This window comes from Streptomyces avicenniae (assembly GCF_000719135.1).
In the GTDB taxonomy this organism is placed as follows: Bacteria; Actinomycetota; Actinomycetes; order Streptomycetales; family Streptomycetaceae; genus Streptomyces; species Streptomyces avicenniae.
In genome coordinates, this window is sequence record NZ_JOEK01000008.1 from 225,014 (window position 1) to 272,263 (window position 47,250).

The 47,250-nt window shown below is 74.2% G+C and carries 43 protein-coding genes and 1 rRNA gene (1 of these 44 running past the window's edge); 11 read left to right on the top strand and 33 right to left on the bottom strand.

Annotated features, from left to right (window positions below):
* The 3 genes in view from IF27_RS14840 to IF27_RS14850 are tightly spaced (at most 46 nt apart) and all read right to left on the bottom strand, a layout consistent with a single transcriptional unit that may run on beyond the window.
* Nucleotides 1–1,298, bottom strand: the 5' portion of a protein-coding gene (locus IF27_RS14840; RefSeq protein WP_052850041.1) for an urease subunit alpha. Its footprint begins 436 nt before the window's first position; only the first 1,298 of its 1,734 coding nucleotides appear in the window; it begins with the start codon at nucleotides 1,296–1,298; the stop codon falls past the left edge of the window.
* 46 nt (nucleotides 1,299–1,344) lie between these two features.
* The gene (locus IF27_RS14845; protein ID WP_052850042.1) at nucleotides 1,345–1,650 is read right to left on the bottom strand and encodes an urease subunit beta; all 306 of its coding nucleotides are present in this window, start codon (nucleotides 1,648–1,650) and stop codon (nucleotides 1,345–1,347) included.
* Nucleotides 1,651–1,673: 23 nt separating this feature from the next.
* The gene (locus IF27_RS14850) at nucleotides 1,674–1,976 is read right to left on the bottom strand and encodes an urease subunit gamma (RefSeq protein WP_052850102.1); all 303 of its coding nucleotides are present in this window, start codon (nucleotides 1,974–1,976) and stop codon (nucleotides 1,674–1,676) included.
* A gap of 227 nt (nucleotides 1,977–2,203) precedes the next feature.
* Between IF27_RS14850 and IF27_RS14855 the strand changes: the two genes are divergently transcribed.
* On the top strand, nucleotides 2,204–3,229 hold the full coding sequence (locus IF27_RS14855; RefSeq protein WP_052850043.1) for an aspartate-semialdehyde dehydrogenase: 1,026 nt from the start codon (nucleotides 2,204–2,206) through the stop codon (nucleotides 3,227–3,229).
* A 51-nt stretch (nucleotides 3,230–3,280) separates the two neighbouring features.
* Here IF27_RS14855 and IF27_RS14860 read toward each other — a convergent pair whose 3' ends face one another.
* From IF27_RS14860 to IF27_RS14870, 3 genes are all read right to left on the bottom strand, one after another.
* Nucleotides 3,281–4,510: a DUF5685 family protein gene (locus tag IF27_RS14860; RefSeq protein ID WP_052850044.1), complete on the bottom strand. Its 1,230-nt coding sequence runs from the start codon at nucleotides 4,508–4,510 to the stop codon at nucleotides 3,281–3,283.
* 98 nt (nucleotides 4,511–4,608) lie between these two features.
* On the bottom strand, nucleotides 4,609–5,700 hold the full coding sequence (locus IF27_RS14865) for a S1 family peptidase (RefSeq protein ID WP_052850045.1): 1,092 nt from the start codon (nucleotides 5,698–5,700) through the stop codon (nucleotides 4,609–4,611).
* A gap of 810 nt (nucleotides 5,701–6,510) precedes the next feature.
* Nucleotides 6,511–7,431, bottom strand: a complete 921-nt coding sequence (locus tag IF27_RS14870) for a S1 family peptidase (protein WP_052850046.1) — start codon at nucleotides 7,429–7,431, stop codon at nucleotides 6,511–6,513.
* 387 nt (nucleotides 7,432–7,818) lie between these two features.
* Between IF27_RS14870 and IF27_RS14875 the strand changes: the two genes are divergently transcribed.
* Entirely contained in the window at nucleotides 7,819–8,262 is a 444-nt protein-coding gene (locus IF27_RS14875; protein ID WP_052850047.1) for a cell division protein SepF, read from the top strand.
* Nucleotides 8,263–8,281: 19 nt separating this feature from the next.
* Here IF27_RS14875 and IF27_RS14880 read toward each other — a convergent pair whose 3' ends face one another.
* Nucleotides 8,282–9,466 (bottom strand): acyl-CoA dehydrogenase family protein, encoded by a 1,185-nt coding sequence (locus IF27_RS14880; RefSeq protein WP_052850048.1) that lies wholly within the window; start codon nucleotides 9,464–9,466, stop codon nucleotides 8,282–8,284.
* Between the two features lie 16 nt (nucleotides 9,467–9,482).
* Nucleotides 9,483–11,114, bottom strand: a complete 1,632-nt coding sequence (locus tag IF27_RS14885) for an MFS transporter (RefSeq protein WP_052850049.1) — start codon at nucleotides 11,112–11,114, stop codon at nucleotides 9,483–9,485.
* A gap of 330 nt (nucleotides 11,115–11,444) precedes the next feature.
* Between IF27_RS14885 and IF27_RS14890 the strand changes: the two genes are divergently transcribed.
* Nucleotides 11,445–12,413, top strand: coding sequence for a phosphatase PAP2 family protein (locus IF27_RS14890; protein ID WP_110945902.1), 969 nt, complete (start codon nucleotides 11,445–11,447; stop codon nucleotides 12,411–12,413).
* Nucleotides 12,414–12,428: 15 nt separating this feature from the next.
* Here the strand turns inward: IF27_RS14890 and IF27_RS14895 are convergent, their stop codons facing one another.
* Nucleotides 12,429–12,644: an I78 family peptidase inhibitor gene (locus tag IF27_RS14895; protein WP_052850050.1), complete on the bottom strand. Its 216-nt coding sequence runs from the start codon at nucleotides 12,642–12,644 to the stop codon at nucleotides 12,429–12,431.
* Nucleotides 12,645–13,066: 422 nt separating this feature from the next.
* Here IF27_RS14895 and IF27_RS14900 point away from each other — a divergent pair, with 422 nt between their 5' ends.
* Nucleotides 13,067–13,873 carry a hypothetical protein gene (locus IF27_RS14900; RefSeq protein ID WP_190232967.1) on the top strand — a complete coding sequence of 269 codons (807 nt, stop codon included), beginning with the start codon at nucleotides 13,067–13,069 and terminating at the stop codon, nucleotides 13,871–13,873.
* Nucleotides 13,874–14,057: 184 nt separating this feature from the next.
* Nucleotides 14,058–14,354, top strand: coding sequence for a hypothetical protein (locus IF27_RS14905; RefSeq protein ID WP_052850052.1), 297 nt, complete (start codon nucleotides 14,058–14,060; stop codon nucleotides 14,352–14,354).
* Nucleotides 14,355–14,442: 88 nt separating this feature from the next.
* Here the strand turns inward: IF27_RS14905 and der are convergent, their stop codons facing one another.
* From der to IF27_RS14970, 13 genes are all read right to left on the bottom strand, one after another.
* Nucleotides 14,443–15,909, bottom strand: coding sequence for a ribosome biogenesis GTPase Der (gene der, locus IF27_RS14910; RefSeq protein WP_052850053.1), 1,467 nt, complete (start codon nucleotides 15,907–15,909; stop codon nucleotides 14,443–14,445).
* Nucleotides 15,910–16,012: 103 nt separating this feature from the next.
* The gene (locus IF27_RS14915; RefSeq protein WP_052850054.1) at nucleotides 16,013–16,663 is read right to left on the bottom strand and encodes a lysophospholipid acyltransferase family protein; all 651 of its coding nucleotides are present in this window, start codon (nucleotides 16,661–16,663) and stop codon (nucleotides 16,013–16,015) included.
* Nucleotides 16,660–17,346 (bottom strand): (d)CMP kinase, encoded by a 687-nt coding sequence (gene cmk, locus IF27_RS14920; protein ID WP_223291062.1) that lies wholly within the window; start codon nucleotides 17,344–17,346, stop codon nucleotides 16,660–16,662. Before cmk ends, IF27_RS14915 begins: the two co-directional genes overlap by 4 nt.
* Nucleotides 17,347–17,463: 117 nt before the next feature.
* On the bottom strand, nucleotides 17,464–18,549 hold the full coding sequence (locus tag IF27_RS14925; RefSeq protein WP_052850055.1) for a prephenate dehydrogenase: 1,086 nt from the start codon (nucleotides 18,547–18,549) through the stop codon (nucleotides 17,464–17,466).
* Nucleotides 18,550–19,590: a pseudouridine synthase gene (locus IF27_RS14930; protein WP_052850056.1), complete on the bottom strand. Its 1,041-nt coding sequence runs from the start codon at nucleotides 19,588–19,590 to the stop codon at nucleotides 18,550–18,552.
* Nucleotides 19,590–20,159, bottom strand: a complete 570-nt coding sequence (scpB, locus tag IF27_RS14935; protein WP_052850104.1) for an SMC-Scp complex subunit ScpB — start codon at nucleotides 20,157–20,159, stop codon at nucleotides 19,590–19,592. Before scpB ends, IF27_RS14930 begins: the two co-directional genes overlap by 1 nt.
* A 128-nt stretch (nucleotides 20,160–20,287) precedes the next feature.
* The gene (locus IF27_RS14940) at nucleotides 20,288–21,412 is read right to left on the bottom strand and encodes a segregation and condensation protein A (protein WP_052850057.1); all 1,125 of its coding nucleotides are present in this window, start codon (nucleotides 21,410–21,412) and stop codon (nucleotides 20,288–20,290) included.
* 40 nt (nucleotides 21,413–21,452) lie between these two features.
* Entirely contained in the window at nucleotides 21,453–22,061 is a 609-nt protein-coding gene (locus IF27_RS14945) for a hypothetical protein (RefSeq protein WP_052850058.1), read from the bottom strand.
* A complete protein-coding gene (locus IF27_RS31100; RefSeq protein ID WP_110945905.1) occupies nucleotides 22,058–23,224 on the bottom strand; it encodes a ParA family protein in 1,167 nt (388 codons plus the stop codon). Before IF27_RS31100 ends, IF27_RS14945 begins: the two co-directional genes overlap by 4 nt.
* Nucleotides 23,225–23,571: 347 nt before the next feature.
* A complete protein-coding gene (gene ald, locus IF27_RS14955) occupies nucleotides 23,572–24,687 on the bottom strand; it encodes an alanine dehydrogenase (protein ID WP_052850106.1) in 1,116 nt (371 codons plus the stop codon).
* Nucleotides 24,688–24,801: 114 nt separating this feature from the next.
* Nucleotides 24,802–26,937, bottom strand: a complete 2,136-nt coding sequence (locus IF27_RS14960; RefSeq protein ID WP_190232968.1) for an AAA family ATPase — start codon at nucleotides 26,935–26,937, stop codon at nucleotides 24,802–24,804.
* Nucleotides 26,938–26,994: 57 nt separating this feature from the next.
* Nucleotides 26,995–27,639, bottom strand: coding sequence for an NUDIX domain-containing protein (locus IF27_RS14965; protein WP_052850060.1), 645 nt, complete (start codon nucleotides 27,637–27,639; stop codon nucleotides 26,995–26,997).
* Nucleotides 27,640–27,652: 13 nt separating this feature from the next.
* Nucleotides 27,653–29,323 (bottom strand): CTP synthase, encoded by a 1,671-nt coding sequence (locus tag IF27_RS14970; RefSeq protein ID WP_052850107.1) that lies wholly within the window; start codon nucleotides 29,321–29,323, stop codon nucleotides 27,653–27,655.
* Nucleotides 29,324–29,709: 386 nt separating this feature from the next.
* Here IF27_RS14970 and IF27_RS14975 point away from each other — a divergent pair, with 386 nt between their 5' ends.
* Nucleotides 29,710–31,515, top strand: a complete 1,806-nt coding sequence (locus IF27_RS14975; protein ID WP_052850061.1) for a glycoside hydrolase family 15 protein — start codon at nucleotides 29,710–29,712, stop codon at nucleotides 31,513–31,515.
* Between the two features lie 172 nt (nucleotides 31,516–31,687).
* Here IF27_RS14975 and IF27_RS14980 read toward each other — a convergent pair whose 3' ends face one another.
* Nucleotides 31,688–32,128: a YybH family protein gene (locus IF27_RS14980; RefSeq protein WP_052850062.1), complete on the bottom strand. Its 441-nt coding sequence runs from the start codon at nucleotides 32,126–32,128 to the stop codon at nucleotides 31,688–31,690.
* A gap of 207 nt (nucleotides 32,129–32,335) precedes the next feature.
* Between IF27_RS14980 and IF27_RS14985 the strand changes: the two genes are divergently transcribed.
* Nucleotides 32,336–33,367, top strand: a complete 1,032-nt coding sequence (locus tag IF27_RS14985) for a LacI family DNA-binding transcriptional regulator (protein WP_052850063.1) — start codon at nucleotides 32,336–32,338, stop codon at nucleotides 33,365–33,367.
* Between the two features lie 18 nt (nucleotides 33,368–33,385).
* Here IF27_RS14985 and IF27_RS14990 read toward each other — a convergent pair whose 3' ends face one another.
* From IF27_RS14990 to IF27_RS31105, 6 genes are all read right to left on the bottom strand, one after another.
* On the bottom strand, nucleotides 33,386–34,525 hold the full coding sequence (locus IF27_RS14990; RefSeq protein ID WP_052850064.1) for a glycosyltransferase family 4 protein: 1,140 nt from the start codon (nucleotides 34,523–34,525) through the stop codon (nucleotides 33,386–33,388).
* A 137-nt stretch (nucleotides 34,526–34,662) separates the two neighbouring features.
* The gene (gene recN, locus IF27_RS14995) at nucleotides 34,663–36,441 is read right to left on the bottom strand and encodes a DNA repair protein RecN (RefSeq protein ID WP_052850065.1); all 1,779 of its coding nucleotides are present in this window, start codon (nucleotides 36,439–36,441) and stop codon (nucleotides 34,663–34,665) included.
* A gap of 53 nt (nucleotides 36,442–36,494) precedes the next feature.
* The gene (locus tag IF27_RS15000; RefSeq protein ID WP_052850066.1) at nucleotides 36,495–37,451 is read right to left on the bottom strand and encodes an NAD kinase; all 957 of its coding nucleotides are present in this window, start codon (nucleotides 37,449–37,451) and stop codon (nucleotides 36,495–36,497) included.
* The gene (locus tag IF27_RS15005) at nucleotides 37,448–38,272 is read right to left on the bottom strand and encodes a TlyA family RNA methyltransferase (protein WP_052850067.1); all 825 of its coding nucleotides are present in this window, start codon (nucleotides 38,270–38,272) and stop codon (nucleotides 37,448–37,450) included. The genes IF27_RS15000 and IF27_RS15005 overlap by 4 nt, the downstream gene beginning before the upstream one ends.
* Before the next feature lie 4 nt (nucleotides 38,273–38,276).
* Nucleotides 38,277–38,546 carry a hypothetical protein gene (locus IF27_RS15010; protein WP_052850068.1) on the bottom strand — a complete coding sequence of 90 codons (270 nt, stop codon included), beginning with the start codon at nucleotides 38,544–38,546 and terminating at the stop codon, nucleotides 38,277–38,279.
* 190 nt (nucleotides 38,547–38,736) lie between these two features.
* Complete coding sequence (locus IF27_RS31105; protein ID WP_190232969.1) at nucleotides 38,737–39,078, bottom strand: hypothetical protein; 342 nt, start codon at nucleotides 39,076–39,078, stop codon at nucleotides 38,737–38,739.
* A 344-nt stretch (nucleotides 39,079–39,422) separates the two neighbouring features.
* Between IF27_RS31105 and IF27_RS15015 the strand changes: the two genes are divergently transcribed.
* On the top strand, nucleotides 39,423–40,265 hold the full coding sequence (locus IF27_RS15015) for a siderophore-interacting protein (protein WP_052850069.1): 843 nt from the start codon (nucleotides 39,423–39,425) through the stop codon (nucleotides 40,263–40,265).
* Nucleotides 40,266–40,271: 6 nt separating this feature from the next.
* On the opposite strand, the gene IF27_RS15020 is transcribed toward IF27_RS15015, so the two are convergent.
* The gene (locus IF27_RS15020) at nucleotides 40,272–41,321 is read right to left on the bottom strand and encodes an HAD hydrolase-like protein (RefSeq protein ID WP_052850070.1); all 1,050 of its coding nucleotides are present in this window, start codon (nucleotides 41,319–41,321) and stop codon (nucleotides 40,272–40,274) included.
* A gap of 19 nt (nucleotides 41,322–41,340) precedes the next feature.
* On the opposite strand from IF27_RS15020, the gene IF27_RS15025 reads away from it, so the two are divergent.
* From IF27_RS15025 to IF27_RS15035, 3 genes are all read left to right on the top strand, one after another.
* The gene (locus IF27_RS15025; protein ID WP_052850071.1) at nucleotides 41,341–42,612 is read left to right on the top strand and encodes a DUF1015 family protein; all 1,272 of its coding nucleotides are present in this window, start codon (nucleotides 41,341–41,343) and stop codon (nucleotides 42,610–42,612) included.
* A gap of 86 nt (nucleotides 42,613–42,698) precedes the next feature.
* A complete protein-coding gene (locus IF27_RS15030) occupies nucleotides 42,699–43,274 on the top strand; it encodes a GNAT family N-acetyltransferase (RefSeq protein WP_052850072.1) in 576 nt (191 codons plus the stop codon).
* Nucleotides 43,271–45,055 carry an IucA/IucC family protein gene (locus IF27_RS15035; RefSeq protein ID WP_052850073.1) on the top strand — a complete coding sequence of 595 codons (1,785 nt, stop codon included), beginning with the start codon at nucleotides 43,271–43,273 and terminating at the stop codon, nucleotides 45,053–45,055. Before IF27_RS15030 ends, IF27_RS15035 begins: the two co-directional genes overlap by 4 nt.
* On the opposite strand, the gene IF27_RS15040 is transcribed toward IF27_RS15035, so the two are convergent.
* The 3 genes from IF27_RS15040 to rrf all read right to left on the bottom strand — a co-directional run bounded on the left by IF27_RS15040 (nucleotide 45,046) and on the right by rrf (nucleotide 47,176).
* On the bottom strand, nucleotides 45,046–45,822 hold the full coding sequence (locus IF27_RS15040) for a hypothetical protein (protein ID WP_052850074.1): 777 nt from the start codon (nucleotides 45,820–45,822) through the stop codon (nucleotides 45,046–45,048). The genes IF27_RS15035 and IF27_RS15040 overlap by 10 nt on opposite strands.
* On the bottom strand, nucleotides 45,804–46,853 hold the full coding sequence (locus tag IF27_RS31110) for a hypothetical protein (protein WP_190232973.1): 1,050 nt from the start codon (nucleotides 46,851–46,853) through the stop codon (nucleotides 45,804–45,806). The genes IF27_RS15040 and IF27_RS31110 overlap by 19 nt, the downstream gene beginning before the upstream one ends.
* Nucleotides 46,854–47,059: 206 nt before the next feature.
* Nucleotides 47,060–47,176, bottom strand: a 5S ribosomal RNA gene (rrf, locus tag IF27_RS15050).
* Between the last annotated feature and the right edge of the window lie 74 nt (nucleotides 47,177–47,250).

Sequence of the window (47,250 nt, forward strand, 5' to 3'; positions counted from 1 at the left end):
CCCGGCTCGACGGAGCCGATCTCGTGGTCGAGGCCCTGGGCGACGGCCGGGTTGATCGTGTATTTGGCGACATAGCGGCGGGCCCGCGCGTTGTCGGCCGCGCCGTCGCCCGGCAGTGCGCCGCGCCGCCGCTTCATGACGTGCGCGGTCTGCCAGGTGCGCATGATCACCTCGCCGACGCGGCCCATGGCCTGGGAGTCGGAGGAGATGATCGAGATGGCGCCGAGGTCGTGCAGGACGTCCTCGGCGGCGATGGTGGACGGCCTGATGCGGGACTCGGCGAAGGCCAGGTCCTCGGGGACCGACGGGTTGAGGTGGTGGCAGACCATCAGCATGTCGAGGTGTTCCTCGACGGTGTTGACGGTGTGCGGGCGCGTCGGGTTGGTGGAGCTGGGCAGGACGTTCGGCTCGGAGACGACGGTGATGATGTCGGGAGCGTGCCCGCCGCCCGCGCCCTCGGTGTGGTACGCGTGGATGCCGCGTCCGGCGATGGCGGCGAGCGTGTCGGCGACGAAGCCCGCCTCGTTCAGCGTGTCGGTGTGGATCGCGAGCTGGGCGCCCGTCTCCTCGCACACGCCCAGGCAGGCGTCGATGGCGGCGGGGGTGGCGCCCCAGTCCTCGTGGATCTTGAAGCCGACGGCGCCGCCGCGCAGCTGGGCGAGCATGGCGTCGCGCGAGACGGTGTTGCCCTTGCCGAGCAGGCCGATGTTGAGGGGGATGCCGTCGAGGGCGGCGAACATGCGGGCGAGGTGCCAGCCGCCGGGGGTGATGGTGGTGGCCTTGGTGCCCTCGGCGGGGCCCGTGCCGCCGCCGAGGAGGGTGGTGACGCCGGAGGCGAGGGCCTCGTCGGCGATGGTCGGCGAGATGAAGTGGACGTGCGCGTCGATGGCCCCCGCGGTGAGGATCTTGCCGTTGCCCGCGATGATCTCGGTCTCGGGACCGATGACGAGGTCGGGGTGGACGCCGTCCATGGTGTCGGGGTTCCCCGCCTTGCCGAGGGCGGTGATACGGCCGTCCCTGAGGCCGACGTCCGCCTTGACGATCCCGGTGTGGTCGAGGACGACGGCGCCGGTGATCACGGTGTCGGGGGTGCCCTCGGCGCGGGTGGCGCGGGACTGGCCCATGGACTCGCGGATGACCTTGCCGCCGCCGAAGACGGCCTCGTCACCCGCCCGGCCTGGACCGCCCGCGAGGTCGTCCTCGATCTCGATCAGGAGGTCGGTGTCGGCGAGCCGCAGCCGGTCGCCGGTGGTCGGTCCGAACAGGTCGGCGTACACGGCGCGGGTCAGCTCGGCCATACCCGTCCCCTCTCCTGGCGCGTGGCGGTGGTGGTCACAGGGGCGCTCACAGGGCGCCGCCGGTCTCGCCGCGCAGTCCCGGCACGACGCGGCGCCCGGCCAGCGGCACCAGCTCGACCTCGACCGGGATGCCAGGTTCGAAGCGGACGGCGGTGCCGGCGGCGATCGCGAGGCGCTTGCCGCGCGCGGCGGCGCGGTCGAAGGCGAGCCCCGGGTTGGCCTCGGCGAAGTGGTAGTGCGAGCCGACCTGGACGGGCCGGTCGGCGGCGTTGACGACGGTGAGCCGGGTGACGGGGGCGCCCTCGTTGAGCACCACGGGCGTGTCGGTGTACAGGATCTCCCCGGGGATCACGGGGCCTCCCTCCTCCCGCCCGCTCACGCGAGGGGCTCGTGGACGGTGACGAGCTTGGTGCCGTCGGGGAAGGTGGCCTCGACCTGGACGTCGTGGATCATCTCCGGCACGCCCTCCATCACGTCGGCCCTGGTCAGGACCCGGCGGCCCGACTCCATCAGCTCGGCGACGGTGCGGCCGTCGCGGGCGCCCTCCAGGACGTGCGCCGTGATCAGCGCGACGGCCTCGGGGTGGTTGAGCCGCAGGCCCCGGGCGCGCCGCCGGTCGGCGACGTCCGCGGCCACATGGATGAGCAGTCGTTCCTGCTCGCGCGGGGTCAGTTGCACGCCTTCCACCTCTGCTGTCGTGGGGGTGTCCGGGAACCGGAAACGCCAGGTTCCGGAGGTTAGTTCGACCTCGTTACGGTGGCGTTACTTCCAAACAGAACTATCATCGGCACGAATGGATTGGCCTTCGGCGCTCCGCCCGGGGCAGTCTGGGGAGGGACGGCGGGACACCCACCGGACGCGTCACCGGCCGTACGGACGGACGGGCGGAACCTCGAAGGAGCCTCATGAAGATCGGGATCGTCGGAGCAACGGGACAGGTCGGCGGAGTGATGCGCGGCATCCTCGCCGAGCGGAAGTTCCCGGTGGACGACCTCCGGCTGTTCGCCTCGGCCCGCTCGGCGGGCAGCACGCTGCCGTGGCAGGACGGTGCGGTCACCGTCGAGGACGCGGCAGGCGCCGACTTCTCCGGCCTCGACATCGTCCTGTTCTCCGCGGGCGGGGCCACCTCCAGGGCGCTCGCCGAGAAGGTCGCCGCCGACGGGGCCGTCGTGATCGACAACTCCTCCGCCTGGCGCATGGACCCCGACGTCCCGCTCGTCGTCTCCGAGGTCAACCCGCACGCCGCCGCGCGCCGCCCCAAGGGCATCATCGCCAACCCGAACTGCACCACCATGGCCGCCATGCCCGTGCTGCGCCCGCTGCACGCCGAGGCGGGGCTGACGGCCCTCGTCGTCGCCACCTACCAGGCGGTCTCCGGCAGCGGCCTGTCCGGCGTGGCCGAGCTGGAGGGCCAGGTGCGCGCCGCCGTCGGGCAGGACCTGGCCCGCCTGACCTTCGACGGGCAGGCCGTGGACTTCCCCGCGCCGCAGCAGTACGTGCGCCCGATCGCGTTCAACGTCCTGCCGATGGCCGGCTCGCTCGTCGAGGACGGCCTGGAGGAGACGGACGAGGAGCAGAAGCTCCGCAACGAGAGCCGCAAGATCCTGGAGATCCCCGACCTGAAGGTCTCCGGCACCTGCGTGCGCGTGCCCGTCTTCAGCGGCCACTCGCTCCAGATCAACGCCCGCTTCGCCCGCCCCCTCGGCCCGGCCCGCGCCCGCGAGCTGCTGGCGGGCGCGGACGGCGTCGCCCTGTCCGACATCCCGACGCCGCAGCAGGCCGCGGGCCGCGACGCCAGCTACGTCGGCCGCATCCGTGCCGACGAGACGGTGGAGCACGGGCTCGCCCTCTTCGTCTCCAACGACAACCTGCGCAAGGGCGCCGCGCTCAACGCGGTGCAGATCGCGGAGCTGGTCGCCGCCGAGCTGTGACGTGACGCGCCCCGGCCGCCGCGCACGCGGGGCGGCCGGGGCGGGGCGGGGTCAGCAGTTGCAGTCGCAGGAGCAGCCGTCGCAGCAGCACCCGTCACAGCACCCGCCGCCCCCCTCGCCGCCCCCGCCGCCGCAGCAGTTGCAGGTCTGGCAGCAGTCGGCGCACTGGCCGCAGGGCTCCGCGTAATGGCAGGCACCGTGCCGCTCGTTGCCCGACCAGGGGCCGTCGTAGCTCTCGGCGCAGCAGATCTGGCAGGTGCAGAAGAGCCCGGCCGCCATCGCGCAGCCCGACCAGAAGCCGCGCCGCTTCCCCCGGCGGCCTGGCGGCTCGGGCAGGCCGGGGAAGTCCGGCAGGTCGGGGAGGCCGGGCGGCAGCGGCGTACGGGTGTCGCCGGACCCGTGGGCGTGGGTGTGGCCGCCGTGCGCGTGGCCGCCGAAGGCGCGGTCCACCGAGCGGCCGACCTCGTGCGCCAGCAGCAGGTGCGCCAGCTTGTCGTCGGTGAACTCGGCGTCCCGCAGCGCCAGGCGGATGCCGGTGACCGCCTCGTCGCACAGCCGCCGGATCTCGGGCAGCGGCGTGCCGGTGGCGTCGATCGGGTTCCACGCGCCGTTGCGCCGGTCGTCCTCCAGGTCCTCCACGGCGTCCAGCAGGTGCGCGAGGCGGCCGAAGAGCCCGCCCGCCTCGGCCAGCGGCCCCGCGTTGCCCGGCCGTCCCGCCAGCTGCGCGGTGTGGGCGAACGCGGCGGCCGTCGCCGTCTCCACCGGCTCGGTCACGGCCAGCACGGACGTCCCCGGCCCCGCCAGCCCCTCCACCTCGGGCTGCCGCGCCACGGCGTCCACCAGCACGGACGTGTCGAAGCCCACCGACTCCCCCGACCGCGCGCCCGCCACGTCCCAGCCGGAGGCCACCCGCCGCGCCGCGCCGGCGAGGACGGGCCGGGCGAACACACCGTCCCCGTCCGCCACATGGTCACGCAGCTTGGCCGAGGCCAGGACGAGGGAGACCACCGCCGCGAGCCGCGCGCCCTCGTCCGCCGCGACCGACGCCGTCCGCATCCCGCGCAGCGCGCACGGCCCCGCGGTCCGCCGTACCCGCGCCTCCGCAGGCGCCTGGGCGGCGAACAGGACGGATATCAGCAGCCCGTCGTAGTTCGTGGCGATCCGCGCCGCCTGCCCCCGCATCCCCCGCAGGGCCAGACACAGCCCGCACAGATGCCCCATCCACTCGCCGAACAGCCCCTCGGACAGCCGGTGCCTGCACGGCCGCACGATTCCGAACATCCCCTGTTCCCCCCTGCTACGGCACGCAGCGGAGCCCCCGGTCCCTGTCGGACCGGGGGCTCCGTGAAGCGACGTGCCGGTGATCTGACGGTCTACCGCTACGGGATCGTAGCCCCCACCGCGGCGAGCGCGTCCGTCACGGGGTAGAAGAACGTCGTGCCGCCCGACGTGCAGTTGCCGCTGCCGCCCGAGGTGAGCCCGATGGCGTTGCTGCCGTCGAACAACGCGCCGCCGCTGTCGCCCGGTTCGGCGCACACGGTGGTCTGGATGGTGCCTTCCACCGTGCCCTGCGGGTAGCGCACGGCGACGTCCACGGCGGTCACCTCGCCGTCGTGGAGACCGGTGGTGCTGCCACTGCGCTGCACGCTCTGACCGACCGTCGCCTCGGCGGCGCCGGTGATCTCCTGCGTGGTGCCGTCGTACAGGAACACCGCGCTCGGGTGGTCGGGCGCCGGGGCCGAGTACTCGACCAGCGCGTAGTCGGCGCCGGGGAACTGCCCAGCGGTGAGGGTGCCGAGGGCCGGGCCGCCCGAGGAGGCGGACCAGGAGCTGCCGACGCTCCCGCAGTGCCCCGCGGTCAGGAAGCCCGCGGAGCCGCCGATCGAGACGTTGAACCCGAGCGAGCAGCGCGCGCCCGAGCTGTAGATGGCCTCGCCGCCCGCGATGAAGGGCTGGAACTCCCCTGCCACCGCGTCGAGCGAGGCGCGCGCGCCCAGTTCGGCGACGGAGGCCCGCAGGTCGGCCAGGGACGCGCCGCGCACCGTGCTGTCGGTGGTGACGCGGACCGTGTTGGAGACCGGGTCCACGGCCCAGGCGGTGCCGGCGACGGCGAATCCGGCGACGGCGTCCTTCACCTCGTCCAGTTCGGCGAGGCTGTGCCGGACGACGCGGGCCTCGGCGCCCGCGCTGCGGACGGTCGCGGCGGCCGTCTCGTCCGTGACGTTGACCACGAGCGTGCCCGAGTCGGCGTCGTAGTAGGTACCACCCGAGGTCTCGGGCGTGAGTTGCGCGGAGAGTGAGGCCGCGAGGGTGCCCGCCTCGGCTGAGGAGAGAACCTGCGGAGCGGCCGTGGGGACCGCTGCGGACTCGGCGTTCGCCTCCGCGACGGCGAAGGTGCCGGCGAAGAGGGCCGCGATTCCGGTCGCGGCGGCGGCGACACGTCGCCGGTGTGACGTACGTCGGTGTGTCACGCTCTTTTCCTCCTGTGGGGGGTGGAGCCAGGGCTCCGGAGAGAGCATGAACCCGGCCAACCCGGCGCGGGCCAGTCACGTTCATGCCAAGCGATACCGGCGAGTATCCGAGTCCGCAGGGCGCCGCACAAGGCCGAGAACTTGCCCCAGCCATATGAGCACACCGGTAGGGGTAATGCGCGTAAACCATCCAGAACACTCCGGGTTTTCCTGCGCGGGACGGACAGCCCGGGGACACCTTGCGCATGCGTACGCTCGCGGGGCGTGGCGACATCCACCCCGTCGAGTGGTCTGGACCTGTCTGGAAATCGCCGGTGGCTACGCGCGTTTCACCCACATACCCGTCCGCTCGAACAGATGTGAGGTGACGCGCGTCACGGCGCGGGCGCCCCGCCGTCCGTCCGCCGCGCCCGGCGGGTGGCGGGCCGTCAGGAGGCCGCCGTGCGCGCCGGACAAGGCCGCGCGCAGGGCCGTCGGGCGGAGCGCGGGGAACACCGCGGGGCGGGCCGTACGCGCAGGTCACGGGCGTACGCGGGCTCGTGCGGCCTCGTGCGGCCCCGGGCGCCGGACGGGCGTCGCGGCCGACGGCGCGGCAGGGGAAGGCGCCTGAGCCGCCGTCCGCCCACGCGTCCCCGCACCGCCCCGCACCGCCTCGCACGGGCCACGTGGCGGCGGGGACCACAGGACGACACCACCGGCGGACACACGCACCGGGCACGGCCGCGCCCCCGCGGCCGTGCCCGGAACAGCACTGCGCCCCGCCGGTCGGGGACCGGCGGGGCGCAGCGTCCTGCGGAGGTGCGTCGTGCGTCAGAGGATGGTCGCCCCGTAGGCGCTCAGGGCCTCGACGACCGGCTGGAAGTACGTCGTGCCGCCGACGCTGCAGTTGCCGTTGCCGCCGGAGGTGAGGCCGAGGGCGGTGCGGCCGGAGAACAGCGGGCCACCACTGTCGCCGGGCTCGGCGCAGATGTTGGTCCTGATCAGGCCGGAGACGATGTCACCGCCGCCGTAGTTCACCGTGTAGTTGAGACCGGTGATCGAGCCGCTGCGCAGGCCGGTGGTGCTGCCGGAGCGCTGCGCCGCCTGGCCGACCGACGGGTTCGCGGCGCCGGTGATGTCCACCGTGGTGCCGTTGTACAGGTTGACCACGCCGGGACGCGGGACGGACGCGTTGTCGTACCGCACCAGGCCGTAGTCGTTGCCCGGGAAGCTGGAGCCGACCGTCGGGCCGATGTACGTGGTCAGCGACGGGTTGGTGTACCAGCCGGGGTAGCCGTCCGTGCAGTGGCCCGCCGTCAGGAAGTACGCGGCGCCGCCGATCGAGACGTTGAAGCCCGCCGAGCAGCGCCAGCCGAGGGAGGCGTAGATCGGGTCGCCACCGGCCAGGTACCGCTCCAGCGTGCCCTCGGTGCGCTCCACCGTCAGGGCGCCGGAGAGGGCGCCCGCGCTGCTGCGCAGCTCGGCGATCTCGGCGTTCGAGACCGTCTCGTCCGCGGTCACGACGACGCGGCCCGACTGCTTGTCCACCGTCCAGGCCGTGCCCGCGACGTCGGCGTCGAGCACCGCGGCGCTGGCGGCCGACAGCTGCGAGGAGCTGAAGGTGGAGACCGGCTCGGCCGAGGCCGTGCTCGGCATGACGAACGCGGCGGCGGCGAGCAGGCCGGACGCCGCGGCGGCCAGGCGGAGCCGACGGGACATCCGCCCGTGGGGGTTGGTGCGCTTCAAACCCACTTGATCCTCCAGGTAAGGAATCCGGAGCCCATGGCTGTCTGGGCAGGGGTGAGGCGTGGCCAGGGACGGCGGACGGGGCGCCCCGTCCGCCATGACCCTGACAAGCGCTGGTGCAGAGTCTTCTCACCGCCGACGCCGTTGAAAAGAACGCCTTTTGGACACCGCGCGCACGCTTCCGTCACCCAATCGGCGGGCCGCGTGAAACTTACTCGCAGTCAGCATGCGTGAACGGCAACGCCGCTGATGAAGCCGCACATCGAATGCACCAGAACCGTCACGAAAACGGGATCGGATGGGCATACCCTTGGCGCATCATCCGCATGATGGACGACCATGGGGGGGATGCGGACGGGGTTAGGCCGCCGCCCGGGAGGAGAGGAGGCATCCATGGGATCGGTACGAAAGGCGAGCGCCTGGCTGGGTCTCGTCGAGGACCGCGAGATGCGCTACTACGACGACGAGTACGCGGAGGGCCCCGAGCCCGGCGACGACGCCGGTCCGTGGACCACCGACCCGCGGGTCAGGGTCGCGGCCGAGGTCGCGCAGGACCAGGGCGGCCGTATCGCCACGGTCACGCCCGACGGCTTCGGGGACGCGCGCCGCATCGGCGAGCTGTTCCGCGACGGCGTGCCGGTCGTGATCAACCTGACGGTCCTCGACTCGGGCGACGCCAAGCGCGTCGTGGACTTCGCGGCCGGGCTCACCTTCGGTCTGCGGGGCACCATCGAGCGGGTCGCCAACCGCGTGTTCCTGCTCACACCGGCCGACTACCAGATCGTGACCGCGCAGCGGGACCGTTCCGCCGAGGACGGCTTCTACAACCAGAGCTGATCCGCCCCCACCGGGCGGGTCAGCCGCGGAACGCGTCCCGTCCGGTGAGCGCCTTGCCGAGCACCAGTTGATGCATCTCACTGGTGCCCTCGTACGTGAGGACCGTCTCCAGGTTCGCCATGTGGCGCATCACCGGGTACTCCCACGAGATGCCGTTCGCGCCCAGGATCGTCCGGGCGGTGCGGCAGATGTCCAGCGCCTCGCGCACGTTGCCCAGCTTGCCGAGGCTGACCTGCTCGGGCAGGAGCCGCCCGGCGTCCATGCGGCGGCCGAGGTGGAGGGCGAGCAGCAGCCCCTTGTTCAGCTCCACCGCCATGTCGGCGAGCTTCGCCTGCGTCAGCTGGAAGCCGCCGATGGGCCTGCCGAACTGCTCGCGCGTCCCCGCGTACTCCAGGGCCGTACGGAAGCAGGTGCGCGCCGCGCCGAGCACGCCCCAGACGATGCCGTACCGCGCGTGGCTCAGGCAGCTCAGCGGCGCCCGCAACCCCCGCGCGTCGGCGAGGACCGCCTCGTCCGGCAGGCGCACCCCCTCCAGCAGCAGCTCGCTCGTCACCGAGGCGCGCAGCGAGCCCTTGTGCCGGATGGGCGTGGCGGTGAATCCGGGGGTGCCCGCGGGGACGAGGAAGCCGCGCACGCCGTCGTCCGTCCTGGCCCAGACGACGGCGACGTCGGCGATCGACCCGTTGGTGATCCACGTCTTGCGGCCGGTCAGCAGCCAGCCGCGGCCGTCGCGTTCGGCGCGGGTGCGCATGCCGGACGGGTCGGAGCCGTGGTCGGGCTCGGTGAGGGCGAAGCAGCCGACGGTCTCCCCTGCGGCCATCCCGGGCAGCCAGGCGCGGCGCTGCTCCTCGGAGCCGTACCGGTGGATCGCGTACATGGCGAGGGAGCCCTGCACGGAGACGAGGGAGCGGATGCCCGAGTCGGCGGCCTCCAGCTCCAGGCAGACCAGCCCGTACTGGACGGCCGACGCGCCCGCGCAGCCGTAGCCCTCCAGCGGCATCCCGAGGGCGCCCAGGGCGCCGAGGCCGCGGGCGAGGCCGCGCGGGTCGGGCAGTTCGCCGCGCTCGTACCAGTCGGCGACGTACGGCAGGACGTGGTCGGCGGCCCAGCGGCGCGCGGCGGCGCGGACGGCGAGGTCGTCGTCACCGAGGAGTTCGTCGATGCCGAGGGGATCGGCGGGGTCGAAGACGGGACGGTCCTGCACGGCGGGGCGCCTTTCGTCAGCTGTCGCCGCGCGGGGGGACGGGCCCGGCCGCGCGTGCCGCGACGCTACGGTCCCCCGCCGCCCCGGGGCAAGCGGACTCCCCGGCCCGGTCGGCGCCGTGGAGCGCGGGTCCTTGCAGGCCGCGCGGCAGGCGCCGGGCGGCGACGGCGCCCGCGAGCAGGAGGACGGCGCTGACCACCAGGGTGACCTTCATGCCGTGGACGAACGCCTCGCGCGCCGCCTGCCGCAGGGCCTCCCCCGTCCCGCCGCCGACGTCGGACGCCACCGTGTACGCCTCGCCCAGCGAGTGCCCCGCGGCGGCGCTGTCCGTCGGCGAGACGCCCTTGAACCGCTGGACGGCGGGCCCGTACACCGCGTTCATGATGCTGCCGAGCACGGCGATGCCGAGCCCGGCGCCGAACTGGTACGCCGTCTCGCCGATGGCCGCCGCGCCGCCCGCCTGCCGCACGGGCACGTCGTTCAGCATCGACTCGTAGGAGGCGAACAGCGTCGTCTCCAGGCCGAAGCCGAGCAGGACGAAGCCGGTGACCATGAGGAGCGGCCGGTCGTGGTCGTCCAGGGATATGAGCACCAGGACGGCCACCGCCGTCAGCACGAACCCGGCGGCCACCATGCGGCGCGGCCCCAGGGCGTCCAGCAGGCGCGAACCGGCGAGCCCGGCGGCGATCGCGGCGACGCTGAGCGGCAGCAGCCGCAGGCCCGTCTCCAGCGGCGAGAGACCGAGGACGAGCTGGAGGTACTGCGCCGCCACGAGCGCCAGGCCGACGAGCGCGAGCACCGTCAGCACGATGCAGCCGACCGCCGTGCCGAACGCGGGCCTGGCGAACGCCGCCAGATCAACCAGCGGTTCAGGCAGCCGCCGCTGGCGCCGCGCGAACAGGACGAGCAGCAGCGCGCCGCCGCCCGCCGCGAGCACCGTGCCCGCGGTGAACAGGTCGCCGCCGCCCGCCCGTTTGACCGCGAGGATCACGGAGAACAGCCCGGCGGCGGCCATCAGGGCGCCCGTCACGTCCCAGGGGCCCGTGCGGTCGCCGGTGGACTCGGGCAGCAGCGCGCGGGCCGCGGGCAGGCAGACGGCCATCAGGGGCAGGTTCACGAGGAAGACCGAGCCCCACCAGAAGTGTTCGAGCAGCACGCCGCCGACCAGCGGGCCGAGCGCGGCGCCCACGGCGGCCACGGCGCTCCACACGCCGATGGCGAGGGCGCGTTCACGTCTGTCGGGGAAGACCTGGCGGAGGATGGACAGCGTGGCGGGCATGATCATCGCCCCGCCGACGCCCAGCAGCGCGCGGGCGGCGATCAGCACACCGGCCCCGGAGGCGTACGCGGCGGCGGCGGACGCGAGCGCGAAGCAGCCGTAGCCGATCAGCAGCACGCGGCGGCGGCCGACACGGTCGCCGAGCGTGCCGAAGAGGATGAGCAGCGACGCGCACACCAGGGGGTAGGCGTCAACGATCCACAGCAGTTCGACGCCGCTGGGCCGCAGGTCCTCGCTGACGGCCGGGACGGCGACGTGCAGCACCGTGGCATCGACGGCGACGACCAGCAGGCTCACGCAGAGCACGACGAGGACCGTCCAGCGGTTCACGGCGCGGGAGCGGACTCCGGGCGGGGCGATCCCGGACATGGGGCACCTTTCCTCCGCGCGGACGGTGTCCCCGCCACCGCGGGGGACTCCCGACGGCGCGCGCCGCGCCGGGCACGGTGGTGCGGGCAGATGGTCAGACAGACTACGGCAGCCCGTCACGGGGACAAGGGGCGGCGTTCACCTGCGGGGCACCGCGCAAAACACCCTTCACCCTCGCGGTAATTGACAGGAACACAATTCCGGGATGCCCCGCATTCGCAAAAACGGGGCGAAGCCGGGCGGGTGAATTGACGGTCCATACATCACATAGCCATTACGAAGGCGGGGCCGCGCAGGAGGGCTGCTATCACGGGCTGTAATCTTGAAAAAGTGCGTACCGACCGACTCCTCGCCCGCCTCGAACAGGAGCCCGCGCCACCCGACGCGCCGGCTCCTGGGATGAGCCGCACGCGTGCCGCGCTGCTGTGGGCCACCCTGGGCTTCTACGCGGCCATCGTGGCGGCGGTCCTCAGCACGTCCTGGCTCGTCCGGCTGGACTGGCAGGTGATGCTGTTCCGGCCGTACAAGCAGTGGCCGGAGATGCACGCGTTCCTCGACTACTTCGTGGTCCTCGGCCAGCGCGGCCCGACCGCCGCCCTGGTCGCGGCGTGGCTCGGCTGGCGCTCCTGGCGGCAGCGCACCCCGCGCCCGCTGCTGGTGATGGCCTGCGCGCTGCTGCTGCTGAACGTCACGGTGGGCGCCGCGAAGCTCGGCATGGGCCGCGAAGGGCCGCACTACGCGACGGTCATGGGCTCGAACGAGATGTTCCTGACCGGCGATATATTTCCCTCGGGCCACACCGCCAACGCCGTGGTGACCTGGGGGATCCTCGCCTATCTGGCCACCACGCCCCGCGCCAGGCGCGCCCTTTCCGTGATCGCCGCCCTGTGCGCGCTCGGCGTCGGCGCCACCACCGTCTACCTGGGCACCCACTGGGTGAGCGACGTCCTGCTCGGCTGGGCCGCGGGGCTGCTGATCCTCCTGGCGCTCCCCTGGTGCGAACCGCTCATCACCCGTGTCGAGCGGATCGTGCTCGGGCTGTGGGGCTACGCCCTCGGCGCCGCCTCCCGGCCCCGTGCCGGGGCGCTGCGCCCGCTGGGCCCCACGCCCCGTCCGGTGGCCGCGTCGGCGCGTGTGGCGGACGAGCAGCGGGCCGTGGCCGGGGAACCCGCGCGCATCGGCGCGATCCGGCTGCGCGCCACGGGGCCGCACGCGCACCCGCACCAGCCGGACCACCCGGCGCACCCCGGGCACACGGGCCACCCGGAACACCCGGTGCGGCCGGTGGGGAGCCACTGACCGGGCCCGCCCCGGTCAGCCCTGCCAGCAGCGCACCACCTCGCCGTCCTGCACGGCCAGGTTGAGCCGTCCCGGCATGAACTCCATGGTGACGATCGCGTCGGGCGCCAGCCTGCGGACCCGGGCCCAGCCCCGGTCCGTGGCACGGCGTTCGGCGTCGTCGGCGCGCATGCCGACGTAGCTGTCGGGGACGTCCTGCGGCGGCTGCTGCGGTCGCGGTATGGGTGCCATGCGGCCACCGTACGGCCTGCGCGGGATCAGCAGGAAGTCCCGGCCGGGCCGGGGAACTGTCACGCTTGTGTCACAGCGGCGGCCCGCGCCACCCGTTCGGCCCAACACCGCCCGGACGTTCACGCACGCCTTCCCCTATTCACCTCCGCGGCAGGAGGGAAGGAATTCACGACGCGCTTCCCGACGCCCCGTGAACACAATTCGCGACACCCCGAATTCACCTCCACGGTGAACGGGAGGGACGGCGGGGTTAAACGGTGGTGCCCCCCTCGCGCGGGCGCGGCGGGGGGTGGACGCGACGCCGGGCAGGATTGACCGCCCCTCGGGCGTGACCCGGGCGCCGCCTTGTCCGTTGAGCACGGGGCACCTCGCCGCCCACGGCGGGGCGCCCGAGATGCCACAGCCCGAACCGAGGAGCGACAGTGTCCCCCTTGCTCGACGTCAGCGACGACGTACGCGCCGAGATCGGCGACGAAGAAGCCGAACGGCTGCTCGCCGGCGAGAACGCCCCGGGCAGCTACGACTGCACCTCCTGCCGGACCCCGGGCAACACCGAGCAGGAGCACACGAGCACGGTGCTGTTCGTCGGGGAGGAGACCGCCGTCCTGGCCTTCGCCCACGCCTCGTGCATCCCCTCGCAGGTCGTGGCGGTCTCCGAGGAACAGCTCAAGGGGGCCGTGCGGTCGCTGACCGGCGACAGCCCCGTGGGGAGCGTGCCCGCCCAGGCCCTCGCCCCGGACGGCGCGGACCTCCCGGCCGAGCAGGCCGTCCTCGGCGTGACCTGCGGTCAGATCCTGGTGAACGAGCAGCTGTTCCCGGCGATCGTCGTGGAGCCGACGGGCCCGATCGCGCGGCCCGGCGCGGACGGGCCTGGCGACGACTTCCTGCCGCTGCTCATCGAGGCCGGGTTCGTGCCCGTCACCGACGTCGCCTCCCCGCCGCAGAAGCTGCCCGGCTGGTCCGTGCTGGTGGCCATGGGGCAGCTGCACGCGGTGCTCCAGGCCAACCCGGGCGGCCAGCCGATCGCCTGGTGGCAGGCCCACCAGCCGCTCGCCGTCACCGACGGCTGGCGTGCCAGCGCCAACCAGCAGAACAACGTGCTGGTGTACTGCGCGCCGGCCGGTGCGATCGGGCAGCAGCCGCGCGAGGACCTCATGCGGGAGGCCCTGGAGAAGGCGGCGGCGGGCGGGCTCCTCGTGGCGGCGGCGATGCCGCTCGCGGGCACCTGAGCCCCGTCACCGGGCACGCGGCCCGCGCCGGGAGCCGGGGCGCGGGCCGAGGCGATCGGGTAGAGCGCTCCCGCGCCCCGCATCCGTCCGACGGCCCGCTCGTTGGAGGGGCGTGCACCCATACGACCCTTCCCGACCGCAGCACTCGCCCCGGCACGCGACGACCCGCACCGGGATTCCCGGCATGCGGGCGCCGTACGAGCACGCGGTGACGTCGGAGACACCCATCTTCGACGCCCTGTGCGCCGAGTACCGGCGGCTGTTCCGGTCCCTGCCCGGGGACCGCTCGGGCGAGGAGCATCTGGCGTTCGTCGCCTTCGGCTCGTTCCACGGCGCGCAGCACGGGCACGGCCCCGGCAGCGCACTGGCGGCGTACGGGTACGGCTACGCGGGGTCGCTCCACGCGCCCGCCGCGCTCGTGCCCGCGGTGCTGCCGTCGCGTCAGGACCCGGGGGCGCACGCCGCGCCGCAGGGCCTGTGACGCCGTTCGCCGGGGCGGAGGGGTATGCGGAAGGGCCGCGCGTGTGCGCGGCCCTTCCGCATACCCCGGGGGCCCTCCCGGGCCCCGCCTACTTCTTGCGCCCGCGCTTCTCGCGCACGCGCACCGACACCTGGATCGGCGTGCCCTCGAAGCCGAACTCCTCGCGCAGCCGCCGCTCCAGGAAGCGCCGGTAGCCCGCCTCAAGGAATCCTGACGCGAAGAGCACGAACCGCGGCGGACGCGTGCCCGCCTGGGTGCCGAAGAGGATGCGCGGCTGCTTCCCGCCCCGCACCGGGTGCGGGTGGGAGGCGACGATCTCGCCGAGGAAGGCGTTCAGCTTGCCGGTCGGGACGCGGCTCTCCCAGCCCGCGAGCGCCGTCTCGATGGCGGGCACCAGCTTCTCCATGTGCCGGCCGGTGCGCGCCGAGATGTTGACGCGCGGCGCCCACTGGACCTGGACCAGCTCCTGCTCGATCTCGCGCTCCAGGTAGTACCGGCGCTCGTCGTCCAGCTGGTCCCACTTGTTGTACGCGATCACCAGGGCGCGCCCGGCGTCCACGGTCATCGTGATGATGCGGGTGTCCTGCACGCTGATCGGCTCGGTGACGTCGATCAGCACGACCGCGGCCTCGGCCTTGCCCAGCGCGGCGGCCGTGCGCAGGGACGCGTAGTAGTCCGCGCCGTCCTGGAGGTGCACGCGGCGCCTGATGCCCGCCGTATCGACGAAGCGCCATGTCTCGCCGCCCAGCTCGATCAGCTCGTCCACCGGGTCGCGGGTGGTGCCCGCCATGGGATCGACGACGACGCGCTCCTCCCCCGCCACCTTGTTCAGCAGCGAGGACTTGCCGACGTTGGGACGGCCGATCAGCGCGATACGGCGCGGGCCGCCGAGCGTCGTGCCGAACGTCTCCCTGGGCGCGTCGGGCAGGACTTCGAGGACCTTGTCGAGCATGTCGCCGGTGCCGCGGCCGTGCAGCGCGGAGACGGGCTGCGGCTCGCCGAGGCCGAGGGACCACAGGTAGGCGGCGTCCGACTCGGACGAGGGGCCGTCCACCTTGTTGGCGCACAGCACCACGGGCTTGCCCGAGCGGCGCAGCAGCCGCACGACGGCCTCGTCCGTGTCGGTGGCGCCGACCGTGGCGTCCACGACGAGGACGACGGCGTCGGCCGCCTCGATGGCGAACTCGGCCTGCGCGGCGACGGACGCCTGGATGCCGAGGACGTCCTGCTCCCAGCCGCCGGTGTCCACGACCTTGAAGCGGCGGCCCGACCACTCCGCCTCGTACGTCACGCGGTCGCGGGTCACGCCCGGCCTGTCCTCGACGACGGCCTCACGGCGGCCGAGGATGCGGTTGACCAGCGTGGACTTGCCCACGTTGGGCCGCCCGACGACGGCGAGGACGGGCAGCGGGCCCGCCGTGGCGGCGGCCAGCTCGCCCGCGATCTCGTCCGCCTCGAAGCCCTCCTCGGCGGCGAGGGCCATGAACTCCTCGTACTCGGCGCCCCCGAGGGCACCGAGCGGGGCATCGGTGCCTGGGTGGTTGTGGTCGGTCATGGAGTTCTGTACCTCGTCCGTCGGTGGTGCTGTCTGTCGGTGGGCCGCGCCGCCGGGGGCGCGGGGAGGGGGCGTGCGCGTGGCCCCCGGTGACCAGTGTCGCTCAGCGACCGGTGAGACGGCGGGCGTCCTTCAGGTGCGCGGTCAGCCGCTCCTGGAGGCGCACGGTGGCCTGGTCGAGCGCCGCCCGCGTACGCCGCCCGCCGGCCCCTTCAGGCGCGGCGGGGAACGGGTCGCCGAAGACGACGTCGATCCGGCTGCGCAGCGGCGGCAGGCCCGGCAGGAGACGGCCGCGCCGCTCGTTGCTGCCCAGCACCGCGACCGGGACGACCGGCGCCCCCGAGCGGAGCGCGAAGTACGCGAGCCCGGCGCGCAGGGCGGCGAAGTCGCCCTCGGTACGGGTGCCCTCGGGGAATATCCCCAGAACACCGCCGCCCTTCAGGATGTCGAGCGCGCCGGTCACGGCCGTGCGGTCCGTGCCGTCGCGGTCCACCCGGACCTGTCCGATGCCGTGCAGGAAGGGACCGAAGGGGCCGACGAACGCCTCCTTCTTGACGAGGAAGTGCACCGGCCGGGGCGAGGTGCCGAGCACGACGGGCCCGTCCACGTTGTGCGTGTGGTTGACCGCCAGGATCACGGGGCCGCCCGGCGGGACCCGCCAGGCGCCCAGCACGCGCGGACGCCAGGCGCCGTTGATGATGCCGATGGCCAGCCGTCTGCCCGTCGCCGCGCCCCTGGCGCGCGGTTCCGTCACCTCGACCGCCGCTTCCCGTCCACGAGCCGCACGACGCGCTCGATCACCTGATCGAGGGTGAGCTCCGTGGTGTCCACCTCGACGGCGCCCGTGGCCTGGGCCAGCGGGGACGTGGTGCGGCCCGCGTCGGCGGCGTCGCGCCGGACGAGGTCGGCCCGCGTGGTCGCGACGTCGGCGGCCTCCTTGCCGGTCAGCTCGGCGCTGCGGCGGGCGGCCCGTGCCTCGGCCGAGGCGGTGAGGAAGATCTTGACGTCCGCGTCCGGCAGCACGGTCGTGCCGATGTCGCGGCCCTCGACGACGATGCCGCCGCCCGCCTCGGCGGCGATGGCGCGCTGGAGGCCGGTGACGCGCGTACGGACCTCCGGCACGGCGCTGACCGCGCTGACGGCGGCGGTGACGGCCTGGCCGCGGATCGGGGCGGCGACGTCCGTGCCGTCCACGGTGATGGTGGGGGAACGCGGGTCGGTGCCGGAGACGATGACGGGCTTGGCCGCCGCGGCGGCGACGGCCGCACGGTCGGCGACGTCGATGCCGTTCTCCAGCATCCACCAGGTCATCGCGCGGTACTGGGCGCCGGTGTCGAGGTAGGCGAGACCGAGCCGGACGGCGACGGCCTTGGAGGTGCTGGACTTGCCCGTGCCGGAGGGGCCGTCGATGGCGACGATGACGGGGTTCTCAGCCACAGGGACAGCCACGGAGGTGCGCACCTTTCTCACTTACCGGCCCGCGCCTCTGCGGCGCGGCGGGGACGGGACCGGCCGCCCCCCGGGGAAGAAGGGTACCGGTCCCGCCGGGCGGCCCTACTGCCGGATCGGCCAGCCCCGCTGCCGCAGGGCGGCGATGAGACCGGGCGCGGCCGTGGGCTCCACCATGAGCTGGACGAGACCGGCCTGCTGGCCGGTGGCGTGCTCGATACGGACGTCCTCGACGTTGACCCCGGCGGAACCGGCGTCGGCGAAGATCCTGGCCAGCTCGCCGGGACGGTCGCTGATGTGGACGGCGACCGTCTCGTACGCCGCCGGTGCGGCGCCGTGCTTGCCCGGCACGCGGTCCTGCCCTGCCCGGCCGCGCCGCAGGAGGTCCTCGACCCCGGCGAAGCCCACGTCGCGCTTCGCCTCGTCGGCGGACTCCAGGGCCCGCAGCGAGCGGACGGCCTCGTCCAGGTCACCGGCCAGGGCGGCGAGCACGTCGGCGACCGGGCCCGGGTTCGTGCTGAGGATGTCCAGCCACATGCGGGGGTCCGAGGCGGCGACCCGGGTGACGTCCCGCAGCCCCTGGCCGCTCAGCCGGACCGCGGACTCCGCCGCGTCCTCCAGGCGCGCCGCGACCAGGCTGGAGACCAGCTGCGGCGTGTGGGAGACGAGGGCGACGGCGCGGTCGTGCGCGTCGGCGTCCATGACGACGGGCACGGCCCGGCACAGCGCGACGAGTTCGAGCGCGAGGTTCAGCACCTCGGTGTCGGTGCCGGGCGTCGGCGTGAGGACCCAGGGCCTGCCCTCGAACAGGTCGGCGGTCGCGGCCAGCGGCCCCGACCGCTCCTTGCCCGACATGGGGTGCGTGCCGAGGTAGCTGTCGAGGTCGCCGCCGAGGTCGGCCAGCTCACGGCGCGGGCCGCCCTTGACGCTGCCCACGTCCACGTAACCGCGCGCCGCGCCCCGCCGCTGGAGCGCGGCGAGGGTCCTGGCGATGTGGGCGGGGGGCACCGCGACGACGGCCAGGTCCACCGCCCCCGCGGGCGGCTCGTCCGTCCCGGCGCCCAGGGCGGCGGCGGTCTTCGGCTGGTCGGGGTCGTGGTCCTCCAGGTGCACCCGGACGCCGCGCGCGGACAGCGCGAGCGCCACGGACGTGCCGATGAGGCCCGTGCCGACGACGAGAGCGGTGCGCATCTACAGCCCGACCTCCTTCATCAGGCGGCCGACCTCGGTGTGGGTCATGCGGCGCAGCCAGCCCGACTTCTGGTCGCCCAGCGCGATGGGCCCGAAGTGGGTGCGCACCAGGCGGTCCACGGGGAAGCCCGCCTCGGAGAGCATGCGGCGCACGATGTGCTTGCGGCCCTCGTGGAGCGACACCTCGACGAGGTAGTCGCGGCCGGTGTTCTCGATCACCCGGAAGTGGTCGGCGCGGGCGTAGCCGTCCTCCAGCTGGACGCCCTCCTTGAGCTGCTTGCCGAGGTCGCGCGGGATGGGCCCGCGGATGGCGGCGAGGTAGGTCTTGGTGACGCCGTAACGCGGGTGCGTGAGGCGGTGGGCCAGCTCGCCGTGGTTGGTGAGCAGGATGATGCCCTCGGTCTCGGTGTCGAGACGGCCGACGTGGAAGAGCCGCGTCTCGCGGTTCTGCACGTAGTCGCCGAGGCACTGGCGGCCCTCGGGGTCCTCCATGGAGGAGACGACGCCCGCGGGCTTGTTGAGGGCGAAGAAGAGGTAGTTCTGGGCGGCGACCGTGAGGCCGTCCACCTTGATCTCGTCCTTCTCGACGTCCACGCGGCGGCCCTGCTCGGTGACGATCTTGCCGTTGACCTCGACGCGGCGCTGCTCGATCAGTTCCTCGCAGGCGCGCCGCGAGCCGAGCCCGGCGCGGGCGAGGACCTTCTGGAGCCGCTCGCCCTCCTGGTCGCCGAAGGTCTTCGGCAGCTTCGCGGCGGGCTTCGCGTGCCGCTCGCGGTTGCGGTCCTCGATCAGGGCCTCGTACTCACGGGAGCGCGCCGGGGCCTGGGGGCGGCGCTTGCCTGCCCCCTTGCCTCCGCCGCCGCCCTGCCCGGAGCCGGGGCGCCCGCCGCCGGACGCGCCTCCCTGGCCGTGGCGCCGCTCCTCGGGGCGGGGGCGGCCCGCCCCCTGCCGCCGGTCGCCCTGACCCTGGCCCTGGCCTCTGCCCTGGCCCTTGCCCGCGCCCCGGTTGTTCCGGTTGTCGTTACTGCCACTGCTTCGCATCAATGATCCGTTGGGGAGTCGCCGCTGTCGTCTGCATCTGCATCCACGCTGAACGACGGCACGCCCTCCCGGCTCTCGCCCTCGACCTGGTCGGCCTCGGGGAGGAAGGGGGCCAGCTCGGGAAGTTCGTCCAGGCTGCCCAGGCCCATCCGCTCCAGGAAGTAGTGCGTCGTCCCGTACAGGATCGCACCTGTTTCGGGTTCGGTGCCCGCCTCGGCCACCAGCCCGCGCTGGAGCAGGGTCCGCATGACCCCGTCACAGTTGACCCCCCGGACGGCGGAGACGCGGGAACGGCTCACGGGCTGGCGGTACGCGACGACGGCCAGGGTCTCCAGCGCGGCCTGCGTGAGGCGTGCGTGCTGGCCGTCCAGGACGAAGCCCTCGACGGCCGGGGCGTAGTCGGGGCGTGCGTAGAAGCGCCAGCCGCCCGCGACGTGGCGCAGCTCGAAGCCGCGGCCCTGGGCGGTGTACTCGTCGGCCAGTTCGCGCAGCGCGGCGGCGACGGCGCGGCGGGGGCGGCCGAGGACCTTGGCGAGGTGCGTCTCGGTGGCGGGCTCGTCCACGACCATGAGGACGGCTTCGAGGGCGGGGCGCAGCGGCAGCTCCGCGACGTCCCCGGCCGGAGCGGCCTGGGGAGGCACCGTCCGAGAGGGCTCGGCCGCGGTGGGCTCGGACGGGGCGGGTACGGCGTCTGCGGTCATGGTCGCGGGTCCTTCCCCGCGGCTGCCGCCGCGGTCTCCTGGTCGAACTCGTCGGTGACCAGCGGGCGGTCCTCCGCCGCCGCGCCGCTCCAGCGGACGAGGAGGGGGCCCAGCGCCTCGTCCTGGTCGAGGAGGACGGCGCGTTCCCGGTACAGCTCAAGCAGCGCCAGGAAGCGGGCGACGACGGTGAGGGTGTCGGGGGCGTCGCGCGTCAGCTCGGCGAAGGTCGCCTCGCCCGCCTCGCGCAGGCGGGCGATGACGATGTCGGCCTGCTCACGGACGCTGACGAGCGGCGCGTGGATGTGGTCCACGTAGACCTGCGGCCTGGGCTTCGGCTGCATGGCCTTGACGGCGAGGCGCGCGAACCCCTCGGGGCCGAGCCGGATGACGACCTCGGGCAGCAGCTCGGCGTGCTGGGGTTCGAGGCCGACGGTGCGGGGGTGGCGGCGTTCCTCGGCGGCGAGCCGTCCGGCGAGGATCTCGGCGACCTTCTTGTACGCGCGGTACTGGAGCAGGCGGGCGAAGAGCAGGTCGCGGGCTTCGAGGAGCGCGAGGTCGGCCTCGTCCTCGACCTGGGCGACGGGGAGGAGCCGTGCGGCCTTGAGGTCGAGGAGTGTCGCGGCGACGACCAGGAACTCGGTCGTCTGGTCGAGGTCCCAGTCGGGGCCCATGGAGCGGATGTGGGCCATGAAGTCGTCGGTGACGCGGGAGAGCGCGACCTCGGTGACGTCCATCTTGTGCCGGGAGATGAGCTGGAGGAGGAGGTCGAAGGGGCCTTCGAAGTTCGCCAGGACGACCTTGAAGCGGCCGTCGTCCGGCGCGGCCGGTGCCGTGGGGGCGCCGGTGCCGGGGGGCGCGGCTGGTTCTTCCGGCGGGGGCGGTTCGTCCGGCGGGGCTGCCTCTTGCAGCGCGGCCGGTTCCTCCGGCGGAGCCGTGTCGGGGGCTCGGACGTCGGGACGGTCGCCGCCCGGCGGGGGGCCGGGGGCGTCGTCGGGCGTGCCGTGTCCCGGCGGGGCGGGGGGCGGCGCGTCCTCCGGCGCGGCGGAGGGTCGGTGCGGCGCCGTTCCCGGGCCACGGCCGAGGGAACGGCGGCGGCGGGGATCGGGGGCGGACGGGGTCATCGCGGGGCAGACTACCGCGCCGTATCGGGCGAAGCGGACGTCAGCGCCCGCGCAGGCGGCGGACGAGGATGCTCGCGTCGCCGCGCGATTCGAGGTCGGCCAGCACGACCGCGACGGCTTCCCGCACGATGCGCCCCCGGTCCACGGCGAGACCGTGCTCGCCGCGCAGGACCAGCCGGGCGTGTTCGAGGTCCATCAGTTCCTCGGCGGAGACGTAGACCGTGATCTTCTCGTCGTGCCGTTCCCGGCCGCTCGGGCGGCGTGCGGACCGGTTGCGGCGGGAGGACTGCGCGGCGGGGGTGGGGGCGGCGCCCGTCCCGGCGCCGTTCCGCGTCTGCTTGGGGGGGGTGGGCGTGCCGGACGCGGCCGTGCCCGTGGCGGCGGCCTGCTCACGGGTCAGGCGGCCAGGCGCGCCGCCGGGCGGGGGCCGCTCGCCGCCCGGCCGGGCGCGGCGGTTGTCCTCCGCCGCCCCGGCGCCCGCGGTCTCCTCGCCGCCCTGCGACCCGGCGGGCTGCTGCTCGACCGCGGGGGCGGGCAGCCGTGGGGCGGCACCGCCCTCCGCGCCCCCGCCGTTGTCCGGCGGGGTGGAGGACTGCACGCCGGCCCCACCGGTGGTACGGAAGAGTTCGTCAGCCGCCGGGAGACTCACTCGGCGTGGCACCGGGCGAGCACCTCCCTTGCGAGCTGGCGGTAGGCGGCGGCCCCGACGGAGTTGGAGGCGTAGGTGGTGATGGGCTCGCCCGCCACCGTGGTCTCCGGGAAGCGGACGGTGCGGCCGATGACCGTGTGGTACACGTTGTCGTCGAACGCCTCGACGACGCGCGCGAGGACCTCACGGCTGTGCACGGTGCGCGAGTCGTACATCGTCGCCAGGATGCCGTCGAGGTGCAGCCCGGGGTTGAGCCGTTCCTGGACCTTCTCGATGGTCTCGGTGAGCAGCGCGACGCCGCGCAGCGCGAAGAACTCGCATTCGAGCGGCACGATCACCTTGTCGGCGGCGGTGAGCGCGTTCACCGTGAGCAGGCCGAGGGACGGCTGGCAGTCGATGAGGATGAAGTCGTAGTCGGCGAGCAGCGGTTGCAGGGCGCGCTGGAGCGTGGACTCGCGCGCGACCTCGCTGACGAGCTGGACCTCGGCCGCCGACAGGTCGATGTTGCTGGGGAGCAGGTCCATGCCCGCGACGGCGGTCTTCAGCAGCACCTCGTCGGGCGCCATCCCCCGCTCCATGAGCAGGTTGTAGATGGTGAGGTCCAGCTCCATCGGGTTCACGCCGAGGCCGACCGACAGGGCGCCCTGCGGGTCGAAGTCCACGAGGAGGACGCGGCGTCCGTACTCGGCGAGGGCGGCGCCCAGATTGATGGCGGAGGTGGTCTTGCCGACGCCGCCCTTCTGGTTGCACATGGCGATGATCTTGGCCGGGCCGCGCTCGGTGAGGGGGCCCGGGATCGGGAAGTACGGGAGCGGGCGGCCGGTCGGGCCGATGCGCTCGCGCCGCTGGCGCGCCGCGTCGGGGGCGATGGTGGCCGCGTACTCGGGGTCGGGCTCGTACTCGGCGTCGGGGTCGTAGAACTGCCCGTCGGGCAGCTCTTCGTAGTCGGGGAAACGGTCGGCGTCGCCGGCCGTGCGGTCCGCTGCCATGGTGGTGGTCACATGGCCGTCCGTGCTCTGATGCGCAGTCATGCTCAGTTGGCTCTGGTGGGTTGCGAAGGTATGGACGGCGACGGAGCCAGGGCCCGTGTGATCGAAGGCGCCGTGACGCCCGGCCTGGACTCCTGGGTGTCCTCCCCCGGGAGTAATTGTCGACTCATTCACAAGTCGTCTTACCTCCTTGGGGACCAGGAAACATCTGGACAGAGTCAGCGTTGCACCATGCCGACGATTGGCGACTCTATGGCGTGTCGGCGGTCCACAGCAACACAATCCGCCGGACCGGCACGGATGTGTCGGCCGTCGAACATTCGGCTGCCAACCGCACAAGCCGCGCCAGTGGGACGTTTCCCCTGCGTGCGAATCGGTTAAAGGGCCATCTTCGCGGCGAGTTGACCCCTCGTCGGCGAGTGGCCTGAAGCCGACCCACCGGCGGACGGGCGCCGCGCGGCCGACGCGGTGTGTGACATTCCCGATGTTGACGCGGGGAGTTGACCGGCGTGTCCCCGCGGTCAGCCGAGCACGGACCGGAGTTCGGTGTGCGGCAGACCGTGGGCCTCGGCGACGGGTGCCGAGACCACCTGCCCCTCATGGACGTTGAGCCCCAGGGCCAGCGCGGGATCGTGCCGCAGCGCGTCGCGCCAGCCGTGCCGCGCGAGGCGGGAGACGTACGGCAGCGTCGCGTTGGTCAGCGCCCAGGTGGAGGTGCTCGGGACGACCCCCGGCATGTTGGCCACGCAGTAGAACACCGAGTCGTGGACGCGGAAGGTGGGTTCGGCGTGGGTCGTCGGGCGCGCCCCCTCGAAGCAGCCGCCCTGGTCGATGGCGATATCGACAAGCACACTTCCCGGCTTCATCCGGGCCACCAGGGCGTCGGGCACCAGCTTCGGCGCGCGGGCGCCGGGCACGAGCACCGCGCCCACGACGAGGTCGGCGTCGAGGACGGCGCGCTCCAGCGCGTAGGCGTTGGACGCGGCCGTCTGCACGCGGGTGCCGAACACGCGGTCGGCCTCGCGGAGCCGGGCGGCGTCGGTGTCCAGCAGCGTCACGTGGAAGCCCATGCCGACGGCGATCTGCGTCGCGTGGAAGCCGGAGACGCCGCCGCCGATGATCACCGCGCGCCCCGCCGGGGTGCCGGGCACGCCGCCGGGCAGCACGCCGCGCCCGCCCGCCGACCGCATGAGGTGGTACGCGCCGACCTGCGGGGCGATCCGGCCCGCGACCTCGGACATCGGCGCGAGCAGCGGCAGGGCGCGCCCCGGCGTCTCGACCGTCTCGTACGCGACCGCGGTGATGCCCGAGGCCAGCAGCGCGTCGGTGCACTCGCGGGAGGCGGCCAGGTGCAGATAGGTGAAGAGCACCTGGTCCTTGCGGAGGCGGTGGTACTCCTCGGCGACCGGCTCCTTGACCTTCAGCACCAGGTCGGCGGTGCCCCAGACGTCGTCGGCCGTGGGCAGCAGCGTGGCGCCCGCGGCGGTGTACTCCTCGTCGGGGATGGCCGAGCCGAGCCCGGCGCCGCGTTCCAGGGCGACGTCGTGACCTGCCATGACGAGTTCGTGGACGCCCGCCGGGGTGATGGCGACGCGGAACTCGTTGTTCTTGACCTCGCGGGGGATGCCGACCTTCATGCGGATCACGTTCCTCGGCTCGTACGGCACTGCACAGCGCTCCTGCATGGCCAGTGTATTGAAGGGCTTGTCGTTGTCCAGCCTTGCTTTCAGTCAGCCTGTTCGAGCTGATGGCTACGTTTCGAAACCAAGCGCCTCGGGCAGCGACAGGACGGCCGGGTTCAGCGCCTCCTCGGCGGCGGCCCGGTGACGGTCCGCGGCCGGCGCGTCCCCCAGGCGCTCGGCGCAGTCCACGAGCAGCAGGTGCAGCGCCGCCTGGAGGCGCCGGTCACCGGCCCTGACCGCGAGTCGCAGCGCGTCCCCCGCCGTGCGTACGGCTTCCCGCGTCCGGTCGGCGTACTCCAGGACGCGGGCCGCCTCGGCGAGCGCGTGGGCCTGCGCCGCCATGTCGCCGCGGCGCCGGTGCGCTGCGCCCGCCGCGCGCCACGCGCGCAGCGCGTCGTTCCACTGCTCGTCGCGGACGAGGGCGGCGCCGATGCGGCCGTGCAGGCGCGCCGTGCCGTCCAGGTCGCCGCGCGACTGGGCCAGGGCCAGGGCGCGGCCGTACCAGTCGGCGGCGCGCTGGGGGTCGCGCAGTTCGGTGTAGGCGTCGCCGATGGATTCCAGGGCGCGGCCGAGGGTGGCGGAGTCGGCCTGGTCGCGTTCGTCCCTGGCCGCGTCGAGGGCCGCGCGGTAGCGGACGAGCGCCTTGGCGTGACGGTCCGCGCGCGCGTCGATGTCGCCGAGGTTGAGGTGCGCGGCGGCCAGTTCGCGCGGCAGCCGTTGCCGGGTGGCCACCTGGACGACCAGTTCGTGCAGCTGGTACAGCTCCCAGGCGGCGCCCTCGCCGCCCCGGTGCGCGACGAGGGCGCGGGTCAGCGCGGACAGCAGGCGGCGTGCCAGGGTGTCGAGGCCGCCGTCCGCGACGGCCAGCCGGGCGGCGGCGAGCAGGGCGGGGCCGCGCGCGGTGAGCCAGCCCGCGGCGGCCTCCCGTGTCTCGAAGCGGAGCGCGGCGGGCAGGCCGGAGAGCCAGCGGCGGGCGGCGGAGCCGGGGGGCTCGGTGACGGCCTCGGCCGCGCGCAGCCGCCGGACCGTACGCTCCAGCATCCGGGCGCGGGCGAGGACGACCTCGGCCGGGCGTTCCTGTGTGCGCGTCAGGGCCTGGAGGAGCGCCTCGAAGCAGCGGGGCAGGAGGTACTGGCCCGGTTCGGGCGCGGGGCGCAGCAGCCCGAGTGCCGCGAACTCGGCGAGGGCCGCGCGGGCCGCCTGCACCGGGCAGCCCGCGAGGGCGGCGGCGGTGTGCGCGTCCACCGTGCCGGGGGGCGCGAGGGTGAGCAGGCGCAGGAGCCGGGCGGCCGGTGCGGGCAGGGAGGCGTGGACGAGGCCGAACGCGCGGCGCAGCGGGCCGTCCGCGAGGCCGGGGTCTTCCTCGGGGCCGGGGTCGGCCGCCGGGGTGTCGTCGGCCTCTTCGGCGCTCTCCACGGCGCTGTCCGGCCCGGCGCCGTCCGCACCTTCGGCGAGGAGCGGGCCGATGTGGTCGGCGCGCATCCGGTGCAGGGCGTCCGCGACCGTCGCCTCGGGATGGGCACCGAGCCACCCCGCGACGAGGACGAGCGCCGCGGGCAGGTCGGCGCACTCCTCGGCCAGGCTCTCGGCGGCGGTGGGGTCCACGGTGACGCGCACCGGCCCCGCGCCGCGCGCCAGCAGCCGTACGGCGGTCTGCCGGTCGAGGCCGCCGAGCGTGCAGGGCCTGACGTCGGGCACCCCGGTCAGCGGGCCGCGCGCGACGGCGACGACGAGGCTGTCCCGGCTGTCGGGGACGAGGTCGCTGAGCTGCGCGGCGCTGTGCACGTCGTCCAGGACGAGGACGGCGCGCCGCTCCGCCAGGGCCTCGCGCAGCGTGTCGCTCAGCTCGTCGCCGTCCGCGCCCGGCGGGGTTGGCTCGCCCAGGGCGGCCAGCAGCCCGCGGGCGACATGCGCGACCGGGACGGCCGCGCCCCCCGGGTCGGTGAGGCGTGCGTGGAGCACGCCGTCGGGGTGGTCCCCCGCGGCGGCCAGTTCGCGGGCGAACTTGGCGGCCAGGGCGGAGCGGCCCGTGCCGGGCCGCCCCGCGATCAGCAGGACGCGGCAGCGGGGGGCCGGGCGGCCCGCGAGCGTGTCAAGACCGGCCCGTTCGATGTCGGAGCGCAGCGCCGCCAGCTCGCGGCGGCGGCCCAGGAACTCGGGCGCGGGTGGCCTGTCGGTGACTGTCGGGTGCGTCACGTCGCTCACGCGCCCGAGCGTATGCCACGGTCGGCGCGCGGGCCGGTCAGGACACGTCAGCGCACGTCAGGCACCGAACGGGCGCGCGGGCCAGGGAGCGTTCGCCGGGCGCAGCGCCTGCACGCCGTCGCCCGAGCGCGCCGCCTGGAGGGCCAGCACGCCGACCACGAGGCACGTGTTGTGGACCCGTCCTGCGAGCACGGCCCCGACCAGGTCGGCCAGTGGCACCCGTGCGCGCCGCATGTCGGCCTCCTCCTCGGTCGCCGCGAACCGCTCGCCCGTCGCGTCCGACAGCCCGGTCGCGAGGAAGATCCGCACGGCCTCGTCGGAACCGCCGGGCGAGGTGTACACGTCGGCCAGGACGTGCCACTCGTCGGCCTTGACGTGCGCCTCCTCGTACAGCTCGCGCTGCGCGGCGTGCAGCGGGTTCTCGCCCGGCACGTCGAGGAGCCCGGCGGGGATCTCCCACAGCTTGTGGCGCACGGGGTGGCGGTACTGCTCGATGACGACGGCCTCGTCCCGCTCGTCGAGCGCGAGGACGGCCACCGAGCCGGGGTGCACCTGGTAGTCGCGGCGGGCGGCGGACCCGTCGGGCATCACCACCTCGTCGGCGCGGACGCTGGTCTTGTTGCCCGTGAAGGGGGTCTCCGTGACGGTGACGGGCCAGTGTGCCGGTGTGTCGGCGAGGAAGTCGCCGGTCTGCTCGGTCATGGCAGTCAGTGTCCTACGCACCGGCGCCCGGCGTGACGTCCGCCGCCGACCGCGCGGCGACGGCGGCGCGCACCAGCCCGGCGAACAGCGGGTGCGGGCGCGTCGGGCGCGACCGCAGCTCGGGGTGCGCCTGCGTGGCGACCAGGTAGGGGTGCACCTCGCGCGGGTACTCGACGTACTCGACGAGCTGGTTGTCCGGCGAGGTGCCGGAGAACACGAGCCCGGCCTTCTCCAGCTCGGCGCGGTAGGCGTTGTTGACCTCGTAGCGGTGGCGGTGGCGCTCCTCGACGGACGGCACGTCGCCGTACGCCTCGCGCACGAGCGAGCCCTCGGCGAGCCGCGCCGGGTACATGCCCAGGCGCATCGTGCCGCCCATGTCGCCCTCGCCGCCGACGATGTCCAGCTGCTCCTCCATGGTCGAGATGACCGGGTGCGGGGTGCCCTGGTCGAACTCGGTGGAACCGGCCGTCTCGATGCCCGCGAGGTGGCGCGCGGCCTCGATGACGACGCACTGGAGGCCCAGGCACAGGCCGAGGAGCGGGACGCGGTTCTCGCGGGCGAAGCGGATCGCGGAGATCTTGCCCTCGACGCCGCGCTCGCCGAAGCCGCCGGGCACGCAGATCGCGTCCACGTCGCCGAGCTGCTCGGCGGCGCCCGCGGCGGTGCGGCAGTCGTCCGAGGTGACCCACTTGACGCGGACCCGCGCGTTGTTCGCGAAGCCCCCGGCGCGCAGCGCCTCGGTGACCGACAGGTAGGCGTCCGGCAGGTCGATGTACTTGCCGACGAGGGCGACCGTCACGTCGTGCTCGGGGTGGTGGACGCGGCGCAGCAGGTCGTTCCACTGCGTCCAGTTGACGTCGCGGAACGGCAGGTCGAGGCGGCGGACGACGTACGCGTCGAGGCCCTCGCCGTGCAGCACCTTCGGGATGTCGTAGATCGACTTGGCGTCGATCGCGGCGACGACGGCGGCCTCGTCCACGTCGCACATCAGCGAGATCTTGCGCTTGATGGCGAGCGGCACCTCGCGGTCGGCGCGCAGGACGATGGCGTCCGGCTGGATGCCGATGCTGCGCAGCGCGGAGACCGAGTGCTGCGTCGGCTTGGTCTTCAGCTCGCCCGACGGGCCGATGTAGGGGAGCAGGGAGATGTGGACGACGAAGACGTTGTCGCGGCCCACCTCGTGCCGCACCTGGCGCACGGACTCCAGGAACGGCAGCGACTCGATGTCGCCGACGGTGCCGCCGACCTCGGTGATGACGACGTCCACGTCGTCGCCCGCCATGCGGCGGATGCGGTGCTTGATCTCGTTGGTGATGTGCGGGATGACCTGCACGGTGTCGCCCAGGTACTCGCCGCGCCGCTCCTTGGCGATCACCGTGGAGTAGATCTGGCCGGTGGTGACGTTGGCGCTGCCGTCGAGGTTGACGTCGAGGAACCGCTCGTAGTGCCCGATGTCGAGGTCGGTCTCCGCGCCGTCGTCGGTGACGAACACCTCGCCGTGCTGGAACGGGTTCATCGTGCCGGGATCGACGTTCAGGTACGGGTCGAGCTTCTGCATGGTGACGCGCAGGCCGCGCGCCTTGAGCAGTGCTCCCAGGCTGGACGCGGTGAGGCCCTTGCCGAGCGACGAGGCGACCCCGCCGGTGACGAAGATGTGCTTGGTCGTCGTGGTACTGGGCGGAATGGCCAACAGAAGCTCCCGTGGTCGCGAGATCGGATGCGTGACGGCGCCCGGCGGAGGCGGTGCCTCGTGCGGGTCTGGTTGCCGTCGCTGGATTTCGGGGGTTCGGCTGCCCTCCGGTCCACGGGCTACCAGGGTAACAGCGGACGGGACCGGTCCGCGGCGCGGGAGGGCCACGCACGTGCGCTGACGGCTCGCTGAAGACTCGCTGAACCCGATCCCGACTTATCGCACGCAACGTGAACAAGCTCACCCAGCGCCGTGTCACCGTCTCCGCCACGCGACGCGCGAGGGGCCTGGTCCCGTCGTATTCTGCTCGGACGCTCGAATGGGCGACGGAAACCCGCACGTCCCACGGGGGGCGGAGCGCTGTTCGACTGGAGACGCAAGTGGCCGGGCGTATCGAGGACTACGCACTCGTCGGGGACATGCAGACCGCCGCGCTCATCTGCCGGGACGGCTCGGCCGACTGGATGTGTCTGCCCAGATTCGACTCCCACGCCGTGTTCGCCGGGCTCCTGGGCACGGAGGAACACGGCTTCTGGCGGCTGGGACCCGCCCATGGCAAGGACGCTCCCCCGCCGCCGGCCAGCCGGCGGCGCTACCGGGGCGACTCGCTGATCCTGGAGTCCGAGTGGGACACCCCGCGCGGCACCGTCCGGGTGATCGACTTCATGCCGCCGCGCGGCACGGACGCGCCGCAGCTGGTGCGCATCGTGGAGGGCGTCAGCGGCCGTGTGCCGATGCGCTCGGTGCTGCGCATGCGGTTCTCCTACGGCTGGGTCGTGCCGTGGGTGCACAAGGTCGCGGACCGGACGGTCGCGGTCGCCGGGCCGGACTCCGTGTGGCTCGACACGAGCGTGGACACGTACGGCAAGAACCTGACGACGTACTCCGACTTCACGGTCGCCCCCGGCGACCGGGTCACGTTCGCGATCAGCTGGCAGCCGTCCCACAAGGAGCCGCCGCCGGTGCCGAACGCGGAGGAGGCGCTGGAGACGACCGCCGAGTTCTGGCGGGACTGGGTCGCGCAGTGCACGTACCACGGGCCGTACCGCGAGGCCGTGGTCCGCTCGCTGATCACGCTGAAGGCGCTGACGTACGCGCCCACCGGCGGCATCGTCGCGGCGCCGACCACGTCGCTGCCCGAGGAGATCGGCGGCTCCCGGAACTGGGACTACCGCTTCACCTGGCTGCGCGACGCGGCGATCACGCTCTCCTCGCTGCTGCGCACGGGCTACCACGAGGAGGCGCGCGCCTGGCGTGAATGGCTGCTGCGCGCGGTGGCGGGTGATCCGCAGAACCTCCAGATCATGTACAGCATCGCGGGCGACCGCGAGCTGTCGGAGGCGGAGCTGAGCTGGCTGCCCGGCTACGAGAACTCGCAGCCCGTCCGGGTCGGCAACGGCGCGGCGGCGCAGCTCCAGCTGGACGTGTACGGCGAGGTCACCGAGGCGCTGCACCTGGCGCACATGACCGGTCTGGCCCGCAACGATCACGCCAATCTTCTCCAGCTGAAGCTGATCCGCTACCTGGAGGACCACTGGAACGAGCCGGACGAGGGCATCTGGGAGGTCCGCGGCCCGCGCCGTCACTTCGTCCACTCCAAGGTGATGGCCTGGGTGGCGGTGGACAGGACCGTGCGGCTCATCGAGTCGGGCGAGGTGGACGGCCCGCTGGAGCGCTGGCGTGACCTGCGGGACGAGATCCACCGCGAGGTCTGCGAGAAGGGCTACGACAAGGAACGGAACACGTTCACCCAGTCGTACGGCTCCAAGGAGCTGGACGCCTCGCTGCTGCTGATCCCGCAGATGGGCTTCCTGCCGCCGGACGACAAGCGGGTGATCGGCACGATCGAGGCGATCCAGCGGGAGCTGTCCACGCTGGACGGCTTCATCCTGCGCTACCCCACGGCAGGTGACCAGGCGGGCGTGGACGGCCTGGAGGGCGACGAGGGCGCGTTCCTCGCCTGCTCGTTCTGGCTGGCGGACGACCTCGCGATGATCGGGCGGGTGGACGAGGCGCGCAAGCTCTTCGAGAAGCTGCTCGCGCTGCGCAACGACCTCGGGCTCCTGGCCGAGGAGTGGGACCCGCGGCGGATGCGGCAGGTGGGGAACTTCCCGCAGGCGTTCAGCCATGTGCCGCTGATCGACACGGCGCTGCGGCTCACCGCGTCGGGCGCGTACGGCGGCTGAGGCGGGCGCGCGCGTCCCGGGGCCCGGCGAGGAGGTGTCCGCCTCCTCGCCGGGCCCCGGGAGCCGTTCAGGGCGCGCTCAGGCGGTCCGGTCCTTGTCCGAAGGGAGCCGCACCACAGGGCGACGTCGTGGGGGACGATGCCGCCCGCACGGCCTCGACGGCCCCCGGGGTTCAGGGCTCAAGGTCGGCCACTCCCCTGCCGGTCGTGAGGTCGAACGGCACGGACGCCTGGTCGTGCGCGACCAACCAGGTGCCGTCGGTCCTGCGGAGACAGAAGGTGCCCCGGACCCACATCCCGTCCGTCGCCACCCCGTTCTGCAGCGTGCCGCTGAGGCGGGCGAGGCAGTACGCGAAGGCCACATCCCCGTCCACGGCGACCGTCAGGTCGCGCATCTCGTAGCCGACGTCCTGGAAGAACGTGAACACCTTCGCCCAGTTCCGCATCTTCGCCTCGCGCCCGACGTGCCGCAGCGGCGGCTCGACGTCGAAGGAGACGACGTCCGCCGCGTAGACCCGCTCCAGGATCCCCGCGTCCTTCGCCCGGATCCCCTCGACGATCATGTCGAGCCGCCGCCTGACCTCGCCCTCGTCCCTGTCGCGCTGTGTGGACATCGGCACCCGTTCCTCTCCTCGTGCGGACCTTCCCGCTTCTCCACCGGTATGACGAGACAGCGGCCCGGGACATGAGGTCACGGCCGGGGCGGTGGTGTGGCGGGGGCGTCGGCGCGAGAGGATGAAAGCGCTCTCGCACCATGTCCCAGCACTCCGCCGCCGCACGTCGGCGGCGTCGGACCCCGCGTCGGGGAAAGGAGCGATCGGGTGCAGCCTGCCCATCCCACCCTGGAGGCCGTTGCGGCGCACGCCGGTGTCTCCCGCGCCACCGTCTCCCGCGTCGTGAACGGCACCCCAGGCGTGCGCGCCGAGCTGCGCGAACGCGTACGCCGTTCGGTGGCCGCGCTGGGCTACGTGCCCAACTTCGCGGCCCGCAGCCTGGTGACCCGCCGCACGGGCGCGGTCGCCGTCGTCATCGCGGAACCGGAGACGCGCGTCTTCGCCGACCCGTTCTTCGCGCAGCAGTTGCGCGGCATAGGCGGCGAACTGTCCGCGCACGGCATGCAGTTGCTGCTCATGCTGCTGGAGGGCCGCACCGACTACGAGCGCATCGAGCGCTACCTCTCCGGCGGCCACGTGGACGGCGTGCTCATGTTCTCGGTGCACACCGACGACCCCCTGCCCGCCATGGCCGCGGCCTCCGGGCTGCCCACGGTGTACGGCGGACGCCCCGGCTGGCCGGGCGCGGCGGACGACCCCGGCCTCCTCTACGTGGACACGGACAACCGGGACGGCGCCCGCCAGGCCGTACGGCACCTCCTGGCGCGCGGCAGGCGGCGCATCGCGGTGATCACCGGCCCGCTGGACCAGACGGCCGCCGTGGACCGGCTGGACGGCTACCTGGACGCCCTCGGCCGTGCCACGCCCGACCCCGCGCTGCTGGTCCACGGGGACTTCACCGCCGAGGGCGGCGCCCGCGCCATGGCGGAGCTGCTGGACCGCTCGCCCGCGCCCGACGCCGTGTTCGCCGGGAACGACCTGATGGCCACCGGCGTCCTGCGCGTCCTGCGCGCGAGGGGGCTGCGGGTGCCCGACGACGTGGCGGTGATGGGGTACGACGACCTGGAGCCCGCCGCCTGGTCGGAACCGGCGCTGACGACCGTACGGCAGGACGTGCGGCGGATGGGCGAGCTGATGGCGGCGCTGCTGCTGCGGCTGCTCCCCCCGGACGGGCCGCCGGACGAGCCCCTGGCGTCGATCGTCACCCCGGCGCAGCTGGTCGTGCGCGACTCGACGTGACGCGCGTCAGCCCGTGCGTCAGCCCGTGCGCGTCAGCTCGTCGTAGACGCTGAGGACGTGCGCGACGGTGGTGTCCTCGGTCGGCCAGCTCCCGGCCCGCACGCGGCCCGCCGCGGCCAGCGCGGCGCGTCCCGCCGGGTCGCCGAGCAGGGCGCGGACGGCCACGCCGAGCGCGACGGGGTCGCCGTACGGCACCAGGACGGCCGCCTCCCCGACCATCTCGGGCACGCCGCCCACCGCCGTGGCGACCAGCGGCACGCCCCGGCGCAGCGCCTCCAGGGCGAGCGGCGCCCGCCCCGCCCACTCGACGACGAGGAGCGCGGCGTCGGCCGCGGCGAGGAGCCGCGCGGGGTCGGGGCAGCCGCCGAGCAGCCGCACGGGGAGCCGTTCGCGGTCGATGCGGCGCTGGAGGGCCGCGCGGCCCGGCCCCTCGCCCGCGACGAGCAGCAAGGGCTGCGGTGTGAGGCCGCGCCAGGCGCGGGCGGCCGTCAGCAGGACGTCGAGGCTGGGGTCGCGGTCGAGGCGGGTCACGGTCAGCAGGAGCGGCCGGTCCACGGCGCCCAGGTCGGCGCGCAGCTTGTGCGGGTCGGTGGCGGCGCCCCCGGGAACCTGCGCGGTGTCCTGGGCGGCCGGTGGGGCGGGCAGGGCGACGGGCGCGAGCCGCGCGTCGCGGGCCCCGCGCCTGCGGGCGCGTTCGACCAGGTCGGAGGTCGCGCCCAGGACGACGGACGCGGTGCGCGCGACCCAGCTCTCGGTCAGCCGCCGGACGCGGGCGCGGAGCCCCGGGGTGGTGGAGCGGGTGTGCCAGGTGACGACGAGGGGGCTGGTGTCGCGGCGGCGGCGGGCGAGGGCGGCGAGCGTCCCGGCGCGCATGCCGTGCGCGTGGACCAGGTCGGCCCCGGCGCAGACGGTCCGCAGGATGCCGACGGCCGCGCGGCGCGTCGTGACGGGGACGGGGACGAACCGGGCGCCCGCGCCGGTGAAGTCGTAGCGCCGCTCGGCGGAGGCCGGGGCGCAGACGGTGACGGTCAGGCCGCGGGCGACGAGCCCGGCGGACAGGGACCTGACGTGTGCCCCCGTGCCCGCGCTGCCGCCCCCGAGGAGCTGGACGACGTGCAGCGGGCCGGGGCCGTGGTGGGCGGCGGACGGGCCGCTCACGGCGCCTCCCGCCGCAGGAGGGCTGACCGCGCTCGTGGACGCGCGTGACTCACGGCGGCCTCTCGTTCGCTGGGGTCGCGGGGGGTCCAGGATGCCAGTCCCGGTACCGGCGGCGGTAGCGCGGCCACTCGCACGGGCTATCCCCGCCCGAGCCGGGCCGCGGTGGCGAGGAGTTCCTCGGCGTGCGCGCGGGCGAGGTGCGAGTCCTCCTGCCCGGCGAGCATGCGGGACAGTTCGCGGACGCGGCCCTCGCCGTGGACCGTGCGGACCCCGCTGCTGGTCACCGTGCCGTCGCTGGTCTTCTCGACCACCAGGTGGCGGTCGGCGAACGCCGCGACCTGCGGCAGGTGGGTGACGACGACGACCTGCGCGGACTCGGCGAGCTTCGCGAGGCGGCGTCCGACCTCGACGGCCGCCTTGCCGCCGATACCGGCGTCCACCTCGTCGAACAGGTAGGTCGGGACGGGCGCGGCGTCGGCGAAGACGACCTCGATGGCGAGCATCACGCGGGACAGCTCGCCGCCGGACGCGCCCTTGGCGACGGGGCGGGCGGGGGCGCCGGGGTGCGGGGCGAGGAGGAGCTCGACGTCGTCGGCGCCGTGCGGGCCGTAGGCGACCTGGCGGCCGTCGAGCGTGAGGGCGTCCTCGCCCGGCGCGGCGTCGGGCTGGGTCACGGCGAACTGGACGCGGGCGTGCGGCATGGCGAGCTGCGTCAGCTCGGCGGTGACGGCGTCGGCGAAGCGCTTGGCGGCGTCGTGCCGGGCGTCGGTGAGGGTGCGGGCCAGGTCGGTGAGGGCCACGCGCAGGGTGTCGCGCTCGGCGGTCAGCGTGCCGATGCGGTCGTCGTCGCCTTCGAGTTCCGCGAGGCGGGCGGCGCCGCGTTCCGCCCAGGCCAGGACGGCGGAGCAGCCGCCCTCGGCCGCAGCGCCCGGCTCGGCGTACTTGCGTACGAGGTGGGCGAGCGCGGCGCGGCGCTCCTCGACGGCGGCCAGGCGCAGCGGGTCGGCGTCGAGGCCGTCGGCGTATCCGGCGAGTTCCTGGGCGACGTCGGCGAGGAGGATGGCGACCTCGCCGAGCCGGTCGCCGAGACCGGCGAGGTCGGCGTCGTGGCCGCGCACGGCGTTCAGGGCGCGGTGGGCACCGGCGACGAGGGTCCCGGCGTCCACGCCCTCGGGGTCGGCCGGGTCCCCGGCGAGCGCGCCGTGGGCGAGTGCGGCGGCGGAGGCGAGGGCCTCGGCGTGGCCGAGGCGGGCGGCCTCGGCGGCCAGTTCGGCGTCCTCGCCTGGCCGGGGCTCGGCGGCGGCGACCTCGTCGAGGCCGAAGCGCAGGAGGTCGGCCTCCTGGGCACGTTCGCGCGCCCGGGTGGTGAGTTCGGCGAGCGTGCTGTTGACGGCGCGCAGGCGGCGGTACGTGTCCTGGTAGGCGGCGAGCGGCACGGCGACGGCGTCGCCCGCGTACCGGTCGAGGGCGCCGCGCTGGCGGGCGGGCCGCAGGAGGCCCTGCTGGTCGGTCTGCCCGTGGACGGCGACGAGGTCCTCGCCCAGCTCGGCGAGCAGCCCGGCGGGCACCGACCGGCCGCCGACGTGCGCGCGTGACCTGCCCTCGGCCGAGATGGTCCGGCTGACGAGGAGCACGCCCTCGTCCAGGTCGGCGCCCGCCTCGGCGGCCCGGCGGGCGGCCGGGGCGTCCGGTGGGAGGGCGAGGCGGCCCTCGACGACGGCGGCCGGTGCCCCGGCGCGCACGTAGCCGGCGTCGGCGCGCCCGCCCAGCAGCAGCCCGAGGCTGGTGACGACCATGGTCTTGCCGGCCCCGGTCTCGCCCGTCACGGCGGTGAATCCGGTGGACAGCTCGACCACGGCGTCGTCGATCACGCCGAGGTCCTTGATCCGCATCTCCTCCAACACGGATACGACCATACGAGGTTAAGGGGCGCGATGGCGACGACGGGACCCGAACATCCGTACGAAACTCAGTGCGGGGCCCCCCGCCAGCCCGCCACGGGCAGCGCGAACTTCGCGACGAGCCGGTCCGTGAACGGCGCGTGGTGCAGCCTGGCCAGCCGGACGGGCACCGCGCCGCGCCGCACCTCCACCCGTGCGCCCGCGGGCAGTTCGACCGTGCGGCGTCCGTCGCACCACAGGACGCCGGGTCCTGTCCCCGGCCGGATCTCGACGGCCAGGACCGAGTTCGGGGCCGTGACGAGGGGCTTCGCGAAGAGGGCGTGCGCGCTGATCGGCACCATGAGAAGTGCCTCGACCTCGGGCCAGACGACGGGTCCCCCGGCGGAGAAGGCGTAGGCGGTGGACCCGGTGGGCGTGGCGCAGACGACGCCGTCGCCGCCGAAGCCGGAGACGGGGCGGCCGTCCACCTCGGTGACGACTTCGAGCAGGCGCTCGCGCGCCGCCTTCTCGACGGACGCCTCGTTCAGCGCCCAGTCGGTGTGCCGCGTCTCCCCGTCCACGAGGACGGTGACGTCGAGCGTCATGCGCTCCTCGACCTCGTACGCCCGGCGCACCACGCGGTCCACGACCTGGTCGAGGTCGTCGCGCTCCGCCTCGGCGAGGAAGCCGACACGCCCGAGGTTGACGCCGAGCAGGGGCACGCCGGTGGCGCGGGAGAACTCGGCGCCGCGCAGGAGCGTCCCGTCGCCGCCGAGGACGACGAGCAGTTCGCAGCCCTCGACGGCCGCGCGGGCGCCGTCGTCGGTGGCGGCGGCCTTCTCGACGCACTCGGCGGCCTCGGGCAGGCTCAGGTCGGCGGCCTCCTCGGCGAGCACGCGCACGCCGATGCCGTGCGCGAGGAGGCCCTGCACGACCAGCTCGGCGCTGCGGATGGCCGCAGGGCGGCCGGTGTGGGCGAGCAGGAAGACGGTGCGGTCCGGCGCCGGTCGCCCGGTCCCGCCGGAAGTGCCTGGGCTGCTGGTCACTGGGGTCCCTCTGTCACGGCGCGGTCGAGGTCGGCCGGGTCGAGTGGCGGCGCCCCGGCGTGAAGCCACAGAAAGTATTCAACATTGCCTGACGGGCCGGGCAGCGGGCTTGCCGTGACGCCCCGCACACCGAGCCCCAGGGCGGCGGCGCGCTCGGCGACCCCGCGCACCGCCTCGGCCCGCAGCGCGGGGCTGCGGACGACGCCGCCGCTGCCGAGGCGTTCCCTGCCGACCTCGAACTGCGGCTTCACCATGAGGACGAGGTCGGCGTCCGGCGCGGCGCAGCGCGTGAGCGCGGGGAGCACGAGGCCGAGCGGGATGAACGACAGGTCGCCGACGACCAGCCCGGCAGGCTCGCCGTCGAGGTCGTCCGGCGTCAGGTCCCTGACGTTGGTGCGGTCCTTGACGGTGACACGCGCGTCGGCCTGGAGCGACCAGGCGAGCTGCCCGTAGCCGACGTCCACGGCGACGACGTGCGCGGCGCCCGCGCGCAGCAGCACGTCGGTGAAGCCGCCCGTGGAGGCCCCGGCGTCGAGGGCGCGGCGCCCGGCGACGACGAGCCCGCGGGGCGTGAACGCCGCGAACGCACCGGCCAGTTTGTGGCCGCCGCGCGAGACGTACTCGGGGTCGGAGCGGTCCTCGGTGACGACGAGGGCCGCGCTGGTGGCGACCTGGGTGGCGGGTTTCGCGGCGGGCGAGCCGTTCACGGTGACGCGCCCCGCCTCGATAAGGGTCCTGGCGTGCTCGCGGGAGCGGGCGAGCTTCCTGCGGACGAGTTCGGCGTCGAGGCGGGCGAGGCGGCGCTGCGTGGCGGGTGACATGGCGTCAGGCCCCCGGGGCGGGGCGGTCGAGTCCTGACAGGGTCTCGCGCAGCGCGCGGTGGACGTCCTCGTAGACCTCCAAGTGACCCGTGACGCCGACGCGGTCGGCGTCGGTGAGGCGCTGGAGGCGCGCGTCGAGCGGCGCGTGGCCCGTGGGCGTGACGCCGATGCCGAGGGGCCGCGGGCCGTCGTCGGGAGCGGCTTCCGGGGTGGCGGGCTCGGGCGGCAGCGGCTCGGCGGGGGCCTGGGCCGGGGTGAGGTGGGGCGCGTCCATGCCCCCGACGCTACCCGGTGGCCGTGGCGCCCGACCGCCGGATCGGGCGGGCGGCGCGCGCAGGCGGCGGGCGGCGCGCCGATCCTGTGTCGATTCATCGCTTCACCTCCCTCCGGGCCGCCGTGTCGGGCGGCGACGTCGTCGTCGGGGCGGACGACCGGCTGTCCCCACCTGGAGAGCGCCAGCGCGGTCACGGGCCGGGGGAGGACCCGGTCGGCGCCGCACAAGCACGGTTCCCGAGGTCCCACCGGTCATGGCGGCGGCCACCGCGTTGACCGTTCCGATGTGCCCGCGCGGCGGCGGGAGGGCCGCGCGCCGCGTCGAGGCCGAGTATCCGCCGTCCGCGCAGCGCGTCCACCGGCCGACGGCGTTCCGCCGAGGTGCGGCACACCACCGCCGCCAACCGCGCGGCTTCACCCGTCGCACGGGCGAGCAGCCGGATCACCCCGGCCGGATCGGGCCCCGCCAACAGGGCGCGAGCGGTGAGCAGAGGGCCGAGGGACAGTTCGCGAGCAAAGAGGAAAGCGACCATGCCCACACCCTAGGGCCAGGGTCTGACAGTGCGTCACATCACCAGCCGCGGGCCCGGAAGCCGCCGCCGTCCACGCCGCTCCGCCCGCCGCCGGCACGGCACGAACGCGCCGGTCGCGCTCCCCGGCCCCCCGCACGCGGCCTCCCGGACCACCGTAGAGTTAGGTTAGCCTAACCTCGCTTACGGACCTCGTGCCCCGGCCTCCCGGGGGGAGAGCGCAGGGCCCTGTGTCCGCATCCCGCACGTCCCGCGCCGCCGCGCGCGGCCTCCGACGTCCGGCGGGAACCAGGCACCGGCCCCGCACACCCCCCGTCCGGCCGCCCCCGCTGAAAGGACCCCGCACCATGGCCACGGCTCCCTTCGCCTTCTTCGACCTCGACGTCCTGCGCACCACCCGTCTCGGCCCCGGCTTCCTCCGCGTCACCCTGGGCGGCGGGCAGATCGCCGCCGTCGGACACGCGGGCCGTGACCAGCGGATCAAGCTGTTCGTGCCCCACCCCGGCCAGCGGACGATCGCCGTGCCCCGCGACGACGCGGCCAACTGGTGGACCGCCTGGCAGCGCATGCACCCGGCCGAGCGCGCGTTCATGCGCACCTACACCGTCCGCGAACTGCGCCGCGACGCGGGCGAACTGGACATCGACTTCGCGCTGCACCCCCACCCGGGCCCCGCGTCGTCCTGGGCCACGCGCGTGCGCCCCGGCGACCCGGCCACCATCCTCGGCCCGGTGGAGGACGAGAACGCCGGAATCGGCTTCCACCCTCCCGCAGCGACGGACGCCGTACTCCTGGCGGGCGACGCCTCCGCGCTGCCCGCCATCGCCGGAATCCTCGCCTGGCTCCCGCCCGGCACCCCGGCGACCGTCCTGGTCGAGACGACCGACCCCGCCGACCACCAGCACCTGCCCACCCGCGCCGACGCCGACATCACCTGGCTGACGCACCCGGCCGTCCCCCACCCGGCATCCGAGGAGGACCCCCTGCTCACCGCCCTGCGCGCCACCCCCCTACCCGGAAGCGCGCCGTACGCGTGGATCGCGGGCGAGGCGAGCAGTGTCCGTGCGCTGCGCCGCCACCTGGTCGGCGAGCGCGGCATGGACCGGCGCCACGTCACGTTCACCGGCTACTGGCGCCGCCACGCCTCCGAGGACACCCTCATCCAGGAGGCCATCGCCGCCACGGCCTGACCACCCCTACGCGGCGAACCCCAGCCGCTCCAGCGCCTCCCCGGCCGACAGCTCGCAACTCCCGTCCCCGGCCGCCGTCCAGGCCGCCGCACACAGGGCGCGCAGGCCGTCCAGCGCGTCCCCCTCGCCCTCGGTGACGAGCCGCCCGTCCCGCACCAGGGCACGGACGCCGCCGCAGCGCCAGGCGTCCCCGCCGTCCCGCACCACCTCGGGGTGCGGGACGAGCAGGCCCCGCAGATCGGCGGCGACGTACGTCGGCCGGTGGTCGGGACGTGCCGTCAGCAGCCCGGCGGGCGTCGTCACCCCCGTCAGGACCAGCAGCGAGTCCACGCCCCCGGCGTGGGCGCCCTCGATGTCCGTGTCGAGCCGGTCGCCCACCACGAGGGGGCTGCTCGCGCCGGTCCGCAGGATCGTCTCGCGGTGCATCGGCGGCAGCGGCTTCCCCGCCACCACCGGCCCCGCCGTCCGCCCGGAGGCGAGCCGCACGACCTCCACCGCCGTCCCGTTCCCCGGCATGATGCCGCGCCCGCTCGGAATCGTCAGGTCGGTGTTCGACGCGTACCACGGCACGCCGCGCCACACCGCGAGCGCCGCCTCGGAGACCAGCGCCCAGCGCATGTCGGGGCCGCCGTACCCCTGGACGACGGCCGCAGGGTCGTCGTCGGCGGAGTCCACCGGGACCAGGCCGCGCTCCCGCAGCGCCACGCGCAGCCCCTCGCCGCCCGAACACAGCACGCGCGACCCGGCCGGGACGTCGTCGGCGATCACCCGGGCGACGGCCTGCGCGGACGTGACGACCTCGGACGCGTCGGCGGGCACACCGAGCCGCGTCAGATGCTCGGCGACCGTCGCGGGCGTCCGCGCCGCGTTGTTGGTGACGTAGGCGAGCCCCATCCCGCCCGCCTCCGCGGCACGCAGGGACGCGACGGCGTGCGGCAGCGCGTCACCGCCCGCGTAGACCACGCCGTCCAGGTCGAGCAGCGCGGTGTCGTAGGCCGTGTGCAGCGCGCGGCCGGAGCCGTCGGGACGCGTTCGAGGATTCTTCGTATCAGTCATCTCGCACCGATCATCCCCCATGACACCGGCGGCCTACGATGCCAGGGTGCGCACCAGCGGCCTCGATCTCGCCCCGTTCCGCGCCCTGCGCTACGCCCCTGGACGGACCGCAGGGCTGGCGGGCGTCACCTCGCCGCCGTACGACGTCGTCGTCCGGCCGGACGGCCAGCGCGCCCTGGAGACCGCGGACGCGCACAACATCGTCCGGCTCATCCTCCCGCCCTCCCCCGACCGTGCCGCAGCCACCCTCACCGCCTGGCGCCGCGACGGAATCCTCGTCCGCGAGGACCTCCCCGCCCTGTACGTGTACGAGCAGCGCGCCGCCGGCACCGTCCTCCAGCGCGGCCTGATCGGCGCCCTGCGCCTCACACCCCCGGCGGAGCGCGTCGTGCTCCCCCACGAGGACGTCATGCCCGACGTGGTCGCCGAACGCGCCGCGCTGCTGCGCGCCACGGCCACCAACTTCGAGCCGCTGCTCCTCTCCTACCGCGGCCACGCCGACGACGCCGCCGCCACGGCCGTGGACACCGCCGCGGCCGATCCCCCGTGGACCGCCCTCACCACGGACGACGGCGTGGAGCACCGCCTGTGGCGCGTCGCCGACCCCGCCCGCCAGGCCGCCGTCACCCACGCCCTCGCCGCCCACCACGCGCTCATCGCGGACGGCCACCACCGCTGGGCCACCTGCCTGCGGCTGCGCGACGAGCAGGGCGCCCGCCCCCCGTGGGACCGGACGCTCGTCCTGCTCGTGGACACCGCCAGACACCCGCTGCGCGTGCAGGCGATCCACCGCGTCCTGCCCGGCCTACGGCCCGCCGACGCGCTCGCCCGGCTCACCGGCGCGTTCCGCGTCCGTCAGGTCGCGGCCCCGCTCGACGCGGCCCTGCGCACCCTGGACGCCACGCCGGGGACGGCCTTCCTCCTCGCCGACAACGGCGGCTCGTTCCATCTGCTCGACCGCCCCGACCGCGCATTGCTGGAGCGCACGGTCCCCGCCGACCGCCCCGCCGCCTGGCGCCGCCTCGACGCGACCGTCCTGCACGCGACGCTGCTCGACGCGCTGTGGCACGTCCCCGACCGCCCCGGCGCCATCGCCTACCTGCACGACGCCCCGGCGGCAGTCGCCCAGGCGGCGCGGCTCGGCGGCACGGCGGTCCTGCTGCGGCCCGTGCGCGAGGAGACCGTCCGCGCGCTCGCCGAACGGGGCGTCACCATGCCGCGCAAATCGACCTCGTTCGGCCCCAAACCGCTCACCGGCCTCGTGATGCGCGCGCTCACCGACCAGTCCTGACGCGCCCGGCGGCCCCGCCTGGCACCTCAAGGTTAGGTTAGGCTAACCTCACTTCCGGTCGTTTCCCACCGCGCACCGGGAGTCCCGTGAGCACTGCCCTCTTCGCCCGACACGACGCACGCCTCGGCGAGTTCGCCCTGCGCCCCGTCGATCCCGGCCGCGACAGCCCGCTCCTGCACCGCTGGCTCACCCACCCCAAATCGGTCTTCTGGCTGATGGGAGACGCCACGGTGGAGGACGTCGAGAAGGAGTACCGCACCCTCGCGGAACGGCCGACGCACGACGCGTTCCTCGGCCTGCACAAGGGCCGCCCCGCATTCCTCGCCGAGCGCTACGACCCGGCCGCGGACCCGGTCGGCCGCGCCTTCACCGTCCAGCCTGGCGACATCGGCATGCACTTCCTCACGGCGCCCACGGACACGCCGCAGCCCGGCTTCACCCGCGCCGTCCTCACGACCGTCATGGCGTTCCTCTTCGACGACCCGTCCGTCCGGCGCGTCGTCGTCGAACCCGACATCCGCAACGAGCCCGTCCACCGGCTCAACGCCGCCGTCGGCTTCGAAGCCGCGCGGACCGTCCCCCTGCCGGGCAAGGACGCGCTCCTCAGCTTCTGCACCCGCGCGCAGTTCACCACCGCCGTCTCCCCGGGAGCGACCCGATGACCAGCACCGACGTCACCGCGCACCTCACCCCCGCGCTCTGGGCGCGCGCGGAACGCCATCTGATACGCAAGGCGCTCGCCGAGTTCTCGCACGAGCGCCTGCTCACCCCCCGTCAGGACCCCACCGACGGCCGCTACTCCGTCACCACCGACGACGACACCGTCACCTACCGGTTCACCGCCACGCGTCACGCCCTCGACCACTGGCACATCGACGCCGAGGGCATCACCCGCGAACGAACGGCGGACGGCGCCCCGCTCCCCCTCGACGCCCTCGCCTTCTTCACCGAGCTGCGCGCCACCCTCGGCCTGTCCGCCACGGTCCTGCCCACCTACCTGGAGGAGATCACCTCGACGCTGGCGGGTGCCGCGTACAAGCTCTCCCTCCCCGCCAGGTCGGCCGCCGAGCTGGCCGAGGCCGGATTCCAGGACATCGAGGCGGGCATGACGGAGGGCCACCCCTGCTTCGTCGCGAACAACGGCCGCCTCGGCTTCGACTCGGCCGAGTACCACGCCTACGCGCCCGAGGCGGGCGCCCCGGTCAGGCTCGTCTGGCTCGCCGCCCGGCGCGACGTGGCGACGTTCACGTCCTGCACCGACCTCGACTACGACACGCTCATCGCCGCCGAACTGAGCCAGGCGACCCGCGCGGCGTTCACCGACCGCCTCACCGGCCTCGGCCTCGCCCCCGAGGACTACTACTTCTTCCCGGCGCACCCCTGGCAGTGGCACAACCGGCTGTCCGTCACCTTCGCGGGAGAGCTGGCCCACCGGCGGCTCGTCCTCCTCGGCGAGAGCCCCGACACCTACCGCGCCCAGCAGTCCATCCGCACCTTCTTCAACGCGGCGCACCCGGAGAAGCACTACGTCAAGACGGCGATCTCGGTGCTGAACATGGGCTTCCTGCGCGGCCTGTCCGCCGCCTACATGGAGGTGACCCCGGCGATCAACGACTGGCTCGCCGACCTGATCGCCCGCGACGGCGTCCTGAAGGACACCGGCTTCTCGATCCTGCGCGAGCGCGCCGCCCTCGGCTACCACCACCGCCACTTCGAGGCGGCGACGGAGAAGGGGTCGCCCTACCTCAAGATGCTCGCGGCGCTGTGGCGCGAGAGCCCCGTCCCCGGGCTCGCGCCCGGCGAACGTCTCGCCACGATGGCCTCGCTGCTCCACGTGGACCGCGACGGCCGCTCGCTCGCCGCCGCCCTCATCGCCCTGTCGGGCCTCGCCCCGGCCGACTGGCTGGGCCACTACCTGCGCGCCTACCTGACGCCGCTGCTGCACAGCATGTACGCCTACGACCTCGCGTACATGCCCCACGGCGAGAACCTCATCCTCGTCCTGAAGGACGGCGTGCCCCGGCGCGTCATCATGAAGGACATCGCCGAGGAGATCGCCGTCATGAGCCCGGACGTGCCGCTGCCACCCGAGGTGGAGCGCATCCGGGCGCGCGTCTCGGACGAGGAGTGGCCGCTCGCCGTCCTCACCGACGTGTTCGACTGCTTCTTCCGCTTCCTGAGCGCGACGCTGTGCGCGGAGGGTGTGCTGGACGAGGCGACCTTCTGGGGCGCGGTCGCCGACTGCGTCCGCGACTACCAGAAGACCGCCCCCCAGTTCGCGGAACGGTTCAGGCAGCACGACCTCTTCAAGGAAACGTTCCCCCTGTCCTGCCTGAACCGTCTGCAACTGCGCGACAACCAGCAGATGGTGGACCTCCAGGACCCGACGAGCACCCTCCAGTACGCCGGGACCCTGCGGAACCCCCTCGCCGCCTACGCCTGACCGCGCGCGTCGGCCTCCTCGGGCCCGTCCTCGTCGTCCGGGCCGTCCTCGTCCAGGGCGTCCTCCGCACGGTCGTCGGCCCGGTCGTCCGCCCCGCCTTCCCTCTCGTCCTCGTCCTCGTCGTCCAGATCGGGGTCCAGCGCATCCACGAACTCGACGCCGTCCAGCTCCGCAAGCCGGTCGGACGCGTTGGTGACGCCGCCCTGGTCCGCGTCGAGCGCCTTGGCGAACCAGGTGCGGGCGTCCTGCTCCCGGCCCACGGCCAGCAGCGCGTCGGCGTACGCGTAGCGCAGGCGCGCGCTCCAGGGGTGGACGGCCGTGGAGCCCAGCTCACCGCACTCCAGCGTCACGACGGCCGCGTCGGCCTGGCCGAGGTCGCGACGGGCACCGGCGGCGACGAGCCGCATCTCGATCTGGCCCGCCTTGTCGAGCTGCTGCACCTCGGGCTCACCGGCCATCGCCAGCGCGCGTTCCGGCCGCCCGATGCCGCGCTCGCAGTCGGCCATCAGCGGCCAGAGGTGGACCGAGCCCGTCATGCGCCGCGCGGCGCGGAACTCCGTCAGCGCCTCGGCGTACTTGGCCACGCCGTAGGCCGCGAAGCCCGCGGCTTCACGGACCGCGCCGACGCGGGAGGCGAGGCGCAGGGCGACCCGCGAGTACGCGTAGGCGCGCTCCGGCTCCTCGTCCAGCAGCTTGGCCACCATGACGAGGTTCCGCGCGACATCGACGGCCAGCGTCTTCGGCAGGCTCAGCAGCTCCTGGCGCACCGAGCGGTCGATCTCGTCGCCCGTGACCTCGTCGGGGATGGGGAGGCGCTGGGTGCGCTCACGGTCGGGACGGCCCTGGCCCGAGCGCTGGAAGTCGCCGTCCCGTCGGAAGCCACCACCGCGCGCGCCACCCCGGCCGTCACGCCGGTCATCGCGCCGCTCGCCGCCACGCCGGTCGTCACGGGGGCGGTCGTACCTGGGTCGGTCATCGCGCCGGAACCCCTGCGCACTGCCCCCACGGTCGTCGCGGGGACGGAACTCACGCCGCTCGCCACCGCCTTCACGCCCACCGCCTTCACGCCCGCCACCTTCACGGCCGCGGTCGCTCCACGGACGGTCGGAACGCGGACGGTCATCACGCCGCTCACCACCACGCCGATCATCGAAACGCGGTCGATCGTCACGGGGACGGTCGTACCGGGGCCGGTCATCACGCCGGAACCCCTGCGCACTCCCCCCACGGTCATCACGCCGCTCACCACCACGCCGGTCGTCAAAGCGCGGCCGGTCATCGCGCGGACGGTCGTAACGGGGCCGATCGTCACGCCGGAACCCCTGCGCACTGCCCCCACGGTCCTCACGGGGACGGAACTCACGCCGCTCGCCACCGCCTTCACGCCCACCACCTTCACGGCCGCGGTCGCTCCACGGACGGTCGGAGCGCGGACGGTCATCACGCCGCTCACCACCACGCCGGTCGTCAAAGCGCGGCCGGTCATCGCGCGGACGGTCGTAACGGGGCCGGTCATCGCGCCGGAACCCCTGCCCGCTACCGCCACGGTCCTCACGGGGACGGAACTCACGCCGCTCCCCGCCGCCTTCACGCCCACCACCTTCACGGCCGCGGTCGCTCCACGGACGGTCGGAACGCGGACGGTCATCACGCCGCTCACCACCACGTTGCCCAGCACGGTCGCTCGGCCCGCGCCGGTCGTCGCCGCGGTCACGCCACGGCCGGTCGTCACGGCGCTCGAAGGAACGCGGACGGTCGTCACGATCGCCACCACGGCGGTCGTCACGGCGATCGTCACGCCAATTCCCACCACCGCGGCGGAAACCACCACGGTCGTCGTCGCGCCGCGGACCCCGCGACTCGCTTTCCGACCGTGCCGGCCGCTCATCCGATGAATTCGTCATTGACATGACTCCTGCCTCATTACACACGAAAGGGAAAAACAAAAAAGGACCTCTGGTTCTTCAGCATGTCGCTGAAGAACCAGAGGTCCTATCAAAGATTGTCCGGCGGTGTCCTACTCTCCCACACGGTCCCCCATGCAGTACCATCGGCGCTGGAGAGCTTAGCTTCCGGGTTCGGAATGTTACCGGGCGTTTCGTGGACGCGAGCATCTATGGACAAGCCCTCGGCCTATTAGTACCGGTCAACTCCACCCCTCACAGGGCTTCCATCTCCGGCCTATCAACCCGTTG

Bases quoted from the DNA above. Each gene is read 5' to 3' on its own strand.
- IF27_RS14895 (WP_052850050.1), bottom strand. From the start codon at position 12,644: ATGGCACCCATACCGCGACCGCAGCAGCCGCCGCAGGACGTCCCCGAC.
- IF27_RS14855 (WP_052850043.1), top strand. From the start codon at position 2,204: ATGAAGATCGGGATCGTCGGAGCAACGGGACAGGTCGGCGGAGTGATG.
- IF27_RS15010 (WP_052850068.1), bottom strand. From the start codon at position 38,546: ATGGACGCGCCCCACCTCACCCCGGCCCAGGCCCCCGCCGAGCCGCTG.
- scpB (WP_052850104.1), bottom strand. From the start codon at position 20,159: ATGGTCGTGGACGAGCCCGCCACCGAGACGCACCTCGCCAAGGTCCTC.
- ald (WP_052850106.1), bottom strand. From the start codon at position 24,687: ATGAAGGTCGGCATCCCCCGCGAGGTCAAGAACAACGAGTTCCGCGTC.
- IF27_RS14905 (WP_052850052.1), top strand. From the start codon at position 14,058: ATGCGGGCGCCGTACGAGCACGCGGTGACGTCGGAGACACCCATCTTC.
- IF27_RS15005 (WP_052850067.1), bottom strand. From the start codon at position 38,272: ATGTCACCCGCCACGCAGCGCCGCCTCGCCCGCCTCGACGCCGAACTC.
- IF27_RS14860 (WP_052850044.1), bottom strand. From the start codon at position 4,510: ATGTTCGGAATCGTGCGGCCGTGCAGGCACCGGCTGTCCGAGGGGCTG.
- recN (WP_052850065.1), bottom strand. From the start codon at position 36,441: ATGGTCGTATCCGTGTTGGAGGAGATGCGGATCAAGGACCTCGGCGTG.
- IF27_RS14930 (WP_052850056.1), bottom strand. From the start codon at position 19,590: ATGCGAAGCAGTGGCAGTAACGACAACCGGAACAACCGGGGCGCGGGC.
- der (WP_052850053.1), bottom strand. From the start codon at position 15,909: ATGACCGACCACAACCACCCAGGCACCGATGCCCCGCTCGGTGCCCTC.
- IF27_RS15035 (WP_052850073.1), top strand. From the start codon at position 43,271: ATGACCAGCACCGACGTCACCGCGCACCTCACCCCCGCGCTCTGGGCG.
- IF27_RS14980 (WP_052850062.1), bottom strand. From the start codon at position 32,128: ATGTCCACACAGCGCGACAGGGACGAGGGCGAGGTCAGGCGGCGGCTC.
- IF27_RS15020 (WP_052850070.1), bottom strand. From the start codon at position 41,321: ATGACTGATACGAAGAATCCTCGAACGCGTCCCGACGGCTCCGGCCGC.
- IF27_RS15015 (WP_052850069.1), top strand. From the start codon at position 39,423: ATGGCCACGGCTCCCTTCGCCTTCTTCGACCTCGACGTCCTGCGCACC.
- IF27_RS15025 (WP_052850071.1), top strand. From the start codon at position 41,341: ATGACACCGGCGGCCTACGATGCCAGGGTGCGCACCAGCGGCCTCGAT.
- IF27_RS14940 (WP_052850057.1), bottom strand. From the start codon at position 21,412: ATGACCCCGTCCGCCCCCGATCCCCGCCGCCGCCGTTCCCTCGGCCGT.
- IF27_RS14885 (WP_052850049.1), bottom strand. From the start codon at position 11,114: ATGTCCGGGATCGCCCCGCCCGGAGTCCGCTCCCGCGCCGTGAACCGC.
- IF27_RS14925 (WP_052850055.1), bottom strand. From the start codon at position 18,549: ATGCGCACCGCTCTCGTCGTCGGCACGGGCCTCATCGGCACGTCCGTG.
- IF27_RS14965 (WP_052850060.1), bottom strand. From the start codon at position 27,639: ATGACCGAGCAGACCGGCGACTTCCTCGCCGACACACCGGCACACTGG.
- IF27_RS14875 (WP_052850047.1), top strand. From the start codon at position 7,819: ATGGGATCGGTACGAAAGGCGAGCGCCTGGCTGGGTCTCGTCGAGGAC.
- IF27_RS31105 (WP_190232969.1), bottom strand. From the start codon at position 39,078: ATGGTCGCTTTCCTCTTTGCTCGCGAACTGTCCCTCGGCCCTCTGCTC.